The following is a 57,671-nucleotide window of genomic DNA, read 5'->3' as shown; positions in this document are numbered from 1 at the left end:
TAACTTCGTACTTTTTACTATATTTGCACGCAATTTAACTACAACTACAAATTGCAACATGAAAGCACACACAACTAAAATCGTTGGAGAAGGTTTAACCTATGACGATGTTCTGCTAATTCCAAACTATTCAGAAGTTTTACCACGAGAAGTCAATATTCAATCGAAAATATCTAGAAATATTTCGTTGAATGTTCCTATTGTTTCTGCAGCAATGGATACAGTTACCGAAAGTTCTATGGCAATTGCAATGGCACAAGAAGGTGGAATTGGTGTTTTGCACAAAAACATGACCATTGAGCAACAAGCAGCAAAAGTCAGAAAAGTAAAACGTGCTGAAGCTGGAATGATTATTGATCCAGTAACATTACCTTTAAATTCTACTGTAGGTGATGCTAAAATGTTGATGAAAGAACACGGAATTGGTGGAATTCCTGTAGTAGATGAAAATGGAATTTTAAAAGGAATTGTTACTAACAGAGATTTACGTTTTGAAAAAATAAATTCTCGCTCCATTTTGGAAGTTATGACTTCGGAACACTTAGTTACCGCTGCCGAAGGAACAACTTTGCAAGAAGCGGAAGGAATTTTACAACAAAATAAAATTGAAAAACTACCAGTAGTTGATACCAATAATAAATTAGTTGGATTAATTACGTTTAGAGATATTACTAAGTTGGCACAAAAACCTGTTGCTAATAAAGATAAATTTGGTCGTCTTCGAGTTGCAGCTGCATTAGGAGTTACTGCCGATGCTGTAGAAAGAGCGACTGCTTTAGTAAATGCAGGAGTTGATGCAGTAATTATTGATACGGCTCACGGACACACAAAAGGAGTAGTTGATGTATTAAAATTGGTTAAAGCAAAATTTCCAAATCTTGATGTAATTGTCGGAAATATTGCCACTGCCGAAGCCGCTTTGTATTTAGTAGAAAGTGGTGCCGATGGTGTAAAAGTCGGAATTGGTCCAGGTTCAATTTGTACTACAAGAGTTGTTGCAGGAGTTGGATTTCCGCAATTTTCAGCAGTTTTAGAAGTTGCTGCTGCTTTGAGAGGTTCAGGTGTTCCAGTTATTGCTGATGGCGGAATTCGTTATACAGGAGATATTCCTAAGGCAATTGCTGCTGGAGCTGATTGCGTCATGCTTGGTTCACTTTTGGCAGGAACAAAAGAATCACCGGGAGAAACCATTATTTTTGAAGGAAGAAAATTCAAATCGTATAGAGGAATGGGTTCAGTTGAAGCCATGCAAGAAGGTTCAAAAGACCGATATTTCCAAGACGTTGAAGACGATATTAAGAAATTAGTTCCAGAAGGAATTGTAGGACGTGTTCCATACAAAGGTGAATTAAATGAAAGCATGCAACAATTTGTTGGTGGACTTCGTGCCGGAATGGGTTACTGTGGTGCTAAAGATATTCCAACGCTACAAGAAACAGGAAGATTTGTTAGAATCACTACTAGCGGAATTGGAGAAAGTCATCCACATAATGTGACCATTACTAAAGAAGCTCCGAATTATTCAAGGTAGTTTTTTAAGTTGTTGTTATGAAGGAAACTTAATAATTTAAATCATTAAGAAAGTTAAGGTAATTAAGAATTTAAAGAAAACTTAATGTATTCTAATTTGCTTAATGGTTTTTTAAGCCTTCAGAAACTCCGCAATTTTTTTCTTTTCACCAGCAATCCAAAGGATATCGCTATCTTCTAAAACTAAATGAGATTCCGGATTCAGGATTCGTTTTCCGTTGCGTTCTATTCCAACAATGATGCCGTGCGTTTTTTCTCTAATTTGTGATTCACGAATACTTTTTCCAATGCAAACTCGATTTTTTAGTTCCAGTTTTTGAAGTATAATATCCCTTTCCACAGCTTGTTCGGCTACATCAATTTCGTTTTTATCCAAGTAAATTTTGAATTCTTTTACTTGTTCGTCAGTTCCAATAACACTTATCTCATCGCCTGGAAAAAGTCTTTCCGTTCTGATAGGAATATTTATAACAACTTCACCTCTTTTTATCGATGCAATGTTTATTCCGAATTGTTCTCTAATTTTTAATTCTTCGAGCGTTTTTCCAGCCAAATTCGATTCTTTTGCTATTTCAAATTCGGTCATGTGTCCGTCCCAAGGTGACAAAGTTTTTTGTCTTTTATTTTCTTTTTTGATTTCGCGATCATTCAAATTACTTATGAAATGATGTTCAATTTTATGATAAATAGCATGTAATTTCTTTGGAAATAAAATGTATGTCGCAATAGCAATTAAAAAAGCAATAAATGCAATACCTGAGGAGAAAAAAGTATTTAAAATAAATCCAATGTAAAATAGTGAAAGCGCGATTCTAAAAAGTACTAACATAATAATTGGACCTTGATGTTTTTTCTCTTCCATTAAGATTTGAACATGTTTTACCGCAACTCTTCGTAAGGACAATGCCCATAAAAAAGGCGATAAAATAACTACTGTAATTAAAGCTGCAATAACATTTCCAGCTTTAGAATCTTGCACTAATGGCAAAATATAAGTTGAAGAAAGTAGAATAATTGCAACAATAATAATGGAATGGAGAACTACTTGCGTCAAATAACTTCGCAATACAATTTGCCAATTGCTTAACGATTTGATTTCCTCAGTATTGGCACTATAAAGCTGTATTCTTTTTACCCATTTTTTAGGTAATTTTTTCTCAATAAAAATAGAAAAAGGTTCGGCAAATTTCACCATGAAAGGCGTTGTAAATGTTGTAATCGCTGAAACTGCAACTACAATAGGATATAAAAAATCATTGGTAACTTTCAACGTAGTTCCTAAAGTGGCTATGATGAAAGAGAATTCACCAATTTGAGACAAACTCATTCCAGCTTGAATGGATTGTTTTAAAGGTTGTCCAGATAACAATGAACCAATTGTAGAACTTATTGATTGCCCGAAGATTACAACCAACGTTAAAATAGCAACAGGTAAGGCGTATTCTACCAATGTATCAGGATTGATTAACATTCCAACCGATACAAAGAAAACAGCACCAAATAAGTCTTTTACAGGTTTTACAAGATGTTCAATGTGTTCCGCTTGTGTGGTTTCGGCAATAATTGAACCCATAATAAAAGCTCCAAGCGCAGGAGAAAAGCCAACGTTTGCAGCAAAAATTACCATTAACAAACAAAGTGCTAACGAAATAATCAACATCATTTCATCGGTCAATAAATGTTTAGCTTTTTGTAGTAATGTTGGAATAAAAAAGATGCCTACCACAAACCAAATAGTCAAAAAGAAAACCAGTTTTAATACCGATAAAACCAATTCCATACCAGAAAATTGCTGACTTACAGCAATCGTTGAAAGTAAAACCATCATTAAAATGGCAATGATATCTTGTACGATTAAGGAACCAATTACGTTTCCTGCAAATTTTTGTGATTTTACACCAAGTTCATCAAAGGTTTTTAGAATTATAGTTGTTGACGAAATAGATAGAATTACCCCAAGAAAAATGCTATTCATTTTATTCCAATCCATCAATTGACCAACAAAAAAACCAATGGTAACCATGGCAATTATTTGTGTAAGCGCAGTTATAGAAGCCGTTCCGCCAACTTTCATTAGTTTTTTAAAACTGAACTCTAATCCTAAACTAAATAAGAGAAATATGACTCCAATTTCTGCCCAAACTTTTACACTATTGACATCTTGAACTGTAGGGAAAAAATCAAACTCAGAACCAGCTAAAAATCCTGCAACAAGATATCCTAAAACTAAGGGTTGTTTTAAAATTCTAAACAATAATACAGCAATAGCAGCAGTAATTAGGATTAAACCTAAATCACTAATTAAATTGGGTAAATGAACCGCTGATGCTGCTAAAAAGTGTGGCATACATTTGAATTTTTACTAAAATAACAAAAAATCTGCTTTAATCAAAGAGACTAAAGCAGATTTAGAGAAATTATAACAAAAAATAGGATTAAATTCCCAAATAATTACTTGGACTAATCTGCATTAATTCTACTTTGATTTCATCAGAAACATTTAGAGTTTGTATGAAATTATGAATTGCTTCTTTATTGATGACAGTATTGGTTCGAGTTAAGTCTTTTAATGCTTCATAAGGATTTGGATAGCCTTCACGACGTAAAATCGTTTGAATTGCCTCAGCTACAACAGCCCAGTTTTTCTCCAAATCTTCTTCAAATTTAACCTCGTTTAAAACCAATTTATTCAACCCTTTCAAAGTTGCTTCAAAGGCAATTAAAGTATGTCCCATTGGAACGCCTATGTTTCTTAAAACGGTACTATCGGTCAAATCACGTTGTAATCTTGAAATAGGTAATTTTGCAGAAAGGTGCTCGAAAATCGCATTCGCAATTCCTAAATTTCCTTCAGAGTTTTCAAAATCAATAGGATTCACTTTATGTGGCATTGCCGATGAACCAATTTCTCCCGCTTTGATTTTTTGTTTGAAATAATCCATTGAAACATACGTCCAAATATCTCTATCTAAATCAATTAGGATAGTATTAATTCGTTTTAAAGCATCAAAAAAGGCTGCAAAATGATCGTAATGTTCTATTTGTGTTGTCGGAAAAGAATGTTGTAGTCCTAAAGTAGATTCTACAAAATCAGTTCCAAATTTTTTCCAATCGGTTTTTGGATACGCTACGTGATGTGCGTTATAATTTCCTGTGGCACCACCAAATTTTGCTGCAAATGGAACGTTAAATAACAAACGCATTTGCTCTTCCAATCGTTCTACGAAAACTAGAATTTCTTTTCCCAATCGAGTAGGAGAAGCTGGTTGACCGTGTGTTCTTGCTAACATTGGAACGGCTGCCCATTCTACAGATAGATCTTTTAATTTTGCAATTACTGAAATCAAACTTGGTAAATACACTTTTTCAAAAGCGTCTTTTGTTGATAAAGGAATCGCTGTATTATTGATGTCTTGAGAAGTTAATCCGAAGTGGATGAACTCTTTATATTTTTCTAATCCCAAACCATCAAACTTACTTTTGATGAAATATTCCACCGCTTTTACGTCATGGTTCGTCGTTTTTTCGGTTTCTTTTATCCAAAGTGCATCTTCGGTTGAAAATTGAGTATAAATTTTACGTAACTCATCAAAAACGGATTTATTTACACCTGAAAGTTGTGGTAAATCGGCTTCGCATAAAGCAATAAAATATTCCACTTCAATTAAAACTCGATATTTTATCAGAGCTTCTTCCGAAAAAAATGGTGATAAGGAAACGGTTTTACTTCTATATCGTCCGTCAATTGGCGAAATAGCGTTTAATTCTGTTAGTTGCATTGTGTTGTTGTTTATTCTGTCCCGAAACTTCTTGGTCGATTCAGAATCTAGTTATTTTTAAAACGCAAATTTAGTTAAACGATTTTAGAATATAGAATATAGAACAAAGAAAATAGACTATTTATAAAATCTATTTTCTTTATTCTCTTCTCAACAATTTTTCTCTCAAAAACGGAACACCTTCGGTTGCATTCATAGGAATTACCTCTAGTGGATTAGCCAATTCATAAATCGTTGCAGGTTTTGGATCAATATAATAAATAGGTGTATTTGGTTTTCCATAATGAATCAATCCAGCTGCAGGATATACTTGCAATGAAGTTCCTATAACAGCAATGATATCAGCAGATTGAACAATTTGCAACGCTTCTTCAAGTGCTGGAACATCTTCACCAAACCAAACAATATGTGGTCGTAGTTGATGTCCGTTTTTATCAACATCGCCAGTTTTTAAATCGCCAGTCCAATCTAAAATATAGTTACGATCTTTTATACTTCGTACTTTTAAAAGTTCGCCATGAAGATGCAAAACTTTTGTACTTCCAGCTTGTTCATGCAAATTATCTACGTTTTGAGTGATGATATGAATGTCAAAATCATTTTCTAAATCGGCTAAAGTTTGGTGTCCTAAATTAGGTTGAACTTGATGCAATTGTCTTCGTCTTTGATTGTAAAAATCTAAAACTAATTCTTGATTGTTGCGCCAACCTTCAGGCGAAGCGACTTCCATCACATCGTGACCTTCCCATAAACCATCAGCATCACGAAAGGTTTTGATGCCACTTTCAGCAGAAATACCTGCACCGGTTAAAACGACTAATTTCTTTTTCATAATTATTGGAACGCAGATGACACGTATTTAACGGATTTGCGCAGATTTTAATTTGATTTAGTTTTTAAACACATAGAAAAATAGAATTTATTAATCAACATAGATTTTTATAGAAATGTTATTTTTTCACATAGTCTATAAAATCTATAAAAAGCGTAGCTACTTTTTTACCTTGCTATTGTCTATGTTTTTATATGTTTAGAATTGAAGCATAAAATTAGTGAATTTCTTCTAAAATAGGTATTGGTTTTATTAAATCTTGTTTTACTATTTTTGCCGAAATATTTTTGAATATGATCGATTTAGAGTACTTGTCCTATTTGGAAGATTTTTTGACGGATAACCGAAAAGAGCGATTTCTTAATGTGTTAAAAAATCGCACCAATCATTTTACGATTGCCATGGAAGATGTTTTTCAGTTGCACAATACTAGTGCTGTAATGCGTAGTTGTGAAGTTTTTGGGATTCAGCAATTGAATGTTATTGAGGAAAAATTTGGTAAACGAATCGATGCCGAAATTGCCATGGGCGCACAAAAATGGGTTGATGTTAACCGATTTAATTCGGTGCAAAGTTGTATTGATAAAATGCGTGAAAAAGGCTATCAAATTATTGCCACAACGCCACATAATGATTCGTGTTTGATTCACGAATTTGATATTACTAAGCGAAGTGCCATTTTCTTTGGAACTGAAAAAGAAGGACTTTCTCCAGAAGTTATTGAACAAGCTGATGGTTTTATGAAAATACCGATGGTTGGTTTTACAGAAAGTTTGAATATTTCAGTTTCTGCAGCGATTATCATTCAAGATATTACTAATAGATTGCGTCAATCGAACATCAATTGGCAATTAACGGATGACGAAATTCTAGAAAAGCGATTGGATTGGGCTAAAAATTCTATAAAAGATATTAAAAGAATAGAGGAACGATATTATAACGGGAAGTGATTTTTAATGTGTCGCCGCTTCATGAAGTTGTTGATTTTCAACACTTTTTTTACAAAAATAGACAAATTTTAGTTTCAAAAATCACTAATTCTGATAAATCACAAACCCCGCAATTTCGAGAAACTGCTTTTAGCAGTAGTTTTTTGTCTTTTCAATAATTCCATATTCCATACTAGTTAAATCGCTAATTATCAGTGAGTAGTTTGAGTTACTAATTGATTTTGTCGGTTTAAAAATAATTTTTATTTCTGTTTTTTTGATATTCATTTCAATTTCTAAAGGTTTGATTATTTCCCAGCTTGAATAAATTGCTAACAAATTTTCTGGTTTGTCGGTTATTATAAAATTTCTAACGATACTATTTAATGGAAAAGTTTTTATTCCTTGAACAATTATAAAATTGTTTTCTACCAAAATATTGCACCTTTCAAACATTAAATTTTTGTCTACGATAGCGAAACTGCTTAGCCTTTTTATAGAGCATTTTTTATTAAGTATTTTGTAAAACTTTAAAAAATGTTTAGTTTCTAAATCTACAACTTTTTGATTTGATTTTTTATTGTTATATGTCTTAATTATATATGGAAATACCACTAATACTGACAAGATTCCAATTATGTTGACTAAGATTTCCAATTTGACGATGTTGTTTTAAAATTACTGCTAACTTATAAATATAGGCATGTTCATCATACTAATACTTATAAATGTTTGAAATCATTTGTAAATGTAAAAAAATCCTCAATCGTTTTTACAATCAAGGATTTAAAGTTTTATTTAGAGTATTCAAGCAAATCTCCTGGTTGGCAATCGAGTGCTTTGCAAATGGCTTCTAGTGTGCTAAATCGTATGGCTTTGGCTTTGCCTGTTTTTAGTATTGAAAGATTGGCTAAAGTTAAATCTACCTTTTCGGAGAGTTCGTTTAATGACATTTTGCGTTTTGCCATCATCACATCGAGGTTTACTGTAATTGCCATAAGTTATATTGTTAGTTCGTTTTCTTCTTGTAATTCAATCCCTTTTTTGAAAATTTGGGCAATAACTAAAAGCACAATTCCCATAAAAAACCAAACGCCATCGCCATCAATTTTTAGAAACTCTACATCTGGTATTTTTATATTTTTAGTTTCTAACCAATGAACATAGCTTTTTCCCCAAGACGAAAATAAGCCAATAGACAACGTGATGTAAGCCATCATTGAAATGAATCTTCCAATGGCGCGATTAAAAGGTTGTTTCATATTCAAATGTTTGTCATGCAATACTTTTATAATGGAGTAAAACAAAATACATTTTAATATAGCTACTATATTAATGTAAGTTGTCACTGCAAAAAACTGTCCCGAATCGTAGTTATATAAATCTGAAAAATCTAATTTATTCCAGAAATGGCTTGAAAGATCCGAGTTAACTGATAAAGTGTAAATGGTGTTTGATAAAAATCCTCCTGCGTCAATACACAAGCCTACAAATATAATCCATGAAAGGATATACAATATTTTTAACATCATTGAGGTGGTAATTTTGATTTCCATAATATATTAAGTTTTAAAATTGATGATGCAAATAAAGATAAAAATTTATTGATAAACAATAAAAATTTATTATTTAACATTTAATTTAAATTTCTATTGAAAAAATTCTGCCACAGATTATTGATTTTTTTGTTATATCAATTATAATATAAAATAGACTAAAGATGCGAAGTTATTTTTTTTCAAGACAATGAAAAAAATCATTGCATAGCTTTTGTTACGGAATTATTTTTTGAAGATGTATTGGAAAAAAAGAATAAGTAGATTGGGCTATTTTATATGTATAATTGGTATTAAATAATAGATACTGAATCAAAGACTAAAAATTATTTTGAATAAAAAAAAATCCTTAATCGGGTTTAGTGATTAAGGATTTTTATAAAGGTAAATATGACTTATTTTTTCTTCAATACTTTGTATTCTTCATAGCATTGACTAATTGCATCCATGATTTGCAAATCATTAGCCGTTTCTATAAACGATTGTGAGTAGTTGCAATGTTGTAAAATTTCTGGAATATCGTTTTTATCAATACCTAATAAACCAGCTAAAGTTTCTCTATCGAATTTGGTTTCTAAAAGATTTCTAACGGTATCATCTTTACGCATTTCTTTAAGTTTTTTCAATTCTCTTGGTTTGTTTCCAAAGAAATTATAAAGCATGTCGGCAGGATTAAAAATAGCATTCATGACTCTTGAGAATGCTTTTGGAGAACGATCTCCCATTTCATAAGCATTTGGTAAACCAGAAATACTGTAACGATAATTTTCAATTTCCGGAATTAACTTTGTGTCAATTTCTAAATAACCTGTCAATTGATATTTTCTTACAATTACTTCTTCAAGTGCAATCGATTTTTCTGTAAGTTGAATTTTAGATGAACCGTTTTTTATCCAATCTGTAGTGACTCTAACTTTTAAAGTTGTAAAACCAACGCAAGTGATGTGTAAAGTATCCAATGGATTTGCATCAATTTCAAAATATCCTTTAGAATCGGTTGTGGTTCCTTTAACTCTGTTAATGTTAATGATGTTAACGTTTGCCAAAGGCATTAAAGTAGTAACGCTTTCAATTGTTCCAGAAACTTTTTTTAATGGTTTTGTTTCTTGTGCAATTGTTTCTTGTGTAAAAAATAATATTATAAATGCGACTAAATATCTCATGTTTTTGTTTGAAAGTTTAAAAGTAAAAAACTCTTTAAGATAATCTAATGGTTTTATAAATTATTATAAGAAAATTAACAAATGCCTAATTGATTTGAAACAAAAACTCCAATTTCGAATATCAAAATTGGAGTTTTATATATTTTTGAAATTAAATCCTTAACTTCTTCTAGGTCTTCTAGTTTTTGCACTGTCAAAAGAACGACTTGCAGGTCTATCAGAACTTCCTTCAGAACGTCTTGGAGAACTACCTTCTCTTTGAGCTGAACCTGGTTCTCTTCTTGGAGCTGAAGAACTTCTTTCACTTCTAAAACCGCTTTCTTTTGCTGGTCTGTCTGATGAAAATCCGCCTTCACGTCTTGGAGCTGAACTTCTTTCGCCACGATCGCTTCTTGGTCCAAAACTTCCTGAACCTTTTCTTTCGCCACTAGAATTTCTTTCACCTCTAAAACCACCTGAACTTCTTCCGCCACCGAAACCGCCACCACTTCTTCCGTTATGGTCACGTCTTTCACGGCTTCCGCCATCGTTTTTAGAAATTTCAACGTTGATACGTCTTCCGTTAAGGTCAAATCCGTTAAGAACTGACATTACTTTATCAGTATGTTCTCCGTCAGTATTAAAGAAAGAAAAACCTTCTTTTACATCCACTTTAAACACGTCGTCACGACCTAAATCTAATGTTTCTTTTAAGAAATCTTTCAATTGCATCCAGTCGAAATCGTCTCTTGCACCAATATTTACGAAATAACGAACAGGATCACCAGCTCTAATTTCTCTTGGTTCTGAACTTCTCTCGCTTCTTTCACTACCTTTTTCACCCGATAAATCTCGTTTCTTTTTATAGTAGTTGATGAATCTATTAAATTCAACAGAAACCATTTTCTTAATTAATTCTTCTTTAGTTAAACCATCAAGAACTTCGTTGATTGCAGGAAGATAGTTGTCTATTTCGTGGTCAACTTCAGTATCTTTAATTTTATTAGCTAAGTGCAACAATTGAATTTCGCAAATTTCCATTCCAGAAGGAATTGTTTTTTCTTGAAATTTTTGTTGGATGATTCTTTCGATAGACGCAATTTTACGAATCTCACTTTTAGTGATAATTACAATTGAAGTTCCTAATTTACCAGCACGACCAGTTCTTCCTGAACGGTGATTATAGGTTTCAATTTCGTCTGGTAATTGATAGTTTACTACGTGAGTAATATTATCAACGTCAATTCCACGAGCTGCAACATCTGTCGCAACAAGCATTTGAATTTGACGACCTCTAAACGATTTCATAACGCCATCACGTTGCGCTTGAGATAAATCTCCGTGCAATGCAGCAGCACTGTAACCATCTTCAATTAATTTTTCTGCAACCGCTTGTGTATCACGTTTTGTTCTACAAAAAACTACAGAAAAAATATCTGGATTAGCATCTGCTAAACGTTTTAATGCTTCATAACGGTCACGTGCATTCACACAATAAAATTCGTGAGAAACAGTCGCTGAACCTGAATTTTTGCTTCCAACAGTAACTTCTGCTGGATCATGCATAAATTTCTTAGCAATTCTTGCTACTTCTGCAGGCATTGTTGCAGAGAATAACCAAGTATTTTTCTCATCTGGAGTATCCGATAAAATGGATACAATGTCTTCATAAAAACCCATGTTCAACATCTCATCTGCTTCGTCAAGAATACAGAAATTGATGTTTTTAATGTTTACAAGACCACGATTGATCATGTCTTGCATTCTTCCTGGAGTTGCAACAATAATTTGTGCACCTCTTTTAATTTCTCGGGCTTGTTCTGTAATGCTTGCACCACCATAAACTGCCACTGTATGTAAACCTTTTACATATTTTGAGTATTGTTTAATCTCGTTGGTGATTTGTAAGCATAGCTCACGCGTTGGGGATAAAATTAACGCTTGTGTACTTCTGTCTTCGGCATCGATTTTTTGGATTAGCGGAAAACCAAAAGCTGCTGTTTTCCCTGTTCCTGTTTGTGCTAAAGCTACTAAGTCTGTGTTTTTTTCCAATAAGACTGGAATGGCTTTTTCTTGCACTTCTGACGGATTCTCAAATCCTAGATCTTTGATCGCCAGCAGTAACGACTCATTCAGACCTAATTGTTCAAATTTATTCATAAAGTATTTTAAATTGGGTGCAAAGGTAGGTTTTAAAAACGATATAAACTAATTTGGTTTCAATTGATAATCAATAAGTTGTGATTTTTAGATAGCAAGATGGAAGTTTGAAGTAGGAAGACAGGAGTTTTTGTGCAGGTACTTTTGAGAAAAACATGAAGTTCTTACTTTTTTCTACCAGCTTCGTGCCTCTATCTTCCAGCTATTTTTTCAAGAACTCAATTAACTGTTTTACTGCAATGCCACGATGACTAATATTCGACTTTTCTTCGATGGAAAGTTCTGCGAAGGTCTTTGTATAGTCGTTTGCTACAAAAATAGGATCATATCCAAAACCATTATTTCCTATTTTTTCATCAATGATTTTTCCGTTTATAATTCCAGTAAAAAGATGTTGTTTGCCTTTATAATTTAAACAAATGACGGTTTTAAAATTGGCAGTTCTATTGGTTTTATCTTTAAGATTTGATAATAATTTATTCATATTATTATCATCGTTTTTAGGTTCACCAGCATATCTTGCAGAGAAAACACCTGGTTCGCCATTAAGCGCATCAACTTCTAAGCCTGAATCGTCTGCAAAACAATTGTAACCATATTTTTGGGTAACATAATTTGCTTTTAAAATAGCATTTCCTTCTATTGTGTCAGCAGTTTCTGGAATTTCTTCTGTGCAACCAATATCTTCAAGACTTACTATTTGAATAGAATTTGGAACCAAGAGTTGGATTTCTTTAATTTTATTTTTGTTGTTAGACGCAAAAACGAGTTTCATATTTTTTATTGCAAATTTAATTATTAAATTTTTTTAAGTTTGATAAAACTGAGAATTAATTTTTTGCGTAAATGCACATAGTGCAACCCCAAGATGTACCATAAATATGAAAAAAAAATACACTAAATTATTATTTTTAGCAACGTTTTTACTTTTTAGTTTTAGTAATTGCTTTGCTCAATTTCTTGTTAATAAAACAAATTCGGAACTTTTAGAAGAGGTTTCTTTACATCAATATACTTCTATAATCAATGCAAAGCAAAAGCATTTATCAATTGATGAAGTGCTCAAAATTAGCAAAGAAAAATTTAAATTATTAGAAAATGAAAATTCAGATTTAGGATTTTCAAAAGATAATTATTGGTTGTATTTTTCTATTAAGAATGAAACCAATAGTGATGTAAAATATTATTTAGAATCTTCTCGACCAATTATTGATTACGCTAATCTTTACAAAGTAGTAAATGGTAAAGTTGTTGATTATCAAAAAAGTGGTGATAATATTCCGTTTGATGAAAGGAGTTTCAAACATAGAAAAACTCTTTTTACCGTTTATTTAATGCCAAAAGAGTCTGCTTATTATTACATCAATTTGAAAAGTGATGGTGAAGTTATTAATGCTCCTGTGATTTTGAGAACACCAATGAAACTTGTAGAAGTAACTTCTTTTGAACAAATCGTTTTTGGTTTCTTTTATGGAATTTTGATCATTGCATCCATTTTATACTTTTTCTTTTTTTATGCCATGAAAGAAAGAGTTTTCTTGTATTACAGTTTATATGTGGTTTTTATTGGCTTACTGCAATTTTCATTAGATGGTTATTTTTATCAGTTCATTACACCTAATTCTGGATGGCTATCACATAAATCAGTTTTATTATTTGCTATAATTTCTGGAGTTTTTCTTGGTAAATATGCTCAAACATTTTTAGAGGTAAAAAAAATAAGTGCTCGATTAAATTTTTGTTATAATCTTTTGTATGTTCTTTTTGCTGGGCTTTTATTTATGATAATTTTTGTATCAGAATGGTTTGAATATGGTTATCCAATAATGAATGCTCTAGGTTTGTTTTTATTGATTCTTATAATTTCATCTTTAGTTATTTTATACAAAACAACAGGAAAAATATATCATTTTTTTACCTTGGGAATTTTGTCATTAGTCACTGGTTTTGTGATATTTATTTTAAAGAATTTTAGTTTATTACCTTATAATTTTATTACCGAAAATAGTTCAAAATTGGGAACTGGTTTAGAAGTAGTTTTCTTGTCATTGTCAATGGCAAATTTGATTAAGAAACTTAAAGAAGATAAAGAAAAACATCAAACAGTTGCACTTCAAAAATCGGAAGAAATGAACGAGATGAAGTCTTATTTTTTATCTAATATAAGTCATGAATTACGAACTCCATTAAATGCTATTATGAACTTTGTTGAATCTATACAAGGTGAAACGGATAGTAAATCAATTCAAGAAAAATGTGAATTCATAAGAAGTTCATCAAGTAGTTTGTTGAGTTCTGTAAATGATATTTTAGATTTTTCTAAGATTGAAAAAGAAGAGATAAAATTAGAGGAAGCAGAGTTTAATTTGCATCAATTATTAGAAGAAGTTAGAAGTGATATAACTCTGAGAGCAAAAAGTAAAAATTTAGATTTTCAATTATTTCTTCAAAATGGCTTGCCTAATACTTTGAAAGGAGATTGTAGTAGGATTAGACAAATAATGATGAATTTATTGAGTAATGCTTTAAAGTTTACCAATGAAGGTTTCGTAAAATTTAGAGTTGAATCATCTGTTGAGCAAGGAAAAGTAAATTTGACTTTTATCGTTTCTGATACCGGAGAAGGAATTGCTAAAGAAAAAATTGATAGTATTTTCGACTCATTTTCACAACAGTCAATTGATAATAAAAGGAAATATGGTGGATTAGGTTTGGGATTGTACATCGTTAAAGCATTGGTTCAACTTCATAAAGGTTCTATTGATATTCAAAGTATCGAAAATCAAGGTACAGTTTGCACGGTTAAGTTGACAGTAGATGAAGTTGTAAAGAAAGAAGAAGTTTTATTAGCTGATGCTATAGAATATGACTTGCGCGGAAAACGAATTTTAGTTGTAGAGGATAATGCCATGAATCAAATGGTTTTAAAAATGATTACCAAAAAATGGTTGAATACTGAAGTTGATTATGCTTTTAATGGAGAAGAAGGTATACAAATGATGCATAAGTCAAAGTATGATATTGTATTAATGGATTTGCAAATGCCAATAATGGATGGCTATGAGGCAACGATTGAAATTAGAAAAGGTAATTCTGGAATGAATGATAAAAATATACCAATTATTGCAGTAACAGCAGATGTTATGGAAACAACTAAAGACAGAGTCAAAGAAATAGGAATGAATTTTTATTTATCTAAACCCATTAATAAAGAAATTTTATTTGAAACTATTCAAAAATGTATTTAGGTAGTTTTAATAAAAACACGTAAAACTACGCTATTTGGGTTGGTTTTATCTGTTTACTTTTGTCTCAATAATAATTAAAGTAGTTAGGTTAATTGGTTATTTCTGAAAGTATTTTTATTCATTCGATTTAGAATTTTCAGAAATTAAAGTTTAAAATTATTTTCAAGATATTTATTTTATAATTTAAATTGATTGGGGCAATTTATCTGTAGAGTATTGAAAATTAATTTTAAGCGCACAATGTTTGAAAGCAATCATTTTAATGGTTGCTTTCTTTTTTGTTTTATATACTATTAAATTATTTGAGTTATCTTTGGTTGTTTACAATATTTATATTCTTTTGTCTTAATTTTAATACTTGTTAAATGAAAATAAAGCTATCACTTTTTTTATTCTTTTTTATTACTATTTCAGGATATTGTCAAAATAATACTCCAACGTATAAAGATATTGTCACTGAACTTTTTAAAAAGTATGATGCTAGTTTTATCAATCAAAGTAATACCATTCTTTTAGAAAAAAGAGAAATTGGTTGGAATGTCACTACAATTTACACTGAAACTAAAGATACAATAACAGAATTGTTTTGGGATAATCATTACAAAAAGTATAACCCAATTAGATTTCCTAAAAATACTCAAATTCATGTCGATGAAGATGAAATTACAAGTTTTTTAAACAGTTCTTCACCACAAAGATTCAATAGTTTAAAATATTATGGATACGTTGGTTGGGATGACGATTTGATAAAGCTCTATGAAAATAAAAAGCCATTAACAGATTTAGAGTTGTACTCACTTGGATATGCATATTCTAATTATGCCAATGGATTATTGAACGATAATTTTGATTTTTCTATTTCTAAAATCAATTTCAAATTACCAATTTCAAAAAATTCAATGACTGCTGAACAATTACAAAAGTATCTTTCAGTTGAAAATAAAGCAATTAATTGTTTTAAAGAGTTATATGATCGCAATCCTAAATTTGAGACAATTCCAGGTCAAATCGGAATTAAATATTTTAATGAGATAGCAAGTTGTTTTTTAAATTTAAGAATTTATCAAAACGATGAAGTGGCAATGAAAGAAATTGATGGTATTGATATGTACTCAGAAAATTATAAGCTTTATGCTAAAAGTATGTTAGATTCTTGCGAAAAGGATGCTATTTTATTTACAGCAGGTGATAACGATACTTTTCCATTGTTGATTTATCAAGCGAAAAATAATTATAGAAAAGATGTGTTAATAGTCAATACTAGCTTACTTCAAGATGAGCGTTATACACTTATGATGAAAAATAACGTTTTAGAATCCAATGGAATTCCGTTATCATTAGATTCTAATTTTATAAAAGATGATTCAAGCGAAGTTTTATTATTTGTTGAATCATCAAATGATGTAATTTCAATTGAAAAATTAAATTCTGTGATTTCTGATGAGGCAAATTTTGTTGAAACACTAACTAAAAACTATAAAACAATTCCATCAAAAGATTTTTCTTTTGGTAAAGAAGAAAGAAAAATAGAATGGAGTATCGATCAACAAGCGTTATATAGAAATCATTTGGTTATGCTCGATATTATTGCTACTAACAATTGGAAAAGACCTATTTATTTTGCAGATTATAATTCTGAAGATAGTTATCTTGGATTGTCAAAATATTTGATGTTTGAAGGATTTGTATATAAATTAGGTTGGAAAGAGGAAATTACAACGGATTACGAAATTGGATATGTGAATGTTCCCAAGTTAGAGGAAAATTCAAAAAAGATGTTTCAATTTAAAAACAAAAACAATTTACCAGTTGAAGAAAGACAACTCGGTATGAATTATAGAACTATTTATTGGAGATTAGCAGAATATTATTTTAATGAAAATCAATTAAAAAAAGCAGAATCTGTTTTAGACGAATGCATAAATTTATATCCTAATAATTTATCTTATTTCAGTTTTGAAAGCATTTCTATAATTGAAAGCTATTTTAAATTGAAATCTTTTGAAAAAGCAAGAAAAATTAAAAATCAATTACTTCAAAATTTTATAAATAAATTAGATAATTATAGCTTTTTAACTGATTCAGAGAGGAAAATTAAATATGAAAACTCAAAGGCAAGACTAGAAAATTTGAGTGACTTATTTGAAAAGGAGTAGAACAAAATTTAATTAAAATCTGATTATTTCAATTTATAAGTTTAACATTTTGGTCTAGAGTTTTATAAAGTAAATTGTATTAGAAAATTGTAAAAAAATATTCTAAATCAATAAAAAAATATTCACTACTTTTGCATCGTTTTTTAACAACATAGTTATCATGGTAAAAGATTTATTTGAAAGAATACAAAACAATAAAGGACCACTAGGAAAATGGGCTTCTCAAGCAGAAGGATATTTTGTTTTTCCTAAATTAGAAGGAGAATTAGGTCCAAGAATGCAATTTCAAGGTAAAGATATTTTAAATTGGAGTTTAAACGATTATTTAGGTTTAGCAAATCATCCAGAAGTTCGTAAAGCAGATACAGATGCCGCTATTCAATATGGTGCGGCTTACCCAATGGGAGCAAGAATGATGAGTGGTCATACTAATGCTCATGAGCAGTTAGAGAGAGAATTAGCAGAGTTTGTTCAAAAAGAGTCTGCTTATTTATTGAACTTTGGTTATCAAGGAATAATGTCATGTATTGATGCTTTAGTTACAAAAAATGATATTATTGTTTATGATGTAGATGCACACGCTTGTATCATTGATGGTGTTCGTTTACACATGGGAAAACGTTTCACATACAAACACAATGATCTTGAAAGTATGGAGAAAAACCTTCAGCGTGCTACTAAAATGGCTACAGAAACTGGTGGAGGAATTTTATTCATTACAGAAGGAGTTTTTGGAATGCGTGGTCAACAAGGAAAGTTGAAAGAAATTGTAGAAATGAAGAAAAAATACAATTTCCGTTTATTGGTTGACGATGCTCACGGTTTTGGAACACTAGGAAAAACTGGTGCTGGAGCAGGAGAAGAGCAAGGTTGCCAAGATGGAATTGATGTTTATTTTTCAACTTTTGCTAAATCTATGGCAAGTATTGGAGCTTTTTTAGCCGCAGATAAAGATATTATCGATTATTTAAAATATAATTTACGTTCACAAATGTTTGCTAAAGCATTGCCAATGATTCAAACAGTTGGTGCTTTGAAACGTTTGGAGTTACTTCGTAAGTCATCAGAATTGAAAGACAAACTTTGGGAAAATGTAAATGCTTTACAAGGAGGATTGAAATCTAGAGGATTTAACATTGGTGATACAAATACTTGTGTAACACCTGTTTATCTCGAAGGTTCGATTCCTGAAGCAATGATCATGGTAAATGACTTGAGAGAAAATTATGGTATTTTCTTGTCAATTGTAGTTTATCCTGTAATTCCAAAAGGAATAATCTTATTGAGAATGATTCCTACAGCTTCACATACTTTAGCTGATATTGATGAAACTTTAGCTGCATTTGAAGCAATTCGTGAAAAATTAGTAAACGGAACTTATGCTAAAATAGCAGAAGCAAGCGTTCAAAACGTAGAATAGTTTATCTAAATATTTATATAAAAAATCCATTCATTAGTTTGAATGGATTTTTTGTTTTATAAATCAATTTTATAGGTTCTTCGTCTTCTAAATGTAACAGGATCAAAATGTTTCCATATTTGATGAATTGCTGTGTTGTCTTCAAGTTCTGGAGTTCTAATGCAATTTTTGATTCCTTTTTCTGTAAAAGTATTGTAGCATTCGTTGAATATTATTGCAGTTACGCCTTTGTTTTGATATTCTGGTAAAACACCAATTAAGTAAAACAATACGTCTTTACTTTCTCTTTTCGCCTTCAATAAATGATAAAATCCAAAAGGGAATAATTTTCCATTTGCTTTTTTCAATGCTTCCGAAAAACTTGGCATTACAATACTAAAAGCTACCATTTTATTGTCTTTATCCAAAACAAATTTAATGTATTCTGGATTGATAAAACTGATGTATTTCTTTTTGAAATATTCTTTCTGAACATCTGTAATAGCAACGAAGGAAGACAAACTTGCATACGATTCATTAAAAACATCAAACATTTCATCGACATAAGGCATAATGTCTTTTGTTTTAGTGAAATTTAATGGTTTAAGTTGATAACGTTTTTTAATTAACTCCTGAATTTTAAAGAAAAATTCAGGTTTTACATTCGAAAATGGAAATTTATTTTCCAAATATTCTTTTTCTTTTATGTAACCTAATTGTTCTAAATGGTATTTATAGTAAGGATAATTATACCAAGTAATCATCGAACCCATTTCGTCAAAACCTTCAGTGAGAACACCAACTTTATCAAGATTTGAAAATCCCATTGGACCTTCAACATATTCAAGATTGTTTTTTCTTCCTAACTCATACACTTTTTCAAGTAATGCTTTTGTTACTTCTATATCATCAATAACATCCCACCAACCAAAGCGTACTTTCTTTTTTTGTTGGTCATTAACTTCGTCCCAATTGATAATTGCAGCAATGCGTCCAACAATTTTATTGTCTTTGTATGCAATATAAAAATAGGCTTCAGCACTATGAAATGCAGGATTTTTAGTTTTATCAAATGTTTCTAAATCATCTTGAATTAATGGCGGAACCCAATAAGGGTGATTTTTGTATAGTGAAAACGGAAACTTAATATATTCTTTAAGTAATTCCTTTGTATTGGCTTCAATAATTGTTATCATGGTTTTGTAACTTCAACTTCGTCAAGACGTTTTTTTGTTTTTTCTTTATCTTTTCCTTTTGTGCTTTTATCTTTTTTCTTGTCTTTCTTTTTTGCTCTAATCATAACATCTTTATAATTAGTTGTTGAACGCCATGAAATCCCAATTCCACCATACATAATGGCAGGTGTTCCTTTGTAATTTTTACTTATTGATGCATCAATTTGTAAATTCTCACTTACTAAATAAGCAGCACCTCCACGAAAAATTACATCAGCATAGATATCACTTTTCATGGCCTTATTTTCTAGAAAACCTGACCATTGATCATTAAATCCTTTTGTTAATGTTATAATATATTCAAGCGATTGAAATTTACTTGCTAGTCTATCAACAAAAATATTTGTCACAAATACATAGCCATTTCCAAATTGATTTTGAGTAACTAACATCGCTTTGTAACTAATGTTTTCAAGATCTTCTGAGTTTGAAACAAATTTATTTCTAAAGTTTAAATTTACACCACCATAAACTGCAACAGCAGGAATAAGTTGTTTCCATTTGAATTTATGATTGGCTTTCCAACTGTATAAATTTATTTTTTCTTCGTAATACTTGTAAGGATCATAAACTAAATATTTTAACCCTAATGTTGTATTTTTTACACCACTTCTGTTTTTAGAAAAATCGGGTGTTGTATATTTATCATTTTGATAATCTACTTCTAAAATAGTTTCAAGTTGTTCTTTAAGAAAGCCATATCTAACATCAAAATCAATTCCATATCCGTTTGCTTTGTAATCTAGTAAACTATGTTTTTCACTCAAATAGTTGATTCCTGACTCTAATTGAATTACGGTTTTACCAACGGCAAATGCCGACATAGATTCACCAGGACGATTTGAGTTTATTACATCAGTATGTTGTGCATAATTTATCTCTAAACAAAGCAATGCAATTATACTTACTAAAAATTTTAATTTCATTTTGTATGATTTTAGATTTCAAAAATAAGAAAATTTAGTCTATAATATTTTATTATTTATTTAAGAGCAAGTCGTATCAATTAAAACTACTAATTTAGTATTTTTGACAAAATTTTTATTTTATGCAAGAAGCAAATTTATATTCATTTTTTAGAACATTATTGTGTATAGTAGCTATTTATTATGTAGTTAGATTTTTAGTACGCTTATTTTTACCCGTTTTAGCAAAAAAAGTGGTTGAAAAAGCTAGCGAACAGTTTCAACAGCAACAACAACAATATCAAAAGCAACAGCAAAATCCTTCAAATTCTAATATAAAATCAGATAAACCTCGTGAAAAAAATAAAGTAGGCGAGTATATTGATTATGAAGAAGTTGATTAATTCAGTAGAGACAGTTTAATAATACATCAATACAATTCTTAAATAATGAAGCAAATTCAAAAGTTATATCCTCATTTACTAGCCATTATTGGTTTTATTTTAGTTTCTCTTATTTATTTTTCTCCTGTTTTAAGAGGAAAAAAAATCTATCAATCGGATATTGTTCAATATACTGCAATGGCAAAAGAGCAAAATGATTTTAGAGCTAATGAAAATGCTGAACCTTATTGGACTGATGCTGCTTTTGGTGGAATGCCAACGTATCAAATGGGAGCAAAATATCCAAATGATTTTATTGGTCATTTAGATGATGCTTTACGATTTCTTCCTCGTCCAGCAGATTATATGTTTCTTTATTTCTTTGGATTTTATATTCTTTTAATGGTTTTAAAGGTTGATCCGCTGAAAGCTTTTTTTGGTGCACTTGCCTTTGGTTTTTCAACTTATTTAGTTATTATTCTTGGTGTTGGTCACAATGCAAAAGCACATGCCATTGCTTACATGCCAATGGTTGTAGCCGGAATTATTTTAGTTTTTAGAAAAAAATACATCATTGGAGGTTTATTAACCATGTTTGCAGTTGCATTGGAATTGAATGCTAATCACTTCCAGATGACTTATTACTTATTGTTTTTATTGTTGTTCTTAGGAATTTATTACGCAATAAAATTTATTTTAAATAAGGAATATAAAGAACTTTTAAAAGTTGGAGCCGTTTTTTTAGGAGCTTTAATTTTGGCCATTGGTGCCAATGCAACTAATTTATTAGCGACAAAAGAATATGCTGATTTTAGTATTAGAGGAAAAAGTGAACTAACTTTTGATGCAGAAGGAAAAAAGAAAACAGAAAATACCGCTCTTAACAGAAGTTACATAACAGAATATAGTTATGGAATTGCTGAAAGTTTCAATTTAATTGCGCCAAGACTTTTTGGAGGTGGAAATGGCGAAGTATTGAACGATGATTCAAGTGTTTATAATTATATGATTCAAGTTGGAGCATCGCCAGAAGAAGCAAGACAGTTTACTCAAGGTTATGGAAAAACCTACTGGGGAAAACAACCTATTGTTGAAGCGCCAGCATACATAGGAATTGTAATTTTCTTTTTAGCCATTCTTGGTTTGTATCATGATAAAAGGAAACTTAAATATGCATTTCTTGTTGGAGCAATTTTTTCATTAGTACTTTCTTGGGGAAAAAATCTATCACTTGTAACAGATTTCTTTATTGATTATGTTCCAATGTATGATAAATTTAGAGCTGTTTCTTCCATTCAGGTTATTTTAGAATTGTGTTTTCCTATATTAGCTATTTTAGGCTTGCACTCTTTTTTTACAACAGAAAAGGAAAAACAATGGTCTAGTTTATGGAAATCAACAGCAACAGTTTTAGGAATTCTAATTGGGTTATTTCTACTAAAAGGTATGTTTGATTTTTCATCGGATATTGACCAACAGTTACTTCAAATGTTCAATCAAGGTGAAGATAAATCATTTGGAATAGGTTTTATTGATGCTTTAGTAGAAGACAGAAAATCATTATATTCTGCAGATTTATTGACTTCTGCATTTTTTGTAATAATCACTTTTGTTCCTCTTTATTTATATTCAAAAAATAAATTGTCTCATACAACAGCAGTTATTTTGGTTGGTTTGTTTATGGTTGCTGATTTAGTTTTAGTTGATAAGAAATATGTAAACAATGAAGATTTTGTAAGTGCAAGAGAAGTTGATATGCCTTTTGTTGCATCGCCAACAGATGAGCAAATTATGCAAGATACAACGCGATACAGAGTTTTAGACGTTGCAGGATATTTAACTGCAAAAGCATCTTATTTTCATAAATCTATTGGAGGATATTCTGCTGTGCGACCACAACGAATGCAAGAATTATTTGACTATCAAATTGTGAATAATAATTTGGAAGTTTTAAATATGTTGAATGTAAAATACATCATGCAAACTAATGAAGAAGGAAAAGAATTTGCTACAAAAAACTCTGAGGTTAATGGGAATGCTTGGTTTGTAAATGAAATTAAAATGGTTGGAAATGCTGATCAAGAAATGAAAGCATTGAATAAATTGGAAACTAAAAAAGTTGCTACATTACAAAATGTTGTTGAAGTAAAAAATATTCCACTAAAATATGTTTCCGATTCAACTGCAACAATTAAATTAACGTATCATAAACCAAATCATTTAAAATACATTTCAAACAACAAAAATGAAGGTTTTGCTGTATTTTCAGAAATGTATTATAAAAATGGTTGGAAGGCAACTATTGATGGAAAAGAGGCTCCAATTTTGAGAGTAAATTATACGTTACGTGGATTGCAAATTCCTGCTGGAAATCATAAAATTGAATTCAAATTTGAACCACAAGTTATAAAAACTGGAAGTATCATTGCGTTGATTTCTTCTATTGGAATGGTATTGCTTTTAGCTGGTGGAATTTATTTTGATAGAAAGAAGAAAGCATCATAAATCTAAATTTTGTAAATTTGATTATTATTTTTGATAAAAATGGAGATAACAAAATTAAATCATGCTCATCCTTCTAAAATGGAAGAACGTTACCTAAATGAGATTAGAAAAATGACGCCTCAACAACGGTTTGAAAAATTGATGGCTATTATTGAGTTATCTTATCTTTTAAAAACTGCCAAAAAAATATCAAAGTAAGTAAATGAATAGTCAAATAATTGAAATTTGGAAGTATTTTTCTTTAAACAAAGTCAAATATTTGACCATTGGTGGTTTTGCCGTAAATATTTATGGTTACGGAAGAAACACAGGTGATATTGATATTTTTATTGAAGATTCAATTGAAAATCGTGAGAATTTGCGAGAAGCTTTAAAAGAATCAGGAATTGGAGATTTTGAAAATATAAAGACTATGCAATTTATTCCTGGTTGGACCGATATTTCTTTAAATTTTAATCTGCGATTAGATATCATGACTTCTGTTAAAGGTCTAGAAAATTTCGATTTTCAAGAGTTACTTGATAAAGCTTACGTCACTGAAATTAGTGGAATTCCAGTCTACTTTCTGGATTACGACAATCTTATTAAAGCAAAAAAAGCTACAAATCGTCCAAAAGATATTTTAGATATTGAAGAGTTAGAAAAAATTAATAAAAAATCTAATTCATAATTTTGGAAACAGAACAAAAAAAACTTTTAATCATCACTTATTATTGGCCGCCAGCAGGTGGACCAGGCGTACAACGTTGGTTGAAATTTGTAAAATATTTACCCGATTTTAATATTCAACCGATAGTTTATATTCCTCAAAATCCTACGTATCCTATTGTTGATGAAGGCTTGATGAGTGAAGTTTCAGACAAAGCAATTATTCTTAAGAATAAAATATTTGAACCGTATCAATTGGCCGGATTTTTATCTAAAAAAGAAACAAAAAAAATAAGTTCAGGTATTATTCCTGCTTTAAAAAAGCAAAGTTTTGTTGAAAAAATGATGCTTTGGGTTCGAGGTAATTTATTTATTCCTGATGCTCGAAAATTTTGGGTAAATCCTTCTGTAGAATATCTTAAAAAATACATTCAAGAAAATAATATTGATACCATTGTAACATCTGGTCCACCACATTCATTGCATTTAATTGGGTTGAAATTAAAGCAAGAACTAGGAGTGAAGTGGTTTGCCGATTTTCGTGATCCTTGGACAACCATTGGTTATCATAAAGCATTAAAATTATCATCGTATGCAGATAAAAAACATAAAGCTTTAGAACATCGAGTTTTAAATTCAGCAGATACTATTATTGTTACAAGTAAAACTACAAAAACCGAGTTTCAAGCGATTACCAATAAACCAATTGAAGTTATTACGAATGGTTATGATGTTGAAAATGTTCCAAAACAAACTTTAGATGAAAAGTTTACAATGGCACATATTGGTTCGTTTTTATCGGATAGAAATCCGAAGATTTTGTGGGAAGTTTTACAAGAATTAATCTCTGAAAATGAACTATTTAAAACTCATTTTCGATTGAAATTAATAGGCAAAGTAAGTCAAGAAATTTTAGATTCTATTTCAGAATATAAATTGAATTCTTATCTCAATAATTTGGGATATGTTTCCCATTCAGAAGCTATAAAACATCAAAAAGCTTCACAAGTTTTGTTGTTAATCGAAATTGATTCTGAAGAAACTAAAAGTATCATTCCTGGTAAATTATTTGAATACATGGTTTCCGAACGACCAATAATCGCCATTGGACCAGAAGATTCTGATTTTGCAGAAATTATAACATCAACTAATACAGGAGTATTTTTCACTTATAATGAAAAAGAACGCTTAAAAAAGACTATTTTGTCTAATTTTGAGTTGTATTTAGAAAAGAAATTGCATGTATATCCTGTTGGTTTGCAACACTATTCTCGAAAAAATTTAACTGAAAAACTCGCAAAACTTATAATTAGTAATACGTATCTTTAAATGGGAATTGTAATCAATCAATCTATAAAAAATGTCGTTATTACCTATATTGGTTTTGGCATTGGTGCAATTAATTCCTTATTTATGTATCCTCATTTTTTGGGTGAAAAATATTATGGATTAACTGGTTATATTCTTTCAAGTGCCAATGTTATATTTCCTTTGATGGCGTTTGGAGTACATAATACATTGATTAAATTTTTCTCTCAATACAAATCAGAACAAGAAAAGAGTCAGTTTTTAAGTTTTGTTTTAGCACTTCCATTTTTAGCCATTATTCCTATTTTAATTTTTGGTTTTATTGGATACGATTGGATTGCTACGTTTTTATCAAGAAAAAATGATGTTTATAATTACGTTTGGCAAATTCCTGTTATAGCCATTTGTATGGGATATTTTGAAATTTTTTATGCTTGGGTAAAAGTACATTTGCAATCAGTTTTTGGGAATTTTATCAAAGAAATTGGGTTGCGAATTCTAATTTCTATTTTTCTATTTGCTGTATATTTTCAATACATTACCGTTGATGAATTTATTACCGCAACAATGTATGTTTATTTAGTTAGTACTTTGATAATGTTATTTTACGCTAATAAAGTTAAAAAAATAGTTTTTGATTTTAAACTGCCTGAAAATTACAAATCAATACTTGTTTATTCTAGTTTTATAATTCTTTCTGGAAGTGTAGCTAATATGCTTTTAGATTTAGACAAAACAATGCTAAATCAATATATGGTAATTAATAATATTGCTTATTATTCGGTGGCAATTTTTATTGCTACAGTTATTGCTGTGCCAAGTAGAGCAATGCATCAAATTACATATCCTATAACTGCTAAATTAATGATAGATGGTAAACATGATGAACTTAATGATTTATATAAAAAGACTTCAATAACTTTACAAATAGTTGGAGGATTAGTTTTTTTAGGGATTTTAGTAAATATAAATCAGATGTATTTATTATTACAAGAGAATTATCGTGGTGGTGTCTTTGTAGTTTTCGTTATTGGACTTTCTAAATATTTTGATTTGATATTGGGAAATAATAATGCAATAATTTTTAATTCTAAATATTATCGTGCAGTTTTGTTTTTAGGACTGTTTCTCGCTTTTTTCGCAGTAACATTAAACATGATCTTTATTCCTAAATACGGAATCAATGGTGCGGCAATTGCTACTTTAATTTCCATTACATTATATAGTATTGCTAAGCTACTATTTGTGGTTTTGAGAATGAAGTTATTTCCGTTTACTTATAAAACATTGATTTCATTTCTCGTGTTGATTGTTTTGTTTTTTATGTTTTATTTTTGGGAATTTAGTTTTCATCCTATAATAAATATAGTTTTGAAATCAACTTTAGTTACTATTGTATACGTACTTATAAATTATAAATTGAAACTTTCAGAAGATTTTAATAATGTTGTGAATTCAATTTTGAAAAGATTTAGATAATATTAATTGATTAAAATGAAAGAGGTATATTTTGCAATTATATTATCATCATTTTTTAGTTGTGCTACTAATAATTTTAATGGAGAATATAAAAATCAATACGGACATATTCTCACTATTAATGACTCAACATTTAAATATATTTCATATGATGGAGCTAATGGCGAATATTATTCTTACGGAAAAATTATATATAAATCAGATTCAATAGTTTTGGTTAGTGGAAGAATTCATGAAAATTTTTTTAATATAATTGAGCTTGATACTATCAAAATGAAAATTATAAGTAAAAATAAATTTGTTAATAAGGAATATAAATTTAAAAGATATTGACGTATTTATTTGATAATAAAAACTTTAATGAAAATAAAAAATCCTGCTTCATCTTCCCAGAATCCGCAGGATTTAAACAAATCTAACCAACCAATCTTTTATTTTTTTTCGTCTTCTATTTTAGCTTTCGTTCCGTCAGCTTTGTAGTAGTAATAATCGTTATCGTTATATGAATAATCATCATAATGATTGTTGTTATAGTTGTCAGCAGTTCCATAATAAGTAGTTGTAAAACCACTATTTCTTCTACCTTTTACACATCCAATCATGTCAACAATATCTCCTCTTCTGTTGTAGATGATCTTCATTCCTCCAATTTGTGTAAGAGCAAATCTGTTATATCTCATATAAACGGTTCCAATTCTACTAACTCTATCAAAGTTGTCATAGTTAATAAAAGTATTTCCAACTCTTCTAACTCTACCAAAACTATCATGTTCAATTAAAACTCCATAATTTACAGCACCTCTTGCTACTGTTGTATTAGCACCTTTTTTTCCTGCGCTTCTAAAGAAATAATCTCCTTGTGAATCGTTAGGACGAGTGTTGAAATCAAAGTCACCATTAGGAAAAACAAAGAACTCAATGCCTCTTTCTTCAAATGAAATTGGCTCGTCAAAGCTAAATCTAGTCGTTGTAACACTAGCGCTCAAATTTCTTCTTTCTTGTGCATTTGTAAAACCTGTTGTTAACAAAATGCTTGCTACTAATAAAGTAATTGTTTTCATAATAAATCGTTTTAAAATGTTACGAAAACTCTTTCTTCCGAAATTTCGGAATTCAGTTTCTTCGATCAGAAAATCTTTCTGATGTTTTGTATATTCCAAGATGTGTGCCAAAGCCAATTAAATGATTAGTCAACGATTTGTTAATGATTTTTAAGTGTTTGAATTTTAATATTTTATATTAATTTAAACGATGATTAACAATCTGATTTATTTAATAAATAATCATTATAAATTTTATATTTTTGTTGCGCATTTATAAATTCTATTACAATACTTATATGAAATCCTTAAATAAACAACTATTAATTGTAGTTATTTTACTATTTTTTGCTTCTAATGTTTTATCCCAAGTTTATAATTCAGGATATCAAAACGTAGTCAATCAAACATCTCAAACAAATATTACAACAAATTTGAACCAATTTGAAGCTCTTGGATTAAAAAGAAGAGGTAATCCTGGTTTGCAGAATACTTTTAATTGGTTAAAGAATAAATATTTAAGTTATGGCTATTCAGAAAGTCAAATACAAACATATACCTATACTTATTCAGGTTCAACAGAAGTATGTGAGAATTTAGAAGTTACAAAAATTGGAACTTTATATCCAACGACTTTCATAATTATATGTGGTCATTATGATACTATTGCTGGAAGTGGAACAAATGATAATGGAAGTGGTGTAGTTTCAATTTTAGAAGCCGCTAGACTGTTACAAAATATTCCAACAGAATATTCGATAAAATTTGTAAATTTTAGTGGAGAAGAAGATGGTTTAAAAGGAAGTCAACATTATGTATCAAATGTTGTTAATGCAACTAATCCTAAAATGAATATTAGATTGGTTTTTAATTTAGATGAAGTTGGAGGTGTTTCAGGTATGGTAAATAATACAATTACTTGTGAAAGAGATAATTCTACTCCAACAACTAATAATGCTGCTTCTAATACTTTTACAAATCAATTAATTAATTGTGTAGAATTATATACGTCATTAAATACATTTTTGTCTTATGCCTATGCTTCAGATTATATGCCATTTCAAAGCAACAATGAAGTAATTACAGGTTTTTTTGAAACTAATGAAACCACACACAAACACACTGCGACTGATTTATTAGTAAATATGGATCCAGTTTATAATTTCAATGTTGCAAAGGCTACTGTTGCAGCTGCACTTCATTTTGCCATTGCGAATACTTCAACATTATTGCAAGATGAATTTAATAATGACTTTCAGGTTTCTTTTTTCCCAAATCCTACTAAAGAAATTTTAAATATAAATACTGGTAAATTACCATTAGGAAAATATAATTTTTCATTGATTGATGTAAATGGGAAAACGGTTTTCAATACTACAATTGATAATAAAAATCCAATTGAACAAATAAATATTGGCAATTTTTCAGATGGAATTTACATTGGAATTATAGAAAATGACAGTCAATTAATTAGAAAGAAAATAGTTATAAAATAAGTTTAAATAACTTTTATCTTTTTTTTGTATTATTTTAATTACAAATCAGTACCTTTATTAAGATTTTCGAAATTTGATTTCCTTGCTTATGAAAAACTTTAAAACCCTAATTGTTTTTGTTGCATTTTTTGTTTCAAATAATTTATTTTCTCAAATAATTTCAAATGAAGTTTTTATAAAAGGAAACTATGTTGAAGTAGGCGTTAATGATTATGGTGCGTATGGTACAAATGGTTTTGCTCCAGCTGAATATCATCCAAGATTAGAAATCGATAATTTAAACAGAAATTTAGGTTTTGTTGCTGATGCAGATAAAGATGGTTGGGCAATAGGTACACCTAATTATTATGGAGATTTTTTCTATCCTGGACAACGCCAGGAAGGTTTTTCAATACAATTTAATGGAAATAGATATCATAATTGGACTTCAGGAGTTTTAGATATTCCGGGAAATAATATTTCGCTAACAACAGAAGGTACAAATGATGTTACACTATGGCAAGGAACGATAAACGGACTTTTGGTAAAACAAAAAACTATTGTTCCATTGAATGATGTTTATTTTGTTGTTAGAGTTGAGTTGCAAAATACAACGGCTGTTCCAATGACAGGAGTTTATTATGTTAGAACGTTAGATCCAGATAATGAAGTAAGTCTATCTGGCGATTATACTACTTTGAATGAAATTGTATATAAACTGCCAAATGCAAATAATAATACATTAGTTTCGGCTAAAGGATTGTCATACACTGATTGTTATCTTGGATTAGGAACTAGAGATTGTAGAGCTAAACCATTTATAATTACTTCTAGTTTATATCCAAACACTACTGATCCTTTAGATGCAATTTACAATGAAACTTTAACGTCAAGTTTTTTATTTAATGGTTCATTAACATCAGATGTTGGAGTTGGGATTTCATTTGAAATAGGTGATATTGCGCCAGGTGAAACTAAAAGATTTGCGATGGCTTATATTTTAAAACAAACCGATTTAGAAATTGCATTATCACAAACATTACCTGAAGTGAGAATAAATACTACACAAACTTTAGTAAATTCTACAACATACAATTTTTGTGAAGGAGAAAGTGTTAATTTCTCAGTCTTAAATGGTGAAGAAAATGTTTGGCATTGGCAACCAGAAGAGTTTTTCTCAGCTCCTTTTGGAGAAAATGTGGTCATGAGTGTGCCAGATTCAACAACAACATTTACTGTAACAGGCGAATCAGATTGTTCACCAGTTACTTATACTTTTACGGTTACACCAGCAACTTATCAATCGCCATTAAAACCTGTAAATCACGCGTTGTGTAGTGGTTCGTCAACAAGTTATAATCCTTTAGCAGGTGTAACAACTCCTACATCAACTATAAATTGGTATGATGCACCAACAGGTGGAACTTTACTTTCATCAAGTCCTTTATTTACAACACCAGTTTTAAACAATACAAGCGCAACACCTGCTGTTTATACATATTATTATCAAGAAACAAATGTGAGTAGTTGTGTTTCTGAAAGAATTCCATTTGAAGTTACGGTTTATAATTCTTTAAGTCTTCCAAATGAAGAGCTTACATTATGTTTGACGGGAACAACTATTGGAAACTTTGACTTAACAGATGTTGAAACAGTAAATAACGCTACTTATACTTATTATGCTTCAATGGCTGATTTAGCTAGTGGAACACCAATTTCTAATACAACTAATTTTAATAATGTAGCATTGACGCAAACCATTTTTGCTAATGTTGTTGTAGCTTCAGGTTGTTCAGATGTAATTGAAATAACACTTAGAGTTTTTAGTCAATTGAATGTTAATACCGCTGTTTTAAATGGTTGCGATGATGATTTTGATGATACTTTAGCATTTAATTTAACATCAGCTAATAGTACTTTGTATTCAGGAACTGATTCTTCGTTTTCTTACTTTTTAACGCAAGCAAATGCTGAAGATAATATTAATGAAATTACAAATTTCACTAATTATTCAAATATTACAAACCCGCAAACAATTTATATAAGAGTTTATAATACAAATTGTTATCAAGTTACAAGTATGGTTTTAAATGTATATGATAAACCAATTTTATCAACAGGAACATTAACTAGTTGTCAAACAAATACTGATGGTTCAGCAAATTTTAATTTAACATCTGCAAATTCTCAGTTTAATTCTGCTGATACTACATTGGTTTATACATTCTATACCTCAATGTTAAATTTGACTAGCAATATTCAAATTACAAATCCTACAAGTTTTGCTAATACATCAAATCCTCAAACCATTTATGTGAAATCTACAAATGGAGATGGATGTTTTTCTACTACTGAATTGCAACTAAATGTTAATCCTGTAACTAATTTATCAATTTCAAATTTATTTGAGTGTGATGACAATGCTGATGGTTTTGTATCTTTTGATTTAACTGCTAATAATAGTGTTGCATTAGCTTCACTTCCGTCTGATACTTACACTTATACATACTATAATTCTGCTTCTGACGCTTTTTCAGCAATAAATCCTATAACTTCAAATTTTACAAATACTTCAAGTCCTCAAACTGTTTATGTAAGAGCACAAGGAACTACAGGTTGTCCTTATATTATTGATTTTGATTTAGTTGTTTTAGTAAAACCTGTTGTAAATATAAACCCAACAACAATAATGTGTCAAGGAACAGTAATTACTTTAAATGCTGGTTCAGGATATGATTCTTACTTATGGTCAAATGGTGCAACAACAAGTTCAATTGTTGTAAATACTCCAGGTACATATTCAGTTACAGTTTCTAACGATTACGGAGTTTTAAGTTGTACAACAACTGCATCAATCAATGTAATCGAATCGAATGCTGCAACTATAACTGAAATTGATGTGGATGATTGGACTAATGAGGAAAATGTTATCTCTGTTTCGGTTCAAGGTCTAGGAAATTATGAATATTCATTGGATAATGTAAATTTTCAAAGTAGTCCTATTTTTAGTGGATTGGAAAGTGGAATTTATACTGTATATGTTCGTGATGTAAATAATTGTGGAATGGTAAATCAACAAGTATATGTTTTAACTTATCCAAATTTCTTTACTCCAAATGGTGATGGTGTACATGATTATTGGAATATTAGATATTCTACATACGAACCTGATTTGAGAGTAATAATCTATGATAGATATGGTAAAGTTATAAAAGGACTAAAAGGAAGTGATTCGGGTTGGGATGGAACATATAACGGACAAATGCTACCTTCAACAGATTATTGGTTTGTAGTTACAAGAGCTGATGGAACCATTCATAAAGGGCACTTTTCAATGGTAAGATAAATAAAAAATGGCTTCTAAATTTAGAAGCCATTTTTATTATAGTTTTTCTTTTAGATATTTTCCTGTGATTGATGCCTTGTTTTTTACAACATCTTCAGGAGTTCCTGCTGCTAGTAATAATCCACCATTTTCGCCACCTTCTGGACCTAAATCGATGATCCAATCTGCACATTTTATTAAATCTAAGTTGTGCTCAACAACAATAATAGAATGTCCTTTATCAATTAAGGCTTCAAACGAAGCTAATAATTTTTGAATATCATGAAAATGCAAACCAGTTGTTGGTTCATCAAATACAAACAATGCTTTGTCTTTAGTATTTCCTTTTACTAAAAATGAAGCTAATTTAATACGTTGTGCTTCACCACCAGAAAGAGTAGAAGAGGATTGACCTAACTGAACATAACCTAGTCCAACATCTTGTAAAGGTTGTAATTTTTGCATAATTTTAGCTTGCTTGTGTTCGCTAAAGAATGAAATAGCATCATCAATTGTCATTGTTAGAATATTATCAATGTTTTTTCCTTCAAATGTAACTTCGAGAATTTCTTTTTTAAATCGTTTTCCGCCACAAGTTTCACATGGTAATTCTACATCAGCCATGAAAACCATTTCTACATTAATAGAACCATCACCTTTGCAGGTTTCACATCTTCCGCCGTCAACGTTGAACGAAAAATGTTTAGGTTGATAACCACGAATCTTAGATAATTTAGTTTTAGAAAATAAATCACGAATATCATCGTAAGCTTTAATATAAGTCACAGGATTAGAACGAGAACTTCTACCAATTGGATTTTGATCTACATACTCAATATGATGAATTCTATGATAATGTCCTTGCATATCAGAGAATTGACCAGCTTTTTCACCAACACCTTCTAATTTTTTTTGAATGGCAGGAAATAATATTTTTTTGACTAATGTACTTTTTCCACTTCCAGAAACTCCTGTTACAACCGTTAAACATTCTAAAGGAAAACGAACGTCAAGATTTTGTAAATTATTTTCTCTTGCTCCAAGAATATCTATATAAGTACTCCATTTTCTTCTCGTTCTTGGAACTTTAATTTCTAATTCACCATTAAGATATTTTGCCGTTAATGAATCTGATTTTAAAATTTCATCAAATGTTCCTTGAGCTACTAAATTTCCACCATGAGTTCCAGCTTCTGGACCAATATCAATAATCATATCGGCTTGTTTCATGATGTCTTCGTCATGTTCAACCACGATTACGGTATTTCCTAAATCACGCAGATTTTTTAATACACCAATCAATAATTCCGTATCTTTTGGGTGCAATCCAATGCTTGGTTCGTCCAAAATATACATCGAGCCTACTAAGCTACTTCCCAGTGATGTAGCTAGGTTAATTCGCTGTGATTCACCACCAGAAAGTGTTGCTGAATTTCTATTTAATGTCAAATATTCTAGTCCAACGTTACTCAGGAATGCCAATCGGCTATTGATTTCGATTAAAAGTCTTTTTGCAACTGTTTTATCATAATCAGACAATTGTAAATCAGCGAAAAATGGAATTAATCTTTTGATAGGTAAATCAACTAAATCAGAAATTGTTTTTCCTCCAACTTGAATGTAATTTGCTTCAATTCGTAGTCGTTTTCCTTTACATACATTACATTTGGTTTTTCCACGATAGCGTGAAAGCATTACGCGATTTTGAATTTTATAGTTTTTTTCTTCTAATTCTTTAAAGAAATCATTCAGACCTTGAAAATATTGATTTCCTTTCCAAACCAAATCTTTTTGTTGATCAGAAAGTTCAAAATAGGGTTTATGAATTGGGAAATCAAACTTGTAAGCTTTGTTTACCAATTCGTCTCGATACCAACCCATACTTTCACCTCGCCAAGGATAAATAGCATTTTCAAATATAGAAAGTGCTGTATTTGGAATTACTAAATCTTCATCAATTCCGATAATGTTTCCATATCCTTCACAAGTTGGGCAAGCACCATAAGGATTATTAAAACTGAATAAATGAACATTAGGTTCTAAAAAAGTCATGCCATCTAATTCAAAGTTTGAACTAAATTCTAAACGATTGTTATTTGTCAAATCTTGAAGATAGCATTCTCCTTTTCCTTCAAAAAATGCGGTTTGAATGGCATCAGAAAGACGATTAAAAAATTCCTCTTCGTCTTTAACAATAATTCTGTCAATAATTAATAGAACATCTTTGTTACTCAATTGATTTACATTGAGCGCAGATGAAATGTCGTCTAAACGAATCATTACATTATTGACTAAAATTCTTGCAAATCCTTGTTGAAGAAGCACTTTTAGTTTGTCTTCCAACTTTCTTCCTTGTTCTAGATGAATAGGAGCAAGAAGCAACCAACGACTTTCTAGTTCGAAGGTTTTAACTTTATTAATTACATCTGAAACGGTATCTTTTTTAACTTCATTTCCTGAAACTGGAGAAATTGTTTTACCAATTCTAGCAAAAAGCAATTTTAAATAATCATAAATTTCTGTAGAAGTTCCAACAGTCGAACGAGCGTTAGTAGTATTTACTTTTTGTTCAATAGCAATTGCAGGTGCGATTCCTTTGATGTATTCTACTTTTGGTTTATCCAAACGTCCAAGAAATTGTCTTGCATAAGATGACAAACTTTCTACATATCTACGTTGACCTTCAGCATATAAAGTATCAAATGCTAAAGATGATTTTCCCGAACCCGAAAGTCCTGTTATTACTACCAATTTATTTCTTGGAATAGCAACATCAAGCGACTTTAAATTGTGAATTTCAGCGCCTTTTATTAAGATATTTTTTTTAGGTTCAAGTTGGGAGAAATCTTTTGTAATCATAGCAAGATTAGAATTTTTGCAAAGATAATGATTTATGAAATTAGAAATAGTATAAACATGATAGCATTATAATGCATTTATTATTAATTTAATAAATGTTTAATTCTAAATTTTAATCGTTAGAAATGATAATTTACAATTTTAATGATCAAAATCATTAGTTTTTGTTAATTGGAAATCATTAATTTAAATTTTCAAATCAAATTTACCTATACATTAACTCAACATTATGTCTTTTTGTTAAAATAAAAATTTGTTAATTAATACCAACAAATCATTGATATAGTAGATAATTCAATCGTTATAGTTGTGTTTTTTTTTGTATAGTTTTTATATAGTTGGACAAAAAAATAGTTTTGAAATATTAATTTATCTTTATGTTCTAATCTAAAAATTATTATTTATGAAAAAAATTACTCTCTTTTTATCATTGATTCTTTGTTCTTATTCTTTTTCACAGAATTTAGTATCAAATGGTGGTTTCCAGACAGGTACTTCTGCACCATGGACTGGTAATGCAGCAAATGTTGTTGATTTGGGAGCAGGAGCTTATGTAAATCAAGCAAATGTTACGGCTGTAGGAAATCCTTACGATGTAAATCTAAGTCAAAACATTGCTCTAGAAAACACAAAAACTTATGAGTTGAGTTTTGATGCTTTTACTGATTCTGCTACTGGTACAAGAACTATGATTGTAGGTCTAGGTCAAAATAATGCTCCATACATTGCTTTAACAGCAACATCAACATTAACAGCAACTTCACAAACTTTTACATATCAATTTACTGTAAACTATGGCGAAGCTGTTGGTGATAGAGTTATTTTTGACATGGGTGCTGCCACAGGTTATGTTTTTATTGACAATGTTTCTGTTGTGGAAGTTGTTAATACTTGTAGTAATGGCGTACAAGATGGTACAGAAACTGGAATTGATTGTGGTGGATCATGTTCACCATGTATTGTTTCTCCTACAGTTGCTGCTCCAACTCCACCAGCTAGACCAGCTGCTGATGTTGTTTCGATTTACAGCGATGCATATTCAAACATTGCAATGACTAACTTTGATGCTGGATGGTGCGGAGGTGCTGCAACAACTCAAGTTCAAATTGCAGGTAATAATACTTTAAGAAAAAATAGTGGAGTTGTTTGTCATGGTATTGACTTTCAAACAAATAGACAGAATTTGACTAGTTTTACTCATATCCATTTTGACTATTATATAACCGATACAGATTTGACTGGTGATGTTTTTAATTTAAAATTAGTTAATTTTAATGGAGGATCATCTGAAAGCTCTGCTTTAGAGATTAATACAAATGGTGGTACTACTCCTCAGCTTGTTGCTAATCAATGGGTTTCAGTAGATGTGCCTATTACCGCTTTAGGAGGAGTTGTTGCAGGTAATTTGGCAAGAAATGACGTTGCGCAAATTGGTATTACTACAGCAATGGTAAACAATGTTTGGTATGATAATATTTATTTACACAAAAACACAGTTTTATCTAATTCAGATTTTAATTTATCAAAAGTAAAATTATATCCTAATCCATCTAAAAATGTTTTGAATATTGAATCTGTAGGCGATTCTAAAGAAATTTCAATTGCAAACCTTTTAGGTCAAAAAGTATATTCAACATCTTCAAACAATGAGTTAATATCTGTTGATGTTTCTACTCTTCAATCAGGTATTTATATTGTTAATGCAATTATTGATGGTAATGTTTCTTCAACAAAATTCATAAAAGAATAAGTTTAGTTTTTTTTCATTTGAAAAGGCTGTCTGAAAAGACAGTCTTTTTTTTGTTATTACATGTAGTTTTTTTTAAAATTTACTTTAATTAGTTGTACATAAAAACATTATTTACATTAAATTTACCTTATAATTGTTTTGCACTATTTACGAAAACTCTAATCACATGAAGGGAATTAAATATAGTATTGTTTTTTTTTATTTGTTACTCCTTAACTCAATTTGCTATAGTCAAGAGTTGCCTCCAATAGTTAAATATTATTCCACTACTTACAACGCAGGAAATCAAAATTGGATGATTTCTCAAGATAAAAATCATTATATATATTTTGCTAACAACGAGGGTTTATTGGAGTACAATGGTTCAAATTGGAATCTATATAAATCACCAAATGAGACAATTATTCGATCTGTAAAAGTTATTGGAAATAAGATTTATACAGGTTGCTACATGGAGTTTGGATTTTGGACAAGGAAAAGTAATGGCCATTTAAGTTATACTTCTTTGAGTAATAAAATAAAATCAAAGATTCTTGATGATGAACAATTTTGGAATATAATTAGTTATGACCAATGGGTAGTTTTTCAATCTTTAAACAGAATTTATATTTATGATACAAAAGTACATACTTTTAAAATTATTATTCCAAAGAAAGGAGTTTTAAAGTCTTTCAAAACATCAAACTCTATATACTATCAAACAACTGATTATTCGTTATTTGAAATTGAAAATGGAACAAGTAAATTGATTTCTGATAATTCAATTTTAAAAGGAAATAAAATTGTTAATATTCTTTCTATTGATGAGGGATTACTTATTCATACACAATTTAATGGATTTTATAAACTTATAAATGGAAATTTAGTTAAGTTTAATACCGATGCAGATTCAGAAATTGCCGCAAGTAGTATTTATAGTAGTCAAATTTTATCAGATGGAAGCTTTGCTGTTGGAACGATTTCAAATGGTGTTTTTATTGTTACAAAAGAAGGCAAAGTTAAATATCACATTACCCAAAGTAAAGGTATGTGTAACAACACTGTTTTATCATTAATGGAAGATGCTGAAAAGAATCTCTGGATTGGATTAGATAATGGAATTAACTGTATCAATCTGCAATCTCCAATTAAAAGTTATACTGATGATACAGGTATGTTGGGTACTGTTTATACTTCAGTAGTACATAATAATAAATTATACATTGGAACAAACCAAGGTCTTTTCTGTAAAGATTATTTGAATGAAGAGCAATTTAGATTTGTCAAAGGCACTAAAGGTCAAGTTTGGTCGCTTTTTATTCATGATAATACGCTTTTTTGCGGACATGACTCTGGAACTTTTATAATTGATGATGAGAGTTCTAAACTCATTTTTTCTCAATCGGGTACTTGGAAATTTGAAATGGTTTCTAAACATAATGATTTAATAATTCAGGGAAATTATTATGGTATTTCAGTTTTGCAAAAGGTTAATAATCAATGGGTTTTCAAGAACAAGATAGAGGGTTTTAATTATTCATCAAAATATTTTGAACTTACAGATGATAATGAAATGTATGTAAGTCATGAGTATAAAGGTATTTTTCGTTTTCAAATTGATAGAAGTTTTAAAAAATGTTCAAAATTATTTACTTATACCAATCCGCCTAAAGGGAAAAATGCGGGATTAGCTAAATTTAATAACTCTATTTACTATGCTTATAAAGAAGGTATTTTTAAGTTAAACCCAAAAACTAAATTATTTGAAAAGGATAAGTCATTAAGTAGTGTTTTTGATAATAATGAATACAATTCAGGTAAGTTGATTTTAGATAATTCTAACAAACTGTGGCTTTTTTCCAAAAATTACATTTATTATTTTACCCTGAATAAATTGAATTCAAGTTTGAAGAAGAATGTTATTTCTATTCCATCTACTTTGACAAATTCTATGTTAGGATATGAAAATATATCACAGCTTTCTAATTATCAATATCTTATTGGTACTACAGATGGTTACTATGTAATAAATATAAACGATTTAAGTATTAAGAATCATACGGTATCGATTACAGATTTAAGTATTAATAAATTAAATGGAAAACAAGAAAGTAAGTCACTTTTAGAAGTTGGAACCTATCATTATGATGAAAATAATGTAATGTTTAGTTATACTGTTCCTGAGTATAATAAATATATTTATGCAGAGTACCAATATCGCTTGGATGGATTTCAAGATAGTTGGAGTGAATGGAATGCTAAATCAACGGTTAGTTTTAAGAATCTACCTCCAGGAGATTATGTTTTTAAAGTGAGATCAAGAGTATCGAATTCTGTAAATGATAATTTAGCAACTTATTCATTTACCATAAAAAAGCCATGGTATGCTACTAATTTTGCAATTTTGATTTATAGTTTATTAATTATCATGTCTTTTATTTATATAAACAAACTGTATAAGAATTATTACAATCAGCAGAGAGAAAAACTTATAGAAGAAAATAATTTACTATTAGAAATCAAAGAGCTTGAGAACGAACAACAACTTATGAAAATAAGGAATGAACAATTATCACAAGATTTTGAAGCAAAAAATAAAGAATTAGCTGTGTCTACAATGAGTTTAATTAAAAAAGACGAATTGTTATCTTTAATTAAAGAAGATTTGAAAAAATCTACTGACGAAAGTAATAACAGAAGTATAAAGTCGGTTATTTCAACAATTACTAAAAATATTTCTGAGGAAGATAGCTGGAATGTGTTTAAAGAAGCTTTTGATACTGCCGATAAAGACTTTTTAAAGAAAATTAAGCAAGCACATCCTTCACTAACTCCAAATGATTTACGTCTATGTGCCTACTTAAGATTAAATTTATCATCTAAGGAAATTGCACCATTATTAAATATTTCAGTAAGAAGTATTGAAATAAAGCGATATCGTTTGCGAAAAAAAATGGATTTACCACATGAAAAAGGTTTGGTTGAATACATTTTGTCAATATAAAGTTAAAATTTATTTAAAATTTACCTATACATTTCCTCAACAATAACGTTTGAGAACTCTTTTTTGTTTAAAAAAATAATTACTGAATAGTATTATTTAAAGGGTTTTATTGATAAAAATCAGAACTATACATCTATTTTTTTAATTGTATGTTTTTTGTTGTGGTTATTATTGTCAATTGTATAAAAATTCATTAGTATTTTTATGAAATCATTAAAACCAAACATTACGCATTTTAAACTATTAACCTAAATTTTGTATTTCAAATGAAAAAAATTATTTTTTTATTATTTTTTTGCAGTTCACTTAGTATTTTTTCTCAAACTGAAAAAGTAATAATTGAAAAAAATAACTCAGGACATAAATTAACAATAAACGGTAAAGATTTTATTGTTAACGGAATGAATTGGGATTATTTTCCAATAGGAACTAATTACTCCTACAGTTTATGGAATCAATCAGATTCTTTTATTCAACAAGCGCTTGATGATGAAATGGGATTGCTCAAAAATATGGGAGTTAATACCATTCGTGTTTATTCTGGTATTCCAAAAAAATGGATTGAATACATTAATACCAATTATGGAATTTACACTATGTTGAATCACTCTTTCGGAAGATATGGTTTAACTATTGATGGTGTTTGGAAACCTAATACAGAATACTCAGATGCTAAAACACGTGAACTTCTTCTAAAAGAGGTTACACAAATGGCAAGTGATTATAAGGATACAAAAGGATTATTACTTTTTCTTCTAGGAAATGAAAATAACTACGGTTTGTTTTGGGATGGAGCTGAGACAGAAAATATACCAGTAAAAGACAGAAAATCTACCGCAAGAGCTCGTTCTATGTACAAATTATTTAATGAGGCAGTATTAAAGATGAAAGCTGTTGATGGTAATCATCCAATGGCAATATGTAATGGTGATTTACTATTTCTTGATATCGTTTCAGAGGAATGTAAGGATGTTGACATCTTAGGAACAAATGTTTACCGCGGAGTTTCATTTGGTGATTTATTTGAAAGAGTAAAAAAAGAGTATGGTAAACCAGTGATATTTACTGAGTTTGGTTCAGATGCTTTCAATGCTATTACAAATCAGGAAGATCAAAATGCTCAAGCGTTTTACTTAAAAGCAAACTGGAAAGAAATATATGAAAATGCTTCTGGAATGGGAAAAGCAGGAAATTCTTTGGGAGGTTTTACGTTTCAGTTTAGTGATGGTTGGTGGAAATATGGTCAAACTAAAAATTTAGATACACACGATAATAATGCATCATGGTCAAATGGTGGTTATCAAAAAGATTTTGTTGAAGGCGAAAATAATATGAATGAAGAATGGTTTGGTATTTGTGCAAAAGGACCAACAAATGATAAAGGTTTTTATCAACTATATCCAAGATCAGCTTACTATGTTTTAAAAGATATTCACAAGTTTAATCCTTTCACAGAAAATGTAAGTAAAGCTTCAATAAATAGTCATTTTGACGAAGCAAATCTTATGGATGCTTCTCTAAGAGCAAGAGCAGATAAAGCAGCATTGGCAAGTAATGATTCAGATATTTTGAAAATAAGTAATCTTAGAGCTGAATTTACAACGTTCAATACAGGAGGAAGTTTACTAACTACACCAGATAATGATGATCCAGATACAAATGTATATCCTAACAAATTAGGTTTTGATCATATGGAATCATATTTTGTTGGAGTAGAAGGAAATCCTTCAGCAAATATGAAAGCAAACATTAATGTAAGTATTTTAGGTAGAGTTGCTGAAAATCCTATTAACGAAATTTTTTACGAAAATAGAGGTAGAGCTCAAAACCTTCTTTCAGATGAAGGCGAAATTGTAGCAGATGATGTTAATAGAGTTAAAATTTATAATGCATCATACAAATGGAACGCTAAAGATTTTGAGTTAAGAGGTTTCTACAGAACTGGTCATTATCATTGGGGTTATGAAGGTGATTTTTTTGGTCTATATCCAGAGGCAAACTATGGACCAAATTTAGATATATATAATGGAGAAACTCTTGGTTTTGAAATCGACGGAAAAAGAAGTTTAAATGGTTTAAAAGCAGCTTTTGGTCCTCAATTATGGTGGGGTGCAAATCCAGCATACTTACTTAAATATAGTAGAAAAATAGGAGCTTTCGATGCAACTATTGTTTATCATGAAGATTTGTCTAATTCAACTTCAGCAACAACTTCAATATTTATTCCACAACCTAAAACCAGAAGAACTACTGTTCATTTTAAAACTAAGCTTGAAGATTTTGGTTTTGAACTTGGAGGAATTTGGGGAGGACAACCATTAAACGGAAGAGAATTCCAAATGATGGATAATGATGTTGTAAAAGTTGATAAAGTAAACAATAAGGACAATTGGGGTGGAAAAGCAAAAATTACTTTTTCTAAAGGAAAATTCAATGCTTATGCTCAAGGAGCTATTATGGGATTAGTTGCTAATGGTGGTGCTGATGCAACTCAAACTTTTACAGGTTGGAGATTAAAAGATACTGGTAGTGGAAATCAAATGAACTTCCTAACAGGTTTTACTTATAATGTAAGTTCTAATTTGCAAGTTGCTCCTAACTTCTTGTGGCAAGAGCCTTTGGTAGAAGCAATGCCTAATGGTGTTGATGCTCCAGGAAGATTAAGAAATATTTTAGATGATCCTTTTATTGTCAGAGCAAATAGAAAAACTGTTGGAGGTGAACTTTTATTAACCTATGATCCTACTCCAGCTACATGGATGTATGAATGGAATAATGATATGGTTGAAGATGCAAAATTTGCATTTAGCACAGGTTTTGTTTACAGACATTTGCCAACAACACAAGATGCTGCAATTGGTTTTTTATCAAATAGAACACCATTTGCATTTGAAAGATCTGCTCCAGCTCAAGATTTATGGGAATCTAATACTAGAATAGTTTCTAAATTTAGTTCAGATTTTGGTGTGATTGCCAATATTTATTTTGGTAATGGACAAGCAAATGGTGATTCAGAAAGAACAATAAATAGATTTGGTGGTGACGTTAGGATGATTTATAAAAAAGTTAAAGTAGTTTCTTCACTTAAGTTTAATGATTGGGGTCCATATGATTACCATAGAGATTTTAACTTAACTTTTCCCGTTCAAAGTTCTCTAGATATTTCAACATCAGTTGGTAAACCAAATTGGTTTGTCTTACCTGATACAAGAATTGGAATTATGGGTATTTGGCGTTCATTAGATCAAAACTCTGGTTCAAGATACTTACCTAACTACGTTCCAGAAAATACATTTCCTGCTGTTCCAGTTTTAAGTCCAGTTGGATTTGGAAATGGTACAGAATGGGAGATTAGAACTTATATTCACATAAATATTGGAAAATAATTTTAAAAAATTGAGAAATATGAAAAATATGAAGATTATTAATTTAAAAAACACACTTCTTTTAGGATTGGTTTTTATTACCATTTTAAGTTGTGAAAGAGAATTATCTGATGATGCTACTGATGCAACATATTCAAAGAATGGTGTCATTTTTACAGATGATTTTATTGGAATGGGAACTAATTTTTATTTCCCATACAGCGGTTCAAAACCAACTGCTTGGTCAGTTGATAGAGAGGAAGGATACAATAGTAATGCGTCTTTAAGATTTGATGTTCCAAATGCTAATGATTCTGAAGGTACTTATGCAGGTGCAATTTTTAGAATGGATGGTGCTGGACGAAATTTAACAGGTTTTGATGCGCTTACATTTTATGTAAAAGCATCTCAAGGTGTTGTTATTGATGAGTTAGGTTTTGGTGAAGATTTTATTGAGAATAAATACATGGCTACTATTAGAAATGTTAGTGTAGGAACTAATTGGACAAAAATTATTATTCCTATTCCTGATGCATCTAAATTATTAAAAGAAAGAGGAATGTTCCGATATGCTGCTGGTACAAATGGTACAGGAGGTTTAGGTTACACTTTTTGGATTGATGATTTAAAATTTGAAAAATTAGGAACTATTGCTCATGGTCAAGCTTCAATTTATAGTGGTACTAATAAAGTTGAAACTTCATTTATAGGAGTTTCATATAATGTTGATGGATTATTATCAACTTTCAATATGCCAAACGGAAGCAATCAGGCAGTTTCAATAACACCTGCTTATTTAAATTTTACATCATCTAATCCTACAGTCGCTAGCGTTAGCGAATTAGGAGTAGTTAATGTTTTGGCTGCGGGTTCTGCAGTGATTACGGCTACTTTTGGTGATCAAGCCGCAACTGGTTCATTAACTGTTAATTCTTTAGGAACTTTTACAAGTGCACCTACACCAACTATTAATCAGTCATCAGTGATTTCTATTTTTAGTAATGCTTACAATAATGTTCCAGTAAATTATTATAATGGATATTGGCAACCATATCAAACGACTCAATCGGCTGATTTTACAGTAAGTGGTGACAATATTTTGAATTATACTAGTTTTAATTTTGTTGGAATTGAATTTAGTTCTCCAACAGTTGATGCAACAATGATGTCACATTTGCACTTAGACGTTTATATTCCATCAACATTAGCAGCTGGAACTAATTTTAAAGTAAGAGTTGTCGATTTTGGTGCAGACGGAGTTTTTGGTGGTGGAAATGACACTGGGCATACAACAACTTACACTGCTCCAACTCTAGTTTCTTCAAATTGGATAAGCATAAATATTCCTTTTACTATCATGACCGGATTATCATCAAGAGCACATGTAGGTCAAATAATTTTTGAAGGAACAAATCTTCCTAATTTTTATACAGATAATATTTATTTTTATAACGATGGAAGTGTTATACCAAGTGTACCCGCAACTGCAGCACCAACACCTACAACACCTTCAGCTAATGTAATATCTGTTTTTAGTAATGCATACACTAATATTGCAGGAAGTGATTTGAATCCAAATTGGGGACAAGCTACTGTAACTTCTCAAGTGTCAATATCAGGTAATAATACATTGAAATACGCTGGATTAAATTATCAAGGTTTACAGTTAGGTTCTCCTCAAAATGTTGCATCTAAAAACTTTTTACATCTTGATTATTACAGTGCTAATTCAACTAGTTTAAAAGTATATCTAATCAGTCCTGGACCAGTTGAAAAAGCGGTAACTTTAACTGTACCTTCAGTTGGTGGCTGGAATAGTATTGATATTCCATTATCAAGTTTTTCACCTGTAAATCTTTCAAATGTAATCCAACTTAAGTTTGATGGAAATGGAGATATCTATCTAGATAACATTTACTTCAGAGATTAATATTCTTTTAATATAATTAAACACAAATGAAAAAAAATATAACAAAAAATCTGTTTTTATATATAGTATTTTCAACATTATTTGCTTGTAACTCAGATGAAAAACAAACTGTTGTGACAAAAACTAATCTTGTAATGAGTGATGAATTTGATATTAATGGTGCTCCAAATTCAAGTTTATGGAGTTATAATATTGGAACAGGCAGTGGTGGATGGGGAAATAATGAACTTCAATATTATACTGACAGACCTGATAATGTGGTAGTTGAAGATGGAATGCTTAAAATTACTGCAAAAAGCGAATCCTATATGGGTTCAAATTACACTTCAGCAAGAATTTTAACCAAAGCTAAATACGAAAAAAAATACGGTAGAATTGAGGCTCGAATTAAATTGCCTTGGGGTAAAGGTATATGGCCAGCATTTTGGATGTTAGGTGCTAATTCAGATACAGTTGTTTGGCCACAATGCGGTGAAATAGATATTATGGAATATTTAGGAAACAATCCAACTAGAGTTTTTGGAACAGTTCATGGACCAGGTTATGCTGGTGGACAATCAATTTCTAAAGGATACACACTTCCTAATGGAAGATTTGATACTGACTTTCACGTTTTTGGAATTGAATGGGATGAAAACTATATCAATTATTACATTGATGATGTTTTATACAATCAAATAACACCTGCTGATGTTCCGGGAGAATGGGTTTTCAATCAACCTTTTTATATCATACTAAATATTGCAGTGGGAGGAAATTTGCCTGGTTCACCTAATAGTGAAACAACATTCCCACAAACAATGTTAGTTGATTACATAAGAGTATACGAATAATAAAAACCTAAATAAATATAAAGCTTACGTCATTATTTATGAGCCAAAACAATTCCAATATAATATTTGATAAAACAGTTAATGAAAATCAATCAATTTCCATGAAAATGGTTCAAATTGATGGAGAAAATTTTTATAAAATTTCCAATAGTGATTCCATGCGACCATTCTTTATGAGTATAGTCAGTGACTCTAATCATTGGATGTTTATTTCTAGTAATGGAGGATTAACTGCTGGAAGAAAAAATGCAGAATTTGCTCTTTTTCCATATTATACCGATGATAAAATTACTGAGTTTGCTGATATTACAGGTAGTAAATCTATTTTTCAAATTGAATACAACAACGAAAAGTATATTTGGGAACCTTTTTCAGAACGATTTAACGATAAGTACAATTTAACTCGAAATTTATACAAAAATGAGTTTGGTAATAAAATCATTTTTGAAGAAATTCACAACGATTTTCAACTTACGTTCAGATATCAATGGAGTTCAAGTAATTTATTTGGATTTGTAAAAAACGCTGTACTCATTAATGATTCTGAAAATGACTATAAAATAACACTTCTTGATGGAATTCAAAATGTTTTACCTCAAGGAGTGAATAGTGATTTACAAGCTACTACAAGTAATTTAGTTGATGCCTATAAAAGAAATGAACTCCACGAAGAAAGTGGTTTAGGTATTTTTGCATTAAGTGCCATTATTGTTGATAAAGCCGAACCAAGTGAAGCGCTGAAAGCGAATATTGCTTGGTCTTTAGGTTTGGACAACCCAATTTATTTGCTTTCGTCTTTGCAACTATCTGATTTTAGAAAATTTCAGAAAGTAAATCAAGAAACCGATGTTAAAGGTGAAAAAGGTGCTTATTTTGTTTCAACCGATTTATTTTTGACAAAAAAATCCTCAAAATCTTGGAAGATTATTGCTAATGTAAATCAAAATCAAGCACAAGTTATTCAATTAGCAGATGCTATTTGCAATGATAAAACGCTCGAAAATCAAATAATTCAAGACATTGAGTTAGGTAATCAAAACCTTATTGCACTAAACGCAACTGCTGATGGATTGCAATTCACAGCAGACAAACGTAAAGATACACGTCATTTTTCAAATGTTTTATTCAACATCATGCGTGGTGGAATTTTTGATGATAACTACAAAATTGAAAAAAATGATTTTGTAAATTACATGGCAAAAGCAAATAAAACTTTATTTCAAGAAGAAAGTAAGTTTTTAAACGATTTACCTGAAACTTTTGATTATTCGCATCTTCAACAATTAATTTCAAATACTGAAAATTTGGATTTAGTTCGCCTTTGTACCGAATATCTTCCGCTTAAATTTAGTAGAAGACACGGTGATCCAAGTCGTCCATGGAACAAATTTTCAATTAATACGAGAAGTGAAATTGATGGTTCTAAAATATTAGATTACGAAGGAAATTGGCGTGATATTTTTCAAAATTGGGAATCTTTAGCGAATGCTTATCCGGAGTTTATTGACGGAATGATTCACAAGTTTTTGAACGCTTCAACTTTTGATGGATACAATCCTTATCGTGTTACCAAAGATGGTTTTGATTGGGAAACTATCGAACTAGATAATCCTTGGTCATACATTGGTTATTGGGGTGACCATCAAATTATCTACTTATTAAAGTTTTTAGAATTTATTGAAAAGTACCAACCAGGAAAACTAAACGCTTATTTTGATAAAGAGTGTTTCGTTTATGCTGCAGTTCCTTACACAATAAAACCATTTAAAGATATTCTTAAAAATCCTAAGGATACCATAGAGTTTAATCACGAATGGGATGCAAAAATTAACCAACGTCGCAAACAAAATGGTGCTGATGGTGCATTACTAAGAGATAATAACGACGAAATTTATCACGTAAATTTAATTGAGAAATTACTAGCTACTGTTTTGGCTAAAATGTCAAACTTTATTCCAGAAGCAGGTATTTGGATGAATACGCAACGACCAGAATGGAATGATGCTAACAATGCATTGGTAGGTAACGGTGTTTCAATGGTTACGCTTTATTATTTGAGAAGATTTTTGAAGTTTTTCCAACAATTATTAGATAATTCTAATCAGGAAACCATCAAAATATCTAATGAAATGGTAGAATTTTATCATGCCATAAGACAAATTTTATTAGATAATCAGCATTTGTTATTAAGTTCAATCTCTAATGAAGAAAGACAAAAAATACTTAATGCTTTAGGTCAAGTCGCTTCAGAATATCGTTTTCAAGTATACAACAGCGGTTTTTGGGGTAAAAAGAGAACGCATTCTATGCAAGGTTTGAAGAATTTTACTAAAGTTAGTATTGATTTCATCGAGCATTCTATCAAAGCCAATCAAAGGGAAGATAAGTTGTATCATGCATACAATTTAATGTCTATTGAAAATAATGGAGTTTCTATTTCCTATTTGCCAGAAATGCTTGAAGGTCAAGTAGCTATTTTAAGTTCAGGATTTCTTTCAGGTGAACAATCTTTAGAGGTTTTGGATGCTTTAAGAAAAAGTGCCTTGTACAGAAAAGATCAAAACAGCTATATTTTATATCCAAATAAAGAACTTCCAAAGTTTTTAGAAAAAAACACTATCCCAAAAGATAAAGTAGAGAAGTCCGTTTTATTGAAACAACTTTTAGATAATAACAACTTTCAATTAATCAATAAAGACATTAAAGGAAACTATCATTTTAATGGTAACTTTCATAATGCTAACGATTTAAAAAATGCTTTAGATCAATTGGCTTCTAATAATGTTTATAAAGAATTAGTTTCAAAAGATTCAGATGCTGTACTGCAAATATTTGAAGACGTATTCAATCATAAAGCTTTTACAGGTCGTTCAGGAACTTTTTATGGTTATGAAGGTTTAGGTTCAATTTATTGGCATATGGTTTCTAAATTGCATTTGGCAGTAATGGAAGTTATTAATAATGCCATCGAAAATAATGAAAATCAAGATATTATTAATGCTTTAGTAAATCATTTTGATGAAATCGGCGCAGGAATAGGAATTCATAAATCACCAGATGTTTATGGTGCTTTCCCAACTGATCCTTATTCGCATACACCTTTTGGAAAAGGCGCGCAACAACCAGGAATGACTGGTCAAGTGAAAGAAGATGTTCTAACTCGAATAGGCGAATTAGGTGTAAAAATGAAAGATGGAAAATTACAATTCCAACCTAATTTTCTTAAAAAAGAGGAGTTTTTATCGAAAGATACCGAAGTAACTTTTGTGATGGTTGATGGTTCAAAAAAAGTAATGAACCTTGAAAAAGATTCTTTAGCATTTACAACATGTCAAGTGCCAGTTATTTATAAAATTAATACAACTAGTAAAATCGTTTTACACTATAAAAATGAAACAACAAAAACTTTTGAAACATTAGAATTAAACGTAGAGGAAAGCAAAAAAATATTTAATAGAACTGATGAAATTGCTTTAGTCGAAGTGTATTTAAATTCAACTATTTTAAGATAATGAAGAATCTGATTTACATCATATTATTCTTCTTCATATCATGTAAACCAATGAATACAAGAAATTTAGTTTCAAAAGAAATGACAGCAGAAAAATTATTAGGAAATACAAATTATCAAGCTATTTGTTATGGTGGATACAGAGCAAATTCTAGAGAAATTCAACCAACGATAACAGAAATTAAAGAAGATTTAAGAATTCTTTCTGCATTGAATATTAAAGTTTTACGAACTTATAACGTGCATCATGAAGAAGTAATAAATTTATTAAAAGCCATTACTGAATTAAAAAATACCGACGAGAACTTTGAAATGTATGTAATGCTTGGTGCTTGGATTGATTGTAAAAATGCATGGACAAATTTGCAACCTATTCACAATGAAGAAAGTGAAAGAAATGCTATTGAAATTGAAGAAGCGATACGATTAACAAATAAATATCCTGAAATAATTAAAATTATTGCTGTTGGTAATGAAGCAATGGTGAAATGGGCAACTAGTTATTATGTAACTCCAAATATCATTTTAAAATGGGTAAATCATTTACAAAATTTAAAGAAAGAGAATAAATTACCGAAACAAGTTTGGATTACAAGTTCCGATAATTTTGCTTCTTGGGGTGGACATTCAGCAGATTATCATGTAGAAGATTTGAATCAATTGATTAAAGCGGTAGATTATATTTCGATGCACACTTATCCAATGCATGATACTCATTATAATCCAGTTTTTTGGGGAATTAAAGAAAGTGAGTTGCAATCATCTGAAAAAGAAAAGGTTGATGCAGCGATGATAAGAGCAAGAGATTATGCTATCAATCAATATGATAGTGTTGTAAATTATATGAAGTCTATTGGTTTGAATAAACCTGTTCATATTGGTGAAACAGGTTGGGCAACAAAGTCTAATGAACATTATGGAAACGATGGTTCTAAAGCAACAGATGAATATAAATCAGCTTTGTATTATGACTTAATGAGAGAATGGAGCAACAAAAATAACATTTCATGTTTCTATTTTGAAGCTTTTGATGAAAATTGGAAAGATGCAGCTAATCCATTAGGATCAGAAAATCATTTTGGCTTAATTAATTTGAAATCTCAGGCTAAGTATGTGCTTTGGAAAAACATAGATAAGGGAACTTTTAAAGGTTTAACTAGAGATGGAAAGCCATTAACAAAAACATATAATGGTGATGAAAAAGCCTTATGGTTAGATGTTAAAATACCAAATTCTATTTTAAAGAATTAAAGAATGGTAAAAAAAAGAAAAATAATTGATAGTAAATTTTTGATAATAGCTTGTATTATGGCATTTTCATTACACAGTTGTAAAGTTACTGATAAACTAAATGTTCAAGTTTATGAAACTTCTGAAAAAGGAAATTCATTGACTAAAATCAATCAATTTTCTAACGAAGGAACTCCAGTTGTCATAACTATTAATCCTGATGAAAAATTTCAAACTATTACAGGTTTCGGTGGTTCTTTTACAGAATCTTCAGCTTATTTGTTGAATAAATTAGGGAAAGAAAACCGTAAGAAAATTTTAGATGCTTATTTCAGTGAAGACGGCGCAAATTATTCTTTAACTAGAACTCATATTGCATCATGCGATTTTTCTTTAAGCAATTACACTTACGCTAAAGTCGAAAACGATATGACTTTAGAACATTTTACAATTCAAGATGATAAATCCGATTTAATTCCGATGATTTTAGAAGCAAAAGCAATTTCTAAAGAAGGTTTTAAAATCATTTCTTCACCTTGGTCTTGTCCGCCTTGGATGAAAGACAACAAAAATTATGTTGGAGGAAAATTATTACCTGAATTCAACGATACTTTCGCTTTATATTTTTCAAAATATCTAAATGCTTACAAAAATGAAGGTATTGATATTTGGGGTTTAACAGTGATTAATGAACCTCACGGAAACGGAAACAACTGGGAAAGTACCCTTTTTTCTCCAAAAGAAATGACTGATTTTGTAATGAATCACATGGGACCAAAATTAGAAAAAGAAGGTTGGGGAAATGTAAAGATTCTTGGATATGACCAAAACCGTGCAGGTATCAAAGAATGGGCAGACGAAATGTATAAAGATGAAAATACTTCTAAATATTTTGACGGAATGGCCATTCATTGGTATGAAAGTACTTACGAAGTTTTCCCACAAGATTTACAATACGCACACCAAAAAGCACCTAACAAATATTTAATTGAAACCGAAGGTTGTATAGATTCTGAAATTCCACACTGGCAAGATGATGCTTGGTATTGGAAAAAAGAAGCTACTGATTGGGGTTGGGATTGGGCAAGTGAGAAAGAAAAATATTTGCATCCAAAATACGCTCCAGTAAACCGTTATGCAATTGATATTATCGGTTGCTTAAACAATTGGGTTGATGGTTGGGTAGATTGGAACATGGTTCTTGACCGACAAGGTGGACCAAATTGGTTCAAAAATTGGTGCGTAGCTCCAGTTATTGTTGATGATAAAAATGATGAAGTCTACTTTACACCATTATATTACACGATGGCTCATTTTAGCAAATTCATGCGTCCTGGAGCTGTAAAAATTGGATGTGAAATAAATTCTAAAGAGTTGGTTTCAACTGCTGTACAAAATTCAGATGGTTCTATCGCAATAGCTGTTTTTAATCCAACAGAATCTAAACATACAATTGATATTAAACTCAATAACAAAAATACGATAGTTTCAATTGATGCAAAAGCATTGCAAACTATAGTAATCAAACCAAATTAACCAACTAACTAAACAAATAATTTTATAACAATACCTAAATTATGTCAAACACTAATTCAACATCATCAGGAAATAAAGTTCCAATCGGACAAAAAATAGCTTTCGGATTAGGCATGTTGGCGAACCAAATGTTCCCAGCAGCTCTAGGAATTTTTACCGTTGTTTTGGTTGAAAAACTAGGATTTAGTGGTTTATTGTTAGGTTTAACGTATTTCATTCCAAAGTTTTATGATGCTTTGTTTGATTTGATAATGGGTTATGTAAGTGATAATACTAAATCGAAATGGGGCAGAAGAAGACAATATGTATTAGCAGGTGCTATCATTTTAGGAATTTCTTTTGCATTAATGTGGCAATTGTATGCTGAAAACGGCGTTACATATAATTTTTGGTACTTTTTAGTAGTTTCATTGATTTTTTATTCTGGATTGACCATTTTTAGTATTCCATATGTTGCGATGGGTTATGAAATGAGTGATGATTTCCACGAACGAACTAATATTATGGCAACTTCACAGCTTATTGGTCAGTTAGCTTGGGTGGTTGCTCCTTGGTTTTGGGTAATAATGGGAGATCAAACTTTATTTCCATCAAGTGATGTTGCAGTGCGAACTTTAGCGGTATATGTTGCGATTGGTTGTGCTATTTTAGCTTCAATTCCTGCTTTTTTTATTCCAAGTAAATCTACGCTTAATGAAAATTACAGCCCGATTGATTTAAAAGGGATTTTGGGAAGTTTTGGCGAAATCAAAGAAGGATTAAAAGCTTCGATCGAAATTAAACCATTCAGAAAAATTTGTATTGCTACTTTTTTAATTTTTAACGCTTTTCAAACCACAGCAGCATTTTCGTATTTTATCATCAAGTATTATTTGTTTAAAGGAAATGAAGACGGTTTTGGATTATGGCCTACTTTATTTGGAAGCGTAGGTGCAATTATCACAACGGTTGCGGTAATTCCTATCGTAGCGAGAATGTCTAAAACAATGGGAAAAAAGAAAGCTTTTTTGGTTTCTCAAGGCATTTCTGTAATCGGTTACATTTTGCTTTATGTATTATTTGTTCCAGGAAAACCGTATCTTTTTTTGTTTGCATTGCCATTTTTCTCCTTCGGAATTGGGAGTTTGTTTACCTTAATGATGTCGATGACTTCGGATGTAATAGATATTGACGAACTCAACACAGGAAAACGAAGAGAAGGAAGTTTAGGCGCTATTTATTGGTGGATGGTAAAATTTGGAACTGCTGTTGCAGGATTGTTAAGTGGATTAATTCTTTCTTTAGTTGCATTTCAGTCCAATGCTGCTACACAAACCGATGAAACCATGTTTTGGCTACGAATATTCTTTGTAGGAGTTCCAATTATTGGTACATTGAGTGCAATTTGGGTAATGAGAAATTATGATATTGATGAAGCAAAAGCCAGAGAAGTGAGAGATCTTTTAGATAAACGAAAAGGAAAATCAAAAATTCAATCATCGGCATATCTTTCTGGAAAACTAGTTTCATTAGTAAAAAATGGTTCTATAAACACTACTATTGATAACGAATTGAATACTAAAAGTGAAGCCGAATTAAAAGCTCTTTTTTCAAATACGTTAAATAATGGATTGCATGGATTATGTTTCAGTCCTTACGTAGAAAATCAAAAAGCTGGTGATATTCTTTCTGAAAATCAAATAAAAAGAAGAATAGATATTATTGCTCCTCATACTAAATGGATTCGTTCTTTTTCTTGTACTGAAGGTAATGAGTTAATTCCACAAATTGCGCATCAAAAAGGATTAAAAACTGTTGTTGGAGCATGGATTAGTAACGATAAATCTAGAAACGAAAAAGAAATTGAAGCATTAATCAAACTAGCAAAATCAGGTTTGGTTGATATTGCTGCCGTTGGAAACGAAGTATTGCATCGTGAAGAAATTTCAGAACAAGAACTAATTACTTATATAAAACGAGTTAAAGATGCCTTACCAGATATTCCAGTAGGTTATGTTGATGCGTATTATCAATTTTTAGAAAGACCAAATTTAATTTCGAGTTGCGATTTACTTCTGGTAAATTTCTATCCTTTTTGGGAAGGAGCAAATGTAGATTTTACAACTTCTTATTTACAAAATATGCTTGAAGTAACGCAAAATGTAGCTCAAGGAAAGAAAATAATAATCTCAGAAACAGGTTGGCCTAGTAAAGGCGACAAAGTTGATGATGCAATTCCAACAGAAGTTAATGTAATGAAATATTTTATATCTTCTCAAAAATGGGTAAAAAGTAATAATATTGAACTATTTCATTTTTCTTCTTTTGACGAACCATGGAAAGTTATTCAAGAAGGAACCGTTGGAACAGCTTGGGGAATTTGGGATGAAAATGAAAAATTAAAATTTTAAAAAATACACATTATGTCGTATAGAGAAGGACACTATTTTTCGCAACATAATTTTTCTGAAACTAAAGAAAATAGTTTTGAACATCATAACATCGATTTTTCTGGAATTTCATTTCCAGAATTAAAGAATATTTGGAGAGAAACTTTAGAAAATGGAATGCATGGAATTTGTTTCAGTATGTATGAAGACGGACAAAAACCTGGCGATATCATTACTGCCGAACAAGTTGACAGACGTATTCAAATATTAAAACCTTACACCAATTGGGTTCGTTCTTTTTCCTGTATTGAAGGTAACGAACATATACCAAGAATTGCTCACCAAAATGGAATGCAAACATTAGTTGGCGCTTGGCTTGGCGATGATTTAGAAAAAAATGAAAAAGAAATAGAAGCATTAATTCAACTTGCAAACGAAGGTTCTGTAGATATTGCTGCCGTTGGTAATGAGGTGATGTATCGTGGCGATTTAACAGAGGAACAATTAATTGACTATATTAATCGTGTAAAACAGGCTTTACCAAATATTCCTGTTGGCTATGTTGATGCCTATTATGAGTTTTCGCATCGTCCAAATATTACTGAGGTTTGTGATGTTATTTTAACCAATTGTTATCCTTACTGGGAAGGTTGTCCAATAGAGCATTCATTTCATCACATGGTAAGCATGTTCGAGTCTGCAAAACACGCAGGAAACGGTAAACGCGTGATCATTACTGAAACAGGTTGGCCAAGCGAAGGTGGTTTTTTGAAAGCAGCGATTGCATCTAATGAAAATGCTATCCAATATTTCATTGAAACACAAAATTGGTCGAAACATAATAACATTGAAATTTTTTATTTTTCTTCTTTTGATGAATCATGGAAAGTTGGTCCAGAAGGTGCCGTTGGAGCTTATTGGGGTTTATGGGATAAAAACGAAAAACTTAAATTCTAACAAAATAAGATGTGGATTGAAAGCGTGATAAACTCTTTTTATACCGATCATAAAAAATTGCTAATCATGAAATCAAAGACTATCTTAACAGTTCGCCAAAATGGCTTGGAGCAAGAATACCAAATAAACGAAAATAAACACATGAGTAAAAAAAATACTTTACTTCAAATTTTTCTAACGTTTCTTATAGTTTCACAATTTGGATTTTCCCAAGTTGATGTGGTATATAATAATTTAGTTTGGTCAGATGAGTTTGATGCTAATGGTGCTGTTAATTCGATTAAATGGTTTCATCAAACACAATTGCCATCAGGTGGAAGTTGGTTTAATGGTGAAGTGCAACATTATACTAATCAATTAACAAATTCCTCAGTTAATGGAGGATTTCTAAATATTGTTGCAAAAAAAGAACCATACACAAATCAAGGAGTAACTAAACAATATACTTCCGCTCGATTAAATTCTAAATTTGCATTTCTTTATGGTCGTGTAGATATACGTGCAAAAGTTCCAACCAATCAAGGTACTTGGCCAGCATTATGGATGTTGGGAAAAAACGTAAATGAAGATGGAGGCTTTTTCGATGCAACTTATGGAACAACAGATTGGCCAGCTTGCGGAGAAATTGATATTATGGAGCATGGAATTACGCCATCACAACCTACAAATTATGTTCAAAGCGCACTTCATACACCTTCCTCTTTTGGAAACACTACAAATATTGGAGGTACAATTGCAAATAATTTAGGTAATGACTTTCATGTATATTCAATGAATTGGTCACCTTATCAAATTACTTTTTTACTTGATGGTGTTGCTTATTATACTTACAATCCTGCAGTGAAAACACCTAGTAATTGGCCGTTCAATTCTGAGCAATATTTGTTATTAAATATAGCAATGGGTGGAATTGCCGGTATAATTCCTGAAAGTTTTACTCAAACAGCTATGGAAATTGATTATGTTAGAGTTTATCAAAATACCGATCCAGATGTTCAAGCGCCAACTAATTTTACAGCTTCAATTGGGACAGTGACTAGTTCAACAATTGAATTATTGTTGAATGCAAATGATAATTCAGGAAATGTTGCATATACTATTAATTATAGTGGTGGAACAATAAATACAGCTAATCCATCAGGTGTACAAAAATCAGTTGTTATTCCTAATTTGTCATCAAACACAAATTATATTTTTTCAATTTCAGCTAGTGATTTGGCAGGAAATAATTACATATCTAATCCAATAGTTGTTAATGCAACTACTACTGGAGTCATTGGATGTTCAGGTACGAGTTCAGCAGCGCAAATAGGT

The 57,671-nt window shown here is 30.3% G+C and carries 37 protein-coding genes (1 of these 37 only partly in view); 25 read left to right on the top strand and 12 right to left on the bottom strand.

The window, feature by feature from the left end; genetic code table 11:
- Window positions 1–58 precede the first annotated feature (58 nt).
- The gene (gene guaB, locus Q0049_RS15220) at window positions 59–1,531 is read left to right on the top strand and encodes an IMP dehydrogenase (RefSeq protein ID WP_298121639.1); all 1,473 of its coding nucleotides are present in this window, start codon (window positions 59–61) and stop codon (window positions 1,529–1,531) included.
- 111 nt (window positions 1,532–1,642) lie between these two features.
- On the opposite strand, the gene Q0049_RS15215 is transcribed toward guaB, so the two are convergent.
- From Q0049_RS15215 to Q0049_RS15205, 3 genes are all read right to left on the bottom strand, one after another.
- Entirely contained in the window at window positions 1,643–3,877 is a 2,235-nt protein-coding gene (locus Q0049_RS15215) for a cation:proton antiporter (protein ID WP_298121636.1), read from the bottom strand.
- Between the two features lie 88 nt (window positions 3,878–3,965).
- Entirely contained in the window at window positions 3,966–5,309 is a 1,344-nt protein-coding gene (purB, locus tag Q0049_RS15210) for an adenylosuccinate lyase (RefSeq protein ID WP_298121633.1), read from the bottom strand.
- A gap of 139 nt (window positions 5,310–5,448) precedes the next feature.
- The gene (locus Q0049_RS15205) at window positions 5,449–6,141 is read right to left on the bottom strand and encodes an NAD-dependent deacylase (RefSeq protein ID WP_298121629.1); all 693 of its coding nucleotides are present in this window, start codon (window positions 6,139–6,141) and stop codon (window positions 5,449–5,451) included.
- A 293-nt stretch (window positions 6,142–6,434) separates the two neighbouring features.
- Between Q0049_RS15205 and Q0049_RS15200 the strand changes: the two genes are divergently transcribed.
- Complete coding sequence (locus tag Q0049_RS15200) at window positions 6,435–7,091, top strand: RNA methyltransferase (protein ID WP_298121626.1); 657 nt, start codon at window positions 6,435–6,437, stop codon at window positions 7,089–7,091.
- A 773-nt stretch (window positions 7,092–7,864) separates the two neighbouring features.
- On the opposite strand, the gene Q0049_RS15195 is transcribed toward Q0049_RS15200, so the two are convergent.
- From Q0049_RS15195 to Q0049_RS15175, 5 genes are all read right to left on the bottom strand, one after another.
- Window positions 7,865–8,068 carry a helix-turn-helix transcriptional regulator gene (locus Q0049_RS15195; protein WP_298121623.1) on the bottom strand — a complete coding sequence of 68 codons (204 nt, stop codon included), beginning with the start codon at window positions 8,066–8,068 and terminating at the stop codon, window positions 7,865–7,867.
- A gap of 3 nt (window positions 8,069–8,071) precedes the next feature.
- A complete protein-coding gene (locus tag Q0049_RS15190) occupies window positions 8,072–8,626 on the bottom strand; it encodes a DUF2975 domain-containing protein (RefSeq protein WP_298121620.1) in 555 nt (184 codons plus the stop codon).
- A gap of 395 nt (window positions 8,627–9,021) precedes the next feature.
- Complete coding sequence (locus Q0049_RS15185) at window positions 9,022–9,789, bottom strand: carboxypeptidase-like regulatory domain-containing protein (protein WP_298121618.1); 768 nt, start codon at window positions 9,787–9,789, stop codon at window positions 9,022–9,024.
- Between the two features lie 159 nt (window positions 9,790–9,948).
- Window positions 9,949–11,928, bottom strand: a complete 1,980-nt coding sequence (locus Q0049_RS15180) for a DEAD/DEAH box helicase (RefSeq protein ID WP_298121615.1) — start codon at window positions 11,926–11,928, stop codon at window positions 9,949–9,951.
- Window positions 11,929–12,130: 202 nt separating this feature from the next.
- Complete coding sequence (locus Q0049_RS15175; RefSeq protein ID WP_298121614.1) at window positions 12,131–12,703, bottom strand: non-canonical purine NTP diphosphatase; 573 nt, start codon at window positions 12,701–12,703, stop codon at window positions 12,131–12,133.
- 106 nt (window positions 12,704–12,809) lie between these two features.
- Between Q0049_RS15175 and Q0049_RS15170 the strand changes: the two genes are divergently transcribed.
- The 3 genes from Q0049_RS15170 (at window position 12,810) to Q0049_RS15160 (ending at window position 18,752) form a co-directional block, all read left to right on the top strand.
- Window positions 12,810–15,176 carry a hybrid sensor histidine kinase/response regulator gene (locus Q0049_RS15170; protein ID WP_298121612.1) on the top strand — a complete coding sequence of 789 codons (2,367 nt, stop codon included), beginning with the start codon at window positions 12,810–12,812 and terminating at the stop codon, window positions 15,174–15,176.
- A gap of 365 nt (window positions 15,177–15,541) precedes the next feature.
- A complete protein-coding gene (locus Q0049_RS15165; protein WP_298121610.1) occupies window positions 15,542–17,332 on the top strand; it encodes a hypothetical protein in 1,791 nt (596 codons plus the stop codon).
- Between the two features lie 160 nt (window positions 17,333–17,492).
- Entirely contained in the window at window positions 17,493–18,752 is a 1,260-nt protein-coding gene (locus Q0049_RS15160) for a pyridoxal phosphate-dependent aminotransferase family protein (protein WP_298121607.1), read from the top strand.
- Window positions 18,753–18,808: 56 nt separating this feature from the next.
- Here the strand turns inward: Q0049_RS15160 and Q0049_RS15155 are convergent, their stop codons facing one another.
- Window positions 18,809–19,927 carry a GTP cyclohydrolase gene (locus tag Q0049_RS15155; RefSeq protein WP_298121605.1) on the bottom strand — a complete coding sequence of 373 codons (1,119 nt, stop codon included), beginning with the start codon at window positions 19,925–19,927 and terminating at the stop codon, window positions 18,809–18,811.
- A complete protein-coding gene (locus Q0049_RS15150; protein ID WP_298121604.1) occupies window positions 19,924–20,892 on the bottom strand; it encodes a transporter in 969 nt (322 codons plus the stop codon). The genes Q0049_RS15155 and Q0049_RS15150 overlap by 4 nt, the downstream gene beginning before the upstream one ends.
- A 122-nt stretch (window positions 20,893–21,014) precedes the next feature.
- On the opposite strand from Q0049_RS15150, the gene Q0049_RS15145 reads away from it, so the two are divergent.
- From Q0049_RS15145 to Q0049_RS15115, 7 genes are read left to right on the top strand one after another with little or no spacing between them, the layout of a single operon-like run.
- Complete coding sequence (locus tag Q0049_RS15145) at window positions 21,015–21,275, top strand: DUF4834 family protein (protein ID WP_298121603.1); 261 nt, start codon at window positions 21,015–21,017, stop codon at window positions 21,273–21,275.
- 45 nt (window positions 21,276–21,320) lie between these two features.
- Window positions 21,321–23,759, top strand: coding sequence for a YfhO family protein (locus Q0049_RS15140; RefSeq protein ID WP_298121601.1), 2,439 nt, complete (start codon window positions 21,321–21,323; stop codon window positions 23,757–23,759).
- A gap of 39 nt (window positions 23,760–23,798) precedes the next feature.
- On the top strand, window positions 23,799–23,957 hold the full coding sequence (locus tag Q0049_RS15135; protein WP_298121598.1) for a hypothetical protein: 159 nt from the start codon (window positions 23,799–23,801) through the stop codon (window positions 23,955–23,957).
- A 4-nt stretch (window positions 23,958–23,961) separates the two neighbouring features.
- Complete coding sequence (locus tag Q0049_RS15130; RefSeq protein ID WP_298121595.1) at window positions 23,962–24,429, top strand: nucleotidyltransferase; 468 nt, start codon at window positions 23,962–23,964, stop codon at window positions 24,427–24,429.
- 2 nt (window positions 24,430–24,431) lie between these two features.
- Window positions 24,432–25,736, top strand: a complete 1,305-nt coding sequence (locus tag Q0049_RS15125) for a glycosyltransferase family 4 protein (RefSeq protein WP_298121592.1) — start codon at window positions 24,432–24,434, stop codon at window positions 25,734–25,736.
- A complete protein-coding gene (locus tag Q0049_RS15120; protein WP_298121590.1) occupies window positions 25,737–27,194 on the top strand; it encodes a lipopolysaccharide biosynthesis protein in 1,458 nt (485 codons plus the stop codon).
- A gap of 15 nt (window positions 27,195–27,209) precedes the next feature.
- Window positions 27,210–27,527 (top strand): hypothetical protein, encoded by a 318-nt coding sequence (locus Q0049_RS15115; RefSeq protein ID WP_298121587.1) that lies wholly within the window; start codon window positions 27,210–27,212, stop codon window positions 27,525–27,527.
- Window positions 27,528–27,625: 98 nt separating this feature from the next.
- Here Q0049_RS15115 and Q0049_RS15110 read toward each other — a convergent pair whose 3' ends face one another.
- The gene (locus tag Q0049_RS15110; RefSeq protein WP_298121584.1) at window positions 27,626–28,255 is read right to left on the bottom strand and encodes a hypothetical protein; all 630 of its coding nucleotides are present in this window, start codon (window positions 28,253–28,255) and stop codon (window positions 27,626–27,628) included.
- A 278-nt stretch (window positions 28,256–28,533) separates the two neighbouring features.
- On the opposite strand from Q0049_RS15110, the gene Q0049_RS15105 reads away from it, so the two are divergent.
- Together Q0049_RS15105 and Q0049_RS15100 are read left to right on the top strand one after the other, a co-directional pair.
- Window positions 28,534–29,730, top strand: coding sequence for a M28 family peptidase (locus Q0049_RS15105; RefSeq protein WP_298121581.1), 1,197 nt, complete (start codon window positions 28,534–28,536; stop codon window positions 29,728–29,730).
- A gap of 88 nt (window positions 29,731–29,818) precedes the next feature.
- On the top strand, window positions 29,819–33,055 hold the full coding sequence (locus Q0049_RS15100; protein ID WP_298121578.1) for a T9SS type B sorting domain-containing protein: 3,237 nt from the start codon (window positions 29,819–29,821) through the stop codon (window positions 33,053–33,055).
- A 36-nt stretch (window positions 33,056–33,091) separates the two neighbouring features.
- Here the strand turns inward: Q0049_RS15100 and uvrA are convergent, their stop codons facing one another.
- Window positions 33,092–35,893, bottom strand: coding sequence for an excinuclease ABC subunit UvrA (uvrA, locus tag Q0049_RS15095; RefSeq protein WP_298121575.1), 2,802 nt, complete (start codon window positions 35,891–35,893; stop codon window positions 33,092–33,094).
- 403 nt (window positions 35,894–36,296) lie between these two features.
- Between uvrA and Q0049_RS15090 the strand changes: the two genes are divergently transcribed.
- From Q0049_RS15090 to Q0049_RS15040, 11 genes are all read left to right on the top strand, one after another.
- Window positions 36,297–37,643, top strand: a complete 1,347-nt coding sequence (locus tag Q0049_RS15090) for a T9SS type A sorting domain-containing protein (protein ID WP_298121572.1) — start codon at window positions 36,297–36,299, stop codon at window positions 37,641–37,643.
- Window positions 37,644–37,809: 166 nt separating this feature from the next.
- Window positions 37,810–40,626: a triple tyrosine motif-containing protein gene (locus tag Q0049_RS15085; protein WP_298121569.1), complete on the top strand. Its 2,817-nt coding sequence runs from the start codon at window positions 37,810–37,812 to the stop codon at window positions 40,624–40,626.
- A gap of 266 nt (window positions 40,627–40,892) precedes the next feature.
- Window positions 40,893–44,012, top strand: coding sequence for a glycosidase (locus Q0049_RS15080; RefSeq protein WP_298121566.1), 3,120 nt, complete (start codon window positions 40,893–40,895; stop codon window positions 44,010–44,012).
- A gap of 28 nt (window positions 44,013–44,040) precedes the next feature.
- A complete protein-coding gene (locus Q0049_RS15075) occupies window positions 44,041–45,921 on the top strand; it encodes an Ig-like domain-containing protein (RefSeq protein WP_298121563.1) in 1,881 nt (626 codons plus the stop codon).
- A gap of 26 nt (window positions 45,922–45,947) precedes the next feature.
- The gene (locus Q0049_RS15070; RefSeq protein WP_298121560.1) at window positions 45,948–46,754 is read left to right on the top strand and encodes a glycoside hydrolase family 16 protein; all 807 of its coding nucleotides are present in this window, start codon (window positions 45,948–45,950) and stop codon (window positions 46,752–46,754) included.
- 38 nt (window positions 46,755–46,792) lie between these two features.
- Window positions 46,793–50,266 carry a hypothetical protein gene (locus Q0049_RS15065; RefSeq protein ID WP_298121558.1) on the top strand — a complete coding sequence of 1,158 codons (3,474 nt, stop codon included), beginning with the start codon at window positions 46,793–46,795 and terminating at the stop codon, window positions 50,264–50,266.
- 50 nt (window positions 50,267–50,316) lie between these two features.
- Window positions 50,317–51,516, top strand: a complete 1,200-nt coding sequence (locus Q0049_RS15060) for a glycosyl hydrolase family 17 (RefSeq protein ID WP_298121556.1) — start codon at window positions 50,317–50,319, stop codon at window positions 51,514–51,516.
- 57 nt (window positions 51,517–51,573) lie between these two features.
- Window positions 51,574–53,031 carry a glycoside hydrolase family 30 protein gene (locus Q0049_RS15055; protein WP_298121553.1) on the top strand — a complete coding sequence of 486 codons (1,458 nt, stop codon included), beginning with the start codon at window positions 51,574–51,576 and terminating at the stop codon, window positions 53,029–53,031.
- Between the two features lie 41 nt (window positions 53,032–53,072).
- Window positions 53,073–55,421, top strand: a complete 2,349-nt coding sequence (locus Q0049_RS15050; protein WP_298121550.1) for an MFS transporter — start codon at window positions 53,073–53,075, stop codon at window positions 55,419–55,421.
- Between the two features lie 12 nt (window positions 55,422–55,433).
- Window positions 55,434–56,357: a glycosyl hydrolase family 17 protein gene (locus Q0049_RS15045; protein ID WP_298121548.1), complete on the top strand. Its 924-nt coding sequence runs from the start codon at window positions 55,434–55,436 to the stop codon at window positions 56,355–56,357.
- Window positions 56,358–56,423: 66 nt separating this feature from the next.
- Window positions 56,424–57,671 carry the 5' portion of a family 16 glycosylhydrolase gene (locus Q0049_RS15040; RefSeq protein WP_298121545.1) on the top strand. It continues 528 nt past the right edge of the window, so only the first 1,248 of its 1,776 coding nucleotides appear in the window; the start codon lies at window positions 56,424–56,426; its stop codon lies off the right edge, out of view.

The organism is Flavobacterium sp., from assembly GCF_027484205.1.
Taxonomy (GTDB): Bacteria; Bacteroidota; Bacteroidia; order Flavobacteriales; family Flavobacteriaceae; genus Flavobacterium.
The sequence above is the reverse complement of the archived record's forward strand: the minus strand, read 5'-3'. Positions and strand labels throughout refer to the sequence as shown.

What these genes read in the sequence shown, in the direction of transcription:
- Q0049_RS15055 (WP_298121553.1), top strand. Translation starts at nt 51,574, where the DNA reads ATGGCATTTTCATTACACAGTTGTAAAGTTACTGATAAACTAAATGTT.
- Q0049_RS15190 (WP_298121620.1), bottom strand. Translation starts at nt 8,626, where the DNA reads ATGGAAATCAAAATTACCACCTCAATGATGTTAAAAATATTGTATATC.
- Q0049_RS15120 (WP_298121590.1), top strand. Translation starts at nt 25,737, where the DNA reads ATGGGAATTGTAATCAATCAATCTATAAAAAATGTCGTTATTACCTAT.
- Q0049_RS15065 (WP_298121558.1), top strand. Translation starts at nt 46,793, where the DNA reads ATGAGCCAAAACAATTCCAATATAATATTTGATAAAACAGTTAATGAA.
- Q0049_RS15050 (WP_298121550.1), top strand. Translation starts at nt 53,073, where the DNA reads ATGTCAAACACTAATTCAACATCATCAGGAAATAAAGTTCCAATCGGA.
- Q0049_RS15175 (WP_298121614.1), bottom strand. Translation starts at nt 12,703, where the DNA reads ATGAAACTCGTTTTTGCGTCTAACAACAAAAATAAAATTAAAGAAATC.
- Q0049_RS15060 (WP_298121556.1), top strand. Translation starts at nt 50,317, where the DNA reads ATGAATACAAGAAATTTAGTTTCAAAAGAAATGACAGCAGAAAAATTA.
- Q0049_RS15135 (WP_298121598.1), top strand. Translation starts at nt 23,799, where the DNA reads ATGGAGATAACAAAATTAAATCATGCTCATCCTTCTAAAATGGAAGAA.
- Q0049_RS15155 (WP_298121605.1), bottom strand. Translation starts at nt 19,927, where the DNA reads ATGATAACAATTATTGAAGCCAATACAAAGGAATTACTTAAAGAATAT.
- guaB (WP_298121639.1), top strand. Translation starts at nt 59, where the DNA reads ATGAAAGCACACACAACTAAAATCGTTGGAGAAGGTTTAACCTATGAC.
- Q0049_RS15080 (WP_298121566.1), top strand. Translation starts at nt 40,893, where the DNA reads ATGAAAAAAATTATTTTTTTATTATTTTTTTGCAGTTCACTTAGTATT.
- uvrA (WP_298121575.1), bottom strand. Translation starts at nt 35,893, where the DNA reads ATGATTACAAAAGATTTCTCCCAACTTGAACCTAAAAAAAATATCTTA.
- Q0049_RS15165 (WP_298121610.1), top strand. Translation starts at nt 15,542, where the DNA reads ATGAAAATAAAGCTATCACTTTTTTTATTCTTTTTTATTACTATTTCA.
- Q0049_RS15085 (WP_298121569.1), top strand. Translation starts at nt 37,810, where the DNA reads ATGAAGGGAATTAAATATAGTATTGTTTTTTTTTATTTGTTACTCCTT.
- Q0049_RS15185 (WP_298121618.1), bottom strand. Translation starts at nt 9,789, where the DNA reads ATGAGATATTTAGTCGCATTTATAATATTATTTTTTACACAAGAAACA.
- Q0049_RS15195 (WP_298121623.1), bottom strand. Translation starts at nt 8,068, where the DNA reads ATGGCAATTACAGTAAACCTCGATGTGATGATGGCAAAACGCAAAATG.
- Q0049_RS15100 (WP_298121578.1), top strand. Translation starts at nt 29,819, where the DNA reads ATGAAAAACTTTAAAACCCTAATTGTTTTTGTTGCATTTTTTGTTTCA.
- Q0049_RS15170 (WP_298121612.1), top strand. Translation starts at nt 12,810, where the DNA reads ATGAAAAAAAAATACACTAAATTATTATTTTTAGCAACGTTTTTACTT.
- Q0049_RS15200 (WP_298121626.1), top strand. Translation starts at nt 6,435, where the DNA reads ATGATCGATTTAGAGTACTTGTCCTATTTGGAAGATTTTTTGACGGAT.
- purB (WP_298121633.1), bottom strand. Translation starts at nt 5,309, where the DNA reads ATGCAACTAACAGAATTAAACGCTATTTCGCCAATTGACGGACGATAT.
- Q0049_RS15140 (WP_298121601.1), top strand. Translation starts at nt 21,321, where the DNA reads ATGAAGCAAATTCAAAAGTTATATCCTCATTTACTAGCCATTATTGGT.
- Q0049_RS15205 (WP_298121629.1), bottom strand. Translation starts at nt 6,141, where the DNA reads ATGAAAAAGAAATTAGTCGTTTTAACCGGTGCAGGTATTTCTGCTGAA.
- Q0049_RS15110 (WP_298121584.1), bottom strand. Translation starts at nt 28,255, where the DNA reads ATGAAAACAATTACTTTATTAGTAGCAAGCATTTTGTTAACAACAGGT.
- Q0049_RS15180 (WP_298121615.1), bottom strand. Translation starts at nt 11,928, where the DNA reads ATGAATAAATTTGAACAATTAGGTCTGAATGAGTCGTTACTGCTGGCG.
- Q0049_RS15130 (WP_298121595.1), top strand. Translation starts at nt 23,962, where the DNA reads ATGAATAGTCAAATAATTGAAATTTGGAAGTATTTTTCTTTAAACAAA.
- Q0049_RS15045 (WP_298121548.1), top strand. Translation starts at nt 55,434, where the DNA reads ATGTCGTATAGAGAAGGACACTATTTTTCGCAACATAATTTTTCTGAA.
- Q0049_RS15145 (WP_298121603.1), top strand. Translation starts at nt 21,015, where the DNA reads ATGCAAGAAGCAAATTTATATTCATTTTTTAGAACATTATTGTGTATA.
- Q0049_RS15075 (WP_298121563.1), top strand. Translation starts at nt 44,041, where the DNA reads ATGAAGATTATTAATTTAAAAAACACACTTCTTTTAGGATTGGTTTTT.
- Q0049_RS15105 (WP_298121581.1), top strand. Translation starts at nt 28,534, where the DNA reads ATGAAATCCTTAAATAAACAACTATTAATTGTAGTTATTTTACTATTT.
- Q0049_RS15150 (WP_298121604.1), bottom strand. Translation starts at nt 20,892, where the DNA reads ATGAAATTAAAATTTTTAGTAAGTATAATTGCATTGCTTTGTTTAGAG.
- Q0049_RS15160 (WP_298121607.1), top strand. Translation starts at nt 17,493, where the DNA reads ATGGTAAAAGATTTATTTGAAAGAATACAAAACAATAAAGGACCACTA.
- Q0049_RS15090 (WP_298121572.1), top strand. Translation starts at nt 36,297, where the DNA reads ATGAAAAAAATTACTCTCTTTTTATCATTGATTCTTTGTTCTTATTCT.
- Q0049_RS15070 (WP_298121560.1), top strand. Translation starts at nt 45,948, where the DNA reads ATGAAAAAAAATATAACAAAAAATCTGTTTTTATATATAGTATTTTCA.
- Q0049_RS15115 (WP_298121587.1), top strand. Translation starts at nt 27,210, where the DNA reads ATGAAAGAGGTATATTTTGCAATTATATTATCATCATTTTTTAGTTGT.
- Q0049_RS15215 (WP_298121636.1), bottom strand. Translation starts at nt 3,877, where the DNA reads ATGCCACACTTTTTAGCAGCATCAGCGGTTCATTTACCCAATTTAATT.